48 protein-coding genes and 1 tRNA gene (2 of these 49 cut by a window edge) are annotated in these 57,671 nt (G+C 33.4%); 35 read left to right on the top strand and 14 right to left on the bottom strand.

The genetic code is table 11. From position 1 onward, the window contains the following. On the top strand, positions 1-435 hold the final stretch of the coding sequence (locus ACFFGA_RS02810) for a TolB family protein (RefSeq protein ID WP_386059344.1). 672 nt of this gene lie to the left of the window's left edge; the window shows 435 of its 1,107 coding nt (coding positions 673-1,107); the start codon falls outside the window, past its left edge; its stop codon occupies positions 433-435. 1 nt (position 436) lies between these two features. On the opposite strand, the gene ACFFGA_RS02805 is transcribed toward ACFFGA_RS02810, so the two are convergent. Continuing rightward, on the bottom strand, positions 437-2,854 hold the full coding sequence (locus ACFFGA_RS02805; RefSeq protein WP_386059341.1) for a TonB-dependent receptor domain-containing protein: 2,418 nt from the start codon (positions 2,852-2,854) through the stop codon (positions 437-439). Between the two features lie 153 nt (positions 2,855-3,007). Here ACFFGA_RS02805 and lepA point away from each other — a divergent pair, with 153 nt between their 5' ends. The 5 genes from lepA to ACFFGA_RS02780 all read left to right on the top strand — a co-directional run bounded on the left by lepA (position 3,008) and on the right by ACFFGA_RS02780 (position 10,762). After that, positions 3,008-4,804, top strand: coding sequence for a translation elongation factor 4 (gene lepA, locus ACFFGA_RS02800; RefSeq protein WP_386059338.1), 1,797 nt, complete (start codon positions 3,008-3,010; stop codon positions 4,802-4,804). 48 nt (positions 4,805-4,852) lie between these two features. Beyond that, positions 4,853-5,488 carry a response regulator gene (locus tag ACFFGA_RS02795; RefSeq protein WP_386059335.1) on the top strand — a complete coding sequence of 212 codons (636 nt, stop codon included), beginning with the start codon at positions 4,853-4,855 and terminating at the stop codon, positions 5,486-5,488. Then, a complete protein-coding gene (locus ACFFGA_RS02790) occupies positions 5,466-7,280 on the top strand; it encodes a sensor histidine kinase (protein ID WP_386059332.1) in 1,815 nt (604 codons plus the stop codon). The genes ACFFGA_RS02795 and ACFFGA_RS02790 overlap by 23 nt, the downstream gene beginning before the upstream one ends. A 263-nt stretch (positions 7,281-7,543) precedes the next feature. Continuing rightward, positions 7,544-9,988, top strand: coding sequence for a T9SS type A sorting domain-containing protein (locus ACFFGA_RS02785; RefSeq protein WP_386059329.1), 2,445 nt, complete (start codon positions 7,544-7,546; stop codon positions 9,986-9,988). Positions 9,989-10,012: 24 nt separating this feature from the next. Continuing rightward, complete coding sequence (locus ACFFGA_RS02780; RefSeq protein WP_386059326.1) at positions 10,013-10,762, top strand: hypothetical protein; 750 nt, start codon at positions 10,013-10,015, stop codon at positions 10,760-10,762. A 69-nt stretch (positions 10,763-10,831) separates the two neighbouring features. Here ACFFGA_RS02780 and ACFFGA_RS02775 read toward each other — a convergent pair whose 3' ends face one another. The 3 genes from ACFFGA_RS02775 to ACFFGA_RS02765 all read right to left on the bottom strand — a co-directional run bounded on the left by ACFFGA_RS02775 (position 10,832) and on the right by ACFFGA_RS02765 (position 14,888). Next, entirely contained in the window at positions 10,832-12,667 is a 1,836-nt protein-coding gene (locus ACFFGA_RS02775; RefSeq protein WP_386059324.1) for a cation:proton antiporter, read from the bottom strand. 115 nt (positions 12,668-12,782) lie between these two features. Beyond that, complete coding sequence (locus ACFFGA_RS02770; RefSeq protein ID WP_386059321.1) at positions 12,783-14,558, bottom strand: sodium:proton antiporter; 1,776 nt, start codon at positions 14,556-14,558, stop codon at positions 12,783-12,785. 12 nt (positions 14,559-14,570) lie between these two features. After that, positions 14,571-14,888: a DUF202 domain-containing protein gene (locus tag ACFFGA_RS02765; protein ID WP_386059318.1), complete on the bottom strand. Its 318-nt coding sequence runs from the start codon at positions 14,886-14,888 to the stop codon at positions 14,571-14,573. A 195-nt stretch (positions 14,889-15,083) separates the two neighbouring features. On the opposite strand from ACFFGA_RS02765, the gene ACFFGA_RS02760 reads away from it, so the two are divergent. The 6 genes from ACFFGA_RS02760 (at position 15,084) to ACFFGA_RS02735 (ending at position 22,370) form a co-directional block, all read left to right on the top strand. Further along, positions 15,084-15,944 (top strand): MBL fold metallo-hydrolase, encoded by an 861-nt coding sequence (locus tag ACFFGA_RS02760; RefSeq protein WP_386059315.1) that lies wholly within the window; start codon positions 15,084-15,086, stop codon positions 15,942-15,944. 12 nt (positions 15,945-15,956) lie between these two features. Next, positions 15,957-17,561 carry a S8 family peptidase gene (locus ACFFGA_RS02755; protein WP_386059313.1) on the top strand — a complete coding sequence of 535 codons (1,605 nt, stop codon included), beginning with the start codon at positions 15,957-15,959 and terminating at the stop codon, positions 17,559-17,561. A gap of 2 nt (positions 17,562-17,563) precedes the next feature. Beyond that, positions 17,564-19,369: a M1 family metallopeptidase gene (locus ACFFGA_RS02750; RefSeq protein ID WP_386059310.1), complete on the top strand. Its 1,806-nt coding sequence runs from the start codon at positions 17,564-17,566 to the stop codon at positions 19,367-19,369. Positions 19,370-19,446: 77 nt separating this feature from the next. Further along, entirely contained in the window at positions 19,447-19,839 is a 393-nt protein-coding gene (gene rnpA / locus ACFFGA_RS02745) for a ribonuclease P protein component (RefSeq protein WP_386059308.1), read from the top strand. Beyond that, the gene (locus tag ACFFGA_RS02740; RefSeq protein ID WP_386059305.1) at positions 19,820-21,454 is read left to right on the top strand and encodes a S41 family peptidase; all 1,635 of its coding nucleotides are present in this window, start codon (positions 19,820-19,822) and stop codon (positions 21,452-21,454) included. The genes rnpA and ACFFGA_RS02740 overlap by 20 nt, the downstream gene beginning before the upstream one ends. A gap of 64 nt (positions 21,455-21,518) precedes the next feature. Next, a complete protein-coding gene (locus ACFFGA_RS02735) occupies positions 21,519-22,370 on the top strand; it encodes an OmpA family protein (RefSeq protein ID WP_386059303.1) in 852 nt (283 codons plus the stop codon). Here ACFFGA_RS02735 and ACFFGA_RS02730 read toward each other — a convergent pair. From ACFFGA_RS02730 to ACFFGA_RS02720, 3 genes are read right to left on the bottom strand one after another with little or no spacing between them, the layout of a single operon-like run. Beyond that, positions 22,367-22,810, bottom strand: coding sequence for a GNAT family N-acetyltransferase (locus ACFFGA_RS02730; protein WP_386059301.1), 444 nt, complete (start codon positions 22,808-22,810; stop codon positions 22,367-22,369). The genes ACFFGA_RS02735 and ACFFGA_RS02730 overlap by 4 nt on opposite strands. Next, positions 22,810-23,721 (bottom strand): cation diffusion facilitator family transporter, encoded by a 912-nt coding sequence (locus tag ACFFGA_RS02725; RefSeq protein WP_386059298.1) that lies wholly within the window; start codon positions 23,719-23,721, stop codon positions 22,810-22,812. Before ACFFGA_RS02725 ends, ACFFGA_RS02730 begins: the two co-directional genes overlap by 1 nt. A 23-nt stretch (positions 23,722-23,744) precedes the next feature. After that, positions 23,745-24,179, bottom strand: coding sequence for an RpiB/LacA/LacB family sugar-phosphate isomerase (locus ACFFGA_RS02720; protein ID WP_386059296.1), 435 nt, complete (start codon positions 24,177-24,179; stop codon positions 23,745-23,747). Between the two features lie 591 nt (positions 24,180-24,770). On the opposite strand from ACFFGA_RS02720, the gene ACFFGA_RS02715 reads away from it, so the two are divergent. The 6 genes from ACFFGA_RS02715 (at position 24,771) to ACFFGA_RS02690 (ending at position 31,183) form a co-directional block, all read left to right on the top strand. Further along, positions 24,771-26,210 (top strand): T9SS type A sorting domain-containing protein, encoded by a 1,440-nt coding sequence (locus ACFFGA_RS02715; RefSeq protein WP_386059293.1) that lies wholly within the window; start codon positions 24,771-24,773, stop codon positions 26,208-26,210. A 207-nt stretch (positions 26,211-26,417) separates the two neighbouring features. Next, entirely contained in the window at positions 26,418-28,622 is a 2,205-nt protein-coding gene (rnr, locus tag ACFFGA_RS02710) for a ribonuclease R (protein WP_386059290.1), read from the top strand. 89 nt (positions 28,623-28,711) lie between these two features. Next, positions 28,712-29,011, top strand: a complete 300-nt coding sequence (locus ACFFGA_RS02705) for a YbjQ family protein (RefSeq protein WP_386059287.1) — start codon at positions 28,712-28,714, stop codon at positions 29,009-29,011. A 56-nt stretch (positions 29,012-29,067) separates the two neighbouring features. Next, entirely contained in the window at positions 29,068-29,739 is a 672-nt protein-coding gene (locus ACFFGA_RS02700) for a head GIN domain-containing protein (RefSeq protein ID WP_386059284.1), read from the top strand. Between the two features lie 45 nt (positions 29,740-29,784). Then, positions 29,785-30,468: a LysE family translocator gene (locus ACFFGA_RS02695; protein ID WP_386059281.1), complete on the top strand. Its 684-nt coding sequence runs from the start codon at positions 29,785-29,787 to the stop codon at positions 30,466-30,468. Between the two features lie 10 nt (positions 30,469-30,478). Further along, positions 30,479-31,183, top strand: a complete 705-nt coding sequence (locus ACFFGA_RS02690; protein ID WP_386059279.1) for a hypothetical protein — start codon at positions 30,479-30,481, stop codon at positions 31,181-31,183. Positions 31,184-31,334: 151 nt separating this feature from the next. Here the strand turns inward: ACFFGA_RS02690 and ACFFGA_RS02685 are convergent. From ACFFGA_RS02685 to ACFFGA_RS02675, 3 genes are all read right to left on the bottom strand, one after another. Further along, a tRNA-Cys gene (locus ACFFGA_RS02685) sits at positions 31,335-31,405 on the bottom strand. Positions 31,406-31,543: 138 nt separating this feature from the next. Continuing rightward, a complete protein-coding gene (gene folB / locus ACFFGA_RS02680) occupies positions 31,544-31,906 on the bottom strand; it encodes a dihydroneopterin aldolase (protein ID WP_386059276.1) in 363 nt (120 codons plus the stop codon). A 15-nt stretch (positions 31,907-31,921) separates the two neighbouring features. Then, positions 31,922-32,122, bottom strand: coding sequence for a zinc ribbon domain-containing protein (locus ACFFGA_RS02675; RefSeq protein ID WP_386059273.1), 201 nt, complete (start codon positions 32,120-32,122; stop codon positions 31,922-31,924). Between the two features lie 144 nt (positions 32,123-32,266). On the opposite strand from ACFFGA_RS02675, the gene ACFFGA_RS02670 reads away from it, so the two are divergent. The 3 genes from ACFFGA_RS02670 to ACFFGA_RS02660 all read left to right on the top strand — a co-directional run bounded on the left by ACFFGA_RS02670 (position 32,267) and on the right by ACFFGA_RS02660 (position 35,124). After that, positions 32,267-34,270 (top strand): glutamine--tRNA ligase/YqeY domain fusion protein, encoded by a 2,004-nt coding sequence (locus ACFFGA_RS02670; protein ID WP_386059271.1) that lies wholly within the window; start codon positions 32,267-32,269, stop codon positions 34,268-34,270. Positions 34,271-34,329: 59 nt separating this feature from the next. Beyond that, the gene (locus ACFFGA_RS02665; RefSeq protein ID WP_386059268.1) at positions 34,330-34,539 is read left to right on the top strand and encodes a hypothetical protein; all 210 of its coding nucleotides are present in this window, start codon (positions 34,330-34,332) and stop codon (positions 34,537-34,539) included. A gap of 96 nt (positions 34,540-34,635) precedes the next feature. Then, entirely contained in the window at positions 34,636-35,124 is a 489-nt protein-coding gene (locus ACFFGA_RS02660) for a DUF1761 domain-containing protein (protein ID WP_386059265.1), read from the top strand. Positions 35,125-35,200: 76 nt separating this feature from the next. On the opposite strand, the gene ACFFGA_RS02655 is transcribed toward ACFFGA_RS02660, so the two are convergent. Next, positions 35,201-36,133, bottom strand: coding sequence for an SPFH domain-containing protein (locus ACFFGA_RS02655; protein WP_386059262.1), 933 nt, complete (start codon positions 36,131-36,133; stop codon positions 35,201-35,203). Between the two features lie 95 nt (positions 36,134-36,228). Between ACFFGA_RS02655 and ACFFGA_RS02650 the strand changes: the two genes are divergently transcribed. Beyond that, a complete protein-coding gene (locus ACFFGA_RS02650) occupies positions 36,229-36,906 on the top strand; it encodes a porin family protein (protein ID WP_386059260.1) in 678 nt (225 codons plus the stop codon). A gap of 37 nt (positions 36,907-36,943) precedes the next feature. On the opposite strand, the gene gltX is transcribed toward ACFFGA_RS02650, so the two are convergent. Further along, positions 36,944-38,461: a glutamate--tRNA ligase gene (gene gltX / locus ACFFGA_RS02645; protein ID WP_386059257.1), complete on the bottom strand. Its 1,518-nt coding sequence runs from the start codon at positions 38,459-38,461 to the stop codon at positions 36,944-36,946. 662 nt (positions 38,462-39,123) lie between these two features. On the opposite strand from gltX, the gene ACFFGA_RS02640 reads away from it, so the two are divergent. The 5 genes from ACFFGA_RS02640 (at position 39,124) to ACFFGA_RS02620 (ending at position 46,801) form a co-directional block, all read left to right on the top strand. Next, positions 39,124-42,720 carry a hypothetical protein gene (locus ACFFGA_RS02640; RefSeq protein ID WP_386059254.1) on the top strand — a complete coding sequence of 1,199 codons (3,597 nt, stop codon included), beginning with the start codon at positions 39,124-39,126 and terminating at the stop codon, positions 42,718-42,720. Beyond that, positions 42,713-43,120, top strand: coding sequence for an rRNA maturation RNase YbeY (ybeY, locus tag ACFFGA_RS02635; protein WP_386059251.1), 408 nt, complete (start codon positions 42,713-42,715; stop codon positions 43,118-43,120). The genes ACFFGA_RS02640 and ybeY overlap by 8 nt, the downstream gene beginning before the upstream one ends. Before the next feature lie 85 nt (positions 43,121-43,205). Next, the gene (gene mnmG / locus ACFFGA_RS02630) at positions 43,206-45,077 is read left to right on the top strand and encodes a tRNA uridine-5-carboxymethylaminomethyl(34) synthesis enzyme MnmG (protein WP_386059248.1); all 1,872 of its coding nucleotides are present in this window, start codon (positions 43,206-43,208) and stop codon (positions 45,075-45,077) included. Positions 45,078-45,153: 76 nt separating this feature from the next. Beyond that, the gene (locus ACFFGA_RS02625) at positions 45,154-46,011 is read left to right on the top strand and encodes a class I SAM-dependent methyltransferase (RefSeq protein WP_386059245.1); all 858 of its coding nucleotides are present in this window, start codon (positions 45,154-45,156) and stop codon (positions 46,009-46,011) included. Between the two features lie 211 nt (positions 46,012-46,222). Then, the gene (locus tag ACFFGA_RS02620; RefSeq protein WP_386059242.1) at positions 46,223-46,801 is read left to right on the top strand and encodes an OmpH/Skp family outer membrane protein; all 579 of its coding nucleotides are present in this window, start codon (positions 46,223-46,225) and stop codon (positions 46,799-46,801) included. 30 nt (positions 46,802-46,831) lie between these two features. Here the strand turns inward: ACFFGA_RS02620 and ACFFGA_RS02615 are convergent, their stop codons facing one another. Further along, on the bottom strand, positions 46,832-47,989 hold the full coding sequence (locus ACFFGA_RS02615; RefSeq protein ID WP_386059240.1) for a DNA polymerase III subunit: 1,158 nt from the start codon (positions 47,987-47,989) through the stop codon (positions 46,832-46,834). 87 nt (positions 47,990-48,076) lie between these two features. Here ACFFGA_RS02615 and ACFFGA_RS02610 point away from each other — a divergent pair, with 87 nt between their 5' ends. The 3 genes from ACFFGA_RS02610 to ACFFGA_RS02600 all read left to right on the top strand — a co-directional run bounded on the left by ACFFGA_RS02610 (position 48,077) and on the right by ACFFGA_RS02600 (position 51,890). Next, on the top strand, positions 48,077-49,264 hold the full coding sequence (locus tag ACFFGA_RS02610) for a phosphoglycerate kinase (RefSeq protein WP_386059237.1): 1,188 nt from the start codon (positions 48,077-48,079) through the stop codon (positions 49,262-49,264). Positions 49,265-49,330: 66 nt separating this feature from the next. Beyond that, positions 49,331-50,887, top strand: coding sequence for a lytic transglycosylase domain-containing protein (locus tag ACFFGA_RS02605; RefSeq protein ID WP_386059235.1), 1,557 nt, complete (start codon positions 49,331-49,333; stop codon positions 50,885-50,887). 25 nt (positions 50,888-50,912) lie between these two features. Then, positions 50,913-51,890: a DUF4837 family protein gene (locus tag ACFFGA_RS02600; RefSeq protein WP_386059232.1), complete on the top strand. Its 978-nt coding sequence runs from the start codon at positions 50,913-50,915 to the stop codon at positions 51,888-51,890. A gap of 53 nt (positions 51,891-51,943) precedes the next feature. On the opposite strand, the gene tatA is transcribed toward ACFFGA_RS02600, so the two are convergent. Then, on the bottom strand, positions 51,944-52,126 hold the full coding sequence (tatA, locus tag ACFFGA_RS02595) for a twin-arginine translocase TatA/TatE family subunit (protein WP_386059229.1): 183 nt from the start codon (positions 52,124-52,126) through the stop codon (positions 51,944-51,946). Positions 52,127-52,239: 113 nt separating this feature from the next. On the opposite strand from tatA, the gene ACFFGA_RS02590 reads away from it, so the two are divergent. The 5 genes in view from ACFFGA_RS02590 to rfbB are tightly spaced (at most 27 nt apart) and all read left to right on the top strand, a layout consistent with a single transcriptional unit that may run on beyond the window. Next, on the top strand, positions 52,240-53,109 hold the full coding sequence (locus ACFFGA_RS02590; protein ID WP_386059226.1) for a M23 family metallopeptidase: 870 nt from the start codon (positions 52,240-52,242) through the stop codon (positions 53,107-53,109). Further along, the gene (locus tag ACFFGA_RS02585; RefSeq protein ID WP_386059223.1) at positions 53,109-54,611 is read left to right on the top strand and encodes a GH3 auxin-responsive promoter family protein; all 1,503 of its coding nucleotides are present in this window, start codon (positions 53,109-53,111) and stop codon (positions 54,609-54,611) included. Before ACFFGA_RS02590 ends, ACFFGA_RS02585 begins: the two co-directional genes overlap by 1 nt. 27 nt (positions 54,612-54,638) lie before the next feature. Next, positions 54,639-56,330 carry a DUF6909 family protein gene (locus tag ACFFGA_RS02580; protein WP_386059220.1) on the top strand — a complete coding sequence of 564 codons (1,692 nt, stop codon included), beginning with the start codon at positions 54,639-54,641 and terminating at the stop codon, positions 56,328-56,330. Positions 56,331-56,333: 3 nt separating this feature from the next. Beyond that, complete coding sequence (locus ACFFGA_RS02575; RefSeq protein ID WP_386059218.1) at positions 56,334-57,389, top strand: hypothetical protein; 1,056 nt, start codon at positions 56,334-56,336, stop codon at positions 57,387-57,389. Next, positions 57,382-57,671, top strand: partial view of a dTDP-glucose 4,6-dehydratase gene (rfbB, locus tag ACFFGA_RS02570; RefSeq protein ID WP_386059215.1) — the start only. The gene runs 733 nt beyond the window's last position; 290 of the gene's 1,023 nt are visible here — the first part of the coding sequence; the start codon lies at positions 57,382-57,384; its stop codon lies off the right edge, out of view. Before ACFFGA_RS02575 ends, rfbB begins: the two co-directional genes overlap by 8 nt.

Here is a 57,671-nt window from a genome sequence, read left to right as displayed (position 1 = left end):
TTCTTTTCTCCAGATGGTAGTAAACTTATCTTTAGAGCTTCGAGACCAAAAACAGAGAAAGACAAGAAAGAATATAAAGATTTATTAGCTAGAGGCTTAGTAGAGCCTAGTGATATGGAATTATTTATCTGTAATGCTGATGGAAGCGATATGCGCCAATTAACTTTTTTAGGAAATGCTAACTGGAGTCCATTTTTTCATCCAAGTGGCGAAAAGATTTTATTTTCTTCAAACTTTGAAAGTGAAATCGGGTTTCCTTTTAACCTTTACATGATCGATATTGATGGTAAAAATTTAAAACGTGTTACGCACGGTAATACTTTTGAAGCCTTCCCGGTGTTTTCTAATGACGGTAAGTATTTAATTTTTTCTTCAAACCGAAACAACGGAGGAACCAGAGACACCAATTTGTTTATCGCGGAATGGCAAGACTAACTTAGTTTAAATCTTTAAGCCTATCGCGCTCTTCAGCAGATGTTGCGCGTTCGTTTGTGCTTAGTTTTGTGTTTCCGAAATTATATCTAAAACCTAATTTAATGTACCTAGAGTCTACATCTCTAAAGCTACTATTTTGTTGGTTTAGATACTTAACACTATATGTCTCATTTTGATAATTGAAAATATCTTCAACCTCTAAAGAAATAATAGCTTTCTTGTTAAATATGGATTTAGAAATACTTAGAGAAGAAAACAGTCTGTCTTCTACAGTCGATAAGCTAATTAAACTCTCACCAACCCACGTTAATATTAAGCTTACATCTAGGCTTCTATCTTCTAACAATGATATGCTGTTTTGTAAAACACTGTAATTAGACCATTGGTCCTGTTTCACAAAACCTTCACCAAAATCAGATTCTTCGGTTATGTTATAAAACGATGTTAAAGCATATAGAAAATAACGGTCTGTAATGTTCTTCTGAAAGAGAAAATCAAAACCATAATCAACTTTCTTGTCTAGGTTTGTTGGTGTAAAGGCAATAATATTAGTGTCGTTGTTTTGCCTAGGTAATTCTACTATTTCACCATCATAATTATCGTAATATGCTGAAATGGTAAAGTACTTTAAAAAATCAATTCCTATGTCAAAATGATCTCTATAGGTCGGTACCAAATTAGGATTACCCAACACAATTGTGTTTTCGTTTATAAAGAGCGTAAATGGGTTTAAGTCTGTGTAGCTTGGTCTGGTAACACTGCGCTTATAATTTGCATTGATGCTTACGTCTTCTGATATTTGGTGTGATATGCTCGCATTAGGAAACCAATTAAAATAGTCTTGGGTGTTTGTTTCGCTCAATGTTAAAGATTTGCCTTCGATATTAGTTTGCTCAACCCTTAAGCCGAGGCTTAAATCCCATTTGTCCCAAGATTTACTATAGTTGGTATAGGCAGCTAAAACCTTCTCGTCATATTCAAAAGCGTCTGTGTTTTCTGCGTTCACAACTTCAGAGCCATTAATGATATCTAATCTTGAAATATCACTATCCGTATTTATGTTAGAATATTTTAAACCCGCATCAAACGTTGAGCTGTCGTCAACGGACAAGCTATAATCTACTTTTCCAGTAATAATATTTGTGTTTTGATTGGCCAGTGTTTTAAATTCTGAGCTGTCGTCAAACATATTATTTTGGTCAAAGAAGTTACTCAACACACTTTGGTTGCGCTCATAATCATAAACAGTATAATGCGCATTGAATGTTAAACTTGCACTATCGTCAAAATCATGTCTAAAAATAATATCTGTGCCTATATTGTACTTATCGTCTCTGGATAAATTGTCTGATGTAAAACGCGATGAGAAGTTTTGGTTATTGTCTAAAATAACTGTGTTGTTCTTTATTTTGTTTTTTAAACGAGGTGTATAAAGCCCTGTGCTAGTTAAGCTAAGCGTGTTTTTTTCGTTGATATAGTAATCAAAATTAAAATTGAGGTTATGTATTTCTGACCAAGTATTTCTGTTTACATCAGAGCTCCATATTTCTTCAATATTGTTTGAGTCATCTAAGAAGTCAACGGTTTCTTCTTGGTCTCTATTAATTTTTTGGTTGTTATAATTATAATTGATATTAAGATTTACATTGTTGTTTTTAAAATAGTGGCTTGTTCCGGCATTATATCTTGGGAAAACGCCTTGGGTAAAATTGGTTGACACACTCCCTCTATAGCCAGTAACCAAGTTTTTACTCATTATAATGTTAATCACAGAGCCACTATCAGCATCATAACTTGCTGGTGGATTTGTAATCACCTCAACAGATTTTATGCTGTTTGCTGGTGCACTTTCCAACAGTTGTATTAACTCATCTGAGGTTAACTGCACTCTTCTATTGTTGATAAAAACCGTTGCTGGTGTGCTTTTAATATTAATACTTCCGTCGCCTACAATAACACCAGGCGTACTTTTTAAAACTCCCAGTGTTGAGCCTTCTGTAAGTGCTGTGTTTTCAATGTTAAAAATTAAGCGATCCGGTTTTCTTGTAATGGTAGGTTTTTGGGCTACAATGGTAACTTCATCTAAACTTTCAGGCAACTCCATTAGCTGAATGGTTTTTAAATTTAAATTCCCAGAAAGCGCTATTTTTTGAGAAAATTCCTCGTGCCCAATAAAGCTAATTCTAACATAATAAGTTGTTGCCTCAAGATTTTCTATTATAAAATTACCCTTATCGTCGGTAGAAGTACCTTTAAAGAATTCATCTTCGTTCTCAACAGATAAAATTACATTGGCAAACTCAATAGGACTGCCATTAGCATCAACAACAGTTCCTGAAATGGAAAAATTCTGAGCTAAAACAACAAAAGGTACTGTGAAAAGGATAAAACACAGATAAATTCTTAAGGGCGCAATCATTAATTAGGTTTGTCTTGCAATATAAAGATTGTTTTTTACTTTTTAATATGGTTTTTCCGCAATTCACCTAGTGCTTAAAGTTATTTTTGATAGTACAAAGCACAAGAAATCGATTATATTTGCATTCTTAATGTTGCCCTTAGAAAAAGACAGATGAAGAACATTCGCAATTTTTGCATTATTGCACATATAGACCACGGAAAAAGTACACTAGCCGATAGGTTACTAGACTATACTGGTTCTGTAACTGCGCGCGAAAAACAAGACCAACTATTGGATAGTATGGACTTGGAGCGTGAGCGTGGTATTACCATTAAATCCCACGCTATTCAAATGGATTACGAGCTCGATGGTGAAAAATATGTGCTTAATCTTATTGATACTCCTGGTCATGTGGATTTTTCTTATGAAGTATCTAGATCTATTGCCGCATGTGAAGGAGCGTTGCTTATTGTAGATGCTGCTCAAAGTATACAGGCTCAAACCATTTCTAATTTATACTTAGCCCTAGAAAATGATTTAGAAATTATTCCTGTGCTTAATAAAGTCGATTTACCAAGTGCAAATCCAGAAGAGGTGACTGATGACATTGTTGATTTGCTAGGTTGCGATCCAGAAGAAGTAATTCACGCTAGTGGTAAAACAGGTTTTGGTGTCGATAATATTTTAAAAGCCATAATTGAACGAATTCCTGCACCAAAAGGAAGTGTGGACGAACCATTACAAGCCTTAATATTCGATTCTGTTTACAATACATTTAGAGGTGTTGAAACATACTTTAGAGTATTTAATGGCGAAATAAAAAAAGGACAAAAAATTAAATTTGTTGCTACCGACAAAGAGTACTATGCCGATGAGGTAGGTACTTTAAAGCTGCGCCAAGTACCTAAACAAAGCGTAAAGGCTGGTGATGTTGGATATTTAATAACTGGTATAAAAACAGCAAAAGAGGTAAAAGTTGGTGATACTATTACCGATTTTGCAAAACCAACAACAAACATCGTTGAGGGCTTTGAGGATGTAAAACCTATGGTTTTTGCTGGTATCTACCCTGTTGATACAGAAGACTATGAAGAGCTTCGTGCGTCAATGGAAAAACTTCAATTAAACGATGCTTCTTTGGTGTTTCAACCAGAAAGTTCAGCTGCATTAGGCTTTGGCTTTCGTTGTGGTTTCTTAGGAATGTTGCACATGGAAATTATACAAGAGCGTCTAGAACGCGAGTTTGATATGACGGTTATTACCACAGTGCCTAACGTGTCCTACCACGCCTACACCAATAAAGAGCCAGATGTACCCTTTATAGTTAATAATCCTAGTGATTTACCAGAACCAACGACTGTTAACCGCGTTGAGGAACCTTACATAAAAGCAACAATTATTACAAAATCTGATTTTGTTGGTAATGTTATGAGCCTTTGTATTGAAAAAAGAGGGATGATTATTAACCAAACGTATTTAACCACAGAGCGTGTTGAGTTAATTTTTGAAATGCCATTAGCTGAAATCGTTTTTGATTTTTATGATAGATTAAAAACCGTATCTAAAGGTTATGCTTCTTTTGATTATTCTCCTATTGGAATGAAAGTGTCTAAATTAGTAAGGTTAGATGTCTTGTTAAATGCTCAGCCAGTTGATGCGCTTTCAGCCTTAATACATGCCGACAATGCACAACATATTGGGAAAAAGATGTGCGAAAAGCTAAAAGAATTAATTCCAAGGCAACAGTTTGATATTCCTATTCAAGCAGCAATTGGTGCAAAAATTATTTCTCGTGAAACGGTAAAAGCACTTCGTAAAGATGTTACAGCTAAATGTTATGGTGGTGATATTTCCAGAAAGCGTAAATTACTTGAAAAGCAGAAAAAAGGTAAAAAACGTATGCGACAAGTAGGTAATGTTGAAATCCCGCAACAAGCATTTATGGCTGTTTTGAAACTTAACGATTAAAGCTATTTCTATTCTTTTTTAGTATCTTTCTTGGTAGGTTTTATACTCATGAGTAATCCAGCCAAAAAAATACTTATTTGCGAAGACCATCAAATTGTTATTGATGGTCTCATATCTATTTTTAAAAATCAACCCGATTATACCGTTTTAGATTATGTGAAAAACGGAAATGATGTTCTGCCCACTATAAAACTTAAAACTCCTGATGTGCTTTTACTAGACTTAAATCTTCCTAATAAAAATGGGCTAGACATTCTTAAAGACGTAAAAAACTTCAATTCTAACATAAAGGTTATTGTCCTAACCATGTACAATAAAGAGAGCATTATTAACAAAGTAAAACAATACAATGGCGATGGGTTTTTGCTAAAAAACTGCTCTTCGGATGATTTATTAAGGGCTCTAGATTGTGTTTTTGAAACCAAAGTTTTTTATCGCGGAAAAGGTGTTAAAACCAATGTAAAAGAAACTGATGGTTTTCTAGACAAAATAAAAATTACCCGAAGAGAGAAAGAAATTATTTTAGAGCTGGTTAAGGGAAACAATGTGCCTCAAATAGCTAAAAACCTATTCATTAGTACATACACCGTTGAAACCCACAAAAAGAATATTTTTAAAAAACTAAATATTCATAATTCTATAGATTTGATAAAGCTTGTTAATGAAAAACAATTGCTTTCATAAAAGTATTTTGGGCTTGTTGTTTTTAAGCTTTGGTTACTTCCAATGTTTAATGGCGCAAAAAATAGATACACTTTATGTAAATTCTAACTTCAAAGAGGCAAACCTCAAGACATTTTCAATAATAAATAATGGGCAATTAACCGATAAACGTTCGTTTTTCTATTTCAGTTTTAACAATGAGCTTAATACCGTTGACTTTGTAATTAAAAACGTTGATAGTAGTTCTAAAAATTTAATTCTAGAGTTCTCAAATGCTCTAATTAGGGAAATAACGCTCTATAAACTAGAAAACAATGTGTTGACCCAACACAATAAAGCTGGTATAGATTTTCCAATCTCAAAGAAACCAAACGAGCATCGTCTTTTTGCATTTCCAATTCAATTAGAACATTTAGAAATAGGAGTGTTTCGGTTAGAGCTCAAAAAAGAATCTGGCAAACCTTTGGTGACATCTGCGCTTGTAAAAAGCGAATCTTTTTTTAATAAACAAAGTTCTGGTCAGTTGATATTTATTGGCTTGTACTATGGTATTAGCTTCCTATCTGTGCTTTTTAGTTTGTTTGTTTTCTTTGTTTTAAAAAAAGCGCGCTACCTTATCTATGCGTTTTATATTGTTTTTTTAGGCCTTTTTATTAGCTCATACACAGGCTTATTTTCTCAGTTATTTCTTAACGATACAGACATTTTTAATAAATACAGACACTATGTTTTATTTAGTGAAATTTCATTACTGCTGTTTATTATTTTCTCTCAAAAAATATTAGAGGCCAACATATATATGCCTAGACTAAAGAGAGTAGTTGATATTTTATTGGTTGTACTTGTTTCTATTAGGCTCTTAATTCATTTTGTTTTTACGGACCTATTTGAACAATATGTTACAATATTCATGAACTTGTGGTACGGTGTTTTCTTAATTATGGTACTGTTAATTACTGCAGAAATTATCTTGTTCTTCAAAACCAATTTTAAACGCTCGTCCCTTTTTGCAATAGCTTATATTTTCATGATTACAGGTGTTTGTATTACAATTCTATATCATAGCTATGGTCTTATTAACACAACAGTTTATGGTCTGCCGGTTATATTTTATTCATCATTTTTAGAAATACTTTTCTTAACGTTTACTGTTGTTTTAATGGTAAAAGACATCTACGATGAGCGTAATTCATTATCAGAAAAAATAGTGATAGAAGAAAAGAAAAACTTAACAGCGTTTATTAAAGGGGAGGACAAAGAGCGTAAAAGAATTAGCAAAGAGCTACATGATAATATTGGTAGTCAATTAAGCTACTTAAAACGTTTTGTTGCAGACAAGTTTAAAGACAGTGATGTTAATAGTGCTATTGACACTATTTGTAATGATGTTAGAAATTTATCTCATGAAATATCTCCCTCAGACCTAAAACTTATTGGGTTTAAGAATGCTGTTTCTGATTTAACTGATAGCTTATCTTCTCAAACCTCGTTATCAGTTGATTTTAATAGCTATCATTTTCCTGAAAGGCTTGAAGAAAATACAGAGGTGCAACTTTATAGAGTTGTACAAGAAACCCTTAATAATATTTTGAAACATGCAGAAGCAACCCAAATTGATGTGCAATTAATAGGTCATGATTCTTATGCTACAATTACAATTGAAGATGATGGAAAGGGATTTGATACAAAGACCAAAGAAAAAGGATTGGGTTTAAAAAATATATCGTCTAGAGTTCAACAAATCGGAGGCAAACTTGAGATTGATTCAAAAATAAATAAAGGCACATCAATACTTATTACCATTCCCTTATAAAATCTACCTGAACTCTGGTATTGAATTTATTCTTTTTCAAGATTAATTTTACCAATCAAAATAGTTTGCTATTAATTTAATAATCTCATGATTACGACCATCAAGATGTATGTTTTAAATTGATCACTATTATCTTGAAAGAAGAGGCTTTATATGATAAAGCCTCTTTGTTTTTGGCTAATTTAAATATACCTGAACTCTGGTATTGACTGAAAGTAACTTTGCAACGTAGTTTTACTACTATCAATTTAAAACCATGCATTATGAAAACAAAATTACTCACGCTTTTTGTGTTATTTTGCCTTATCAGTGTTTATTCTCAAACAGATGGTTGGCGTGTTTTCTCCAAAGCAACAGAAATCACTAAGATAGTTCCTGATGATGTTAATGCTAACGAGATGCATTTAGCAACTGATTTTGGTTATATAAAATATAACACCGCCACCAACACTGTAGTTGACTATCTTAATCTAACCTCTCAAACTCCCGCCATCGGTACAGTAAAAGATATAGCATTAGACCCAACGAGTAACAATATTGCGCTCACATTAAAAGATGGTATAGCAATATATGATGGTCTTTCGGTATCCTACTACAACTACAATAATTCTGATTTAACTATTGGTGAGCTTACTAGTCAGTTTTATTATTTACAAGTTGACTATGCAATCAATGGCTCACTATATATCTATAAAAAGGATGCCTTTGGCTATCAAAAATTTAGTGGTGGAATATTTGATGCTGAAATGACTACTGCGTTTAGGCCACAGGACATTGTAGAAAACAACTGTGGTACAAAAGCTTATTTTGCAGGAGACAACAATGGGTTGTGGGAGTTGGACAAAACAACGGACACTTGGACAAACTTTACGTCATCAAACTCTAATTTATTTCAAAATTTTTTGACTTCATTAGCAATGGACAACTCAGATAACTTATATATAGGCCATTACCAAGGTTTAAGTAAGTTTGAACCCGACCAAAACATTACAAATTGTAATGCAACATCTCCAATTCCTGTGTTTGATATAAATATCAATCCAATAAATGGTGTGTTATTGGTTACAAATTCTCAAACAAGTAGTGCAAGTATATTTGGATTGAGTCTCGTGGATTTTAATATCTGTTCTTGGGTCAACTACAGAGAAGATGGAATAAACTGTTTGAACGAAAATGTTATTAATGCTTGTAATTATGATAGTAGCGGAGCAATATATGCGGCTCCAACTAATTTTTCGGATCCAGGGAAAGTTATTCACTTTAATCCAGGAAATTTCTGCACACCATTAGACATAGACTACATAGATGTCCCTGAGCCAATGAATACTTTTAATACTGGAGACTTTGCCATCAGGCAAAAAACTACTGGAGAAATAGAAGTTGGAATAATTAAATCGGATAAAGTTCATATGTTGGAGTTTGAACTTGGTGTTGGCAACAACTATACTGGATACATTACGGTTGACACAGCAGAAAATAGCTGGAGCATTACCTCGGACAATGACTATTTTGTTGTTGAAACCAATACAGGTTGGAGCTTTATAAATGGTAATAATTCAATTAACTCTTTTGCACATGGTTTACCCAATCATTTGGCATATGTTTCAAAAAAAACCAGTGTTGGTGAGTCAGATAATGGCATTATAGCTATAATGCACAAAGGGTTTGATGCAGCTTATAACTATCTGGTGTACCAAACTATTTGCGACCTTCCTAATTCTACTTGTTCAACTCCTCAAGAAATATTAAACAACGATAGAGACTTGTCCCAAGACACAAGCTATGGTGGGCGGGCAACAAACCTTAGTGGGTTGCAAGTTCCTAATTTAAGAGCTTTAGCTATCTCCTCCGCTCTACCTCCTGATACTGGAAAAGTAATTAATATCGTGCCTGATGAAAATTCTAACGCTCCTTCGTCATTTGCAGTTTCTATAGACCCAAGTTTTGTTCCTGTTTCGGACCCTGTCGCAATGCATATACCAAATAATTCTGATGATAATTTTTCATTTCTTGTTGCCAATAAAACCACTCAAGAGCTTTTGCACGTAACACTAGATGAAAACGGAAATGATGTTTTTCATCCTATTGCCATTGACGAAAATAACGATGGAAATAATGATGAGATAGGCACCACAGAATCGTTTGTCATTACATCAGAAGAAGGAGAGGTTGTGGGCAACGCTTTTGTTATAATGTTCGCCTATTTTTCAACAAGTGGCCGAGGGTTAACTAGTAATACTTCTAGGTCTATGCGAATATATGCTGTTTCCCCAGATACTAGCAATAGCTCCTTTTTAATGGTAGAAGAAATTAATAGTGCTATGCTGGATAATGACCTGCCTAAAGATTTAAGTATTTCAAAGGCCCTATTTAAACAATATAGTCCAACAGAAGGCCTTTTTACACTCCTTACAAACTATGGTATTTTAGTTAAAACTGGAGTTGATATTTCACAATTAACACTTAGTGATAATGATTTTGAGCCAAATGGTGGCAACATCACTTTGTTTCCAAACCCTTCAAGTGATATTGTTTCATTTTCTAATGACCAAATAGATTCTGCAATGGTCTATGACCTTAATGGAAGATTAATTTTAACAGCAAGTGAGAATACTTTTTCAGTTAAAAACTTAAATACAGGTATTTATACCGTAAAAGCCAAATTAAATAATGGTTTATTCGTCGTTAGAAAGTTGATTAAAAATTAAATAAACAACCAAAATTCACATATTATGAAAACTAAATTGTCTATTGTATTAAGCGTGCTCATGTTGTGCTCTTTAATACATCTAAACGCCCAGTCTAATTTTTTAGCTGATTTTAATCTCAATAATAAAGAGATTAAAGCTGGAGATTTTACCAGCCTCGAAACAGACTTTATCCTAGACGACTTTAATTCCTTTATGGAAAACAAACCTGAGCTAAGCAAAAAAGCTTTTGAAGAGCAAATAAACCCAGAGGATCTCATATTTGTTATGCAAATGTTGGCAGTAGGTGCTGGTGTTGGGTTTGGAGAGGATGAGACCTTATGGTGTTTACAAGCCGCCTATTACTATAGATTAAAGTTGTTTCAGCGTTCAGCACTTTACGCGTCTCTAGGTGCAGCTTACGAAGGTGCAAGTATTGGAGACAGCGCGCAAAGCCTAGTAGATTTACAACTAAGTCTATTAATGTTTCAAACTATTTCTCAATTTAATGAAATCCGATTAATATATGGGCTTCTTGGGTCTTACGGTTTTGGGAGTGATAAGTATAATAGTTTTACAACAGACATTACAAGAATTACTTTAGCGGTAGTAATGGGTGTACAGTTAATGCTATCTACCCGTTGGTCTATTGCTTTACAAACTAATATAATAGCTCATAGAGCTTTAACTTATAAACCAGAAAGTGGTGGAGAGTACAAAAATGACTTTACCAATTTTTTAATAATGAAGAACAATCTATTGACCCTAACCTTGCTTTTTAATCTTGGTAAATAATAAAATTTTTGTTTAAAAAAATCATTTTTTAAAGTCATAAGACCTCGGTAAGTAAATTGCTGAGGTTTTTTATACCTTCTCTACATCAAATGGCTTACCTAAATACACAAGCTTATAACCTTCTTTTATATCCTCGAGATCTGTGTTATAGGAAGACAAAATATGAAGCTCCCCTTCATTATCTTTTAAGAATAAAGGGATTATATTCTTATCTTTATTTGTTGTTTCTATAAGGCTTAAGTAATGGTCTTTATCCTCAATTTCTATTTCTTGGATTGAAGGGTATTTCCTAGTAACTTCAGCTAAATTATTGTAATCATCGGTATGAGAAAACAGACCTTCTTTTGGGTAATTTTCTGGATCATTCATCTCTTCACTAGTAACTAATCTAAAGGATCCGTTTTCACCAAACTGCTTACTAAATTTATTAATGGCATACTTGTTTATATCTGAACTGCCTGTCATCGCCATTAAATAACCAACATCATTTAACTCAATATTATCCATTAGTGTATCTGAATAAATGTTAGTGTTAATGGCTTCCAAATCTAGTTCTTTAGCTTTAGCTATATTGCTTTGATTACTGTCTATAAGCACCACATGTCTTCCGTTAGTTTCTAAATAATGACCAAGTAACCTAGATACTTTTGAAGCACCAACAATCAATATGCCGTCAGATTTTGTAAGAAATACTCCCACTAACCTTGCAAAAAACCTTGCAGTTGTTGCATTTAACAAAACGGTTCCAAGAACTATAACAAAAACCAAAGGTGTTATATATTCTGCTCCAGAAACACCTATACTGGCTAATTTAAGCCCAAATAGAGACGCGATACCAGCCGCAACAATACCACGAGGGCCAACCCAACTAATAAATAGTTTTTCGTTCAGCTTTAGTTTAGAGCCGAAAGTACTTAAAAACACTCCTAAAGGTCTTATTAAGAGCACAATAATTAAGAAAAGTATTGCTGTCTTCCAGTTATAAATTAATAAAAGCTCATTAAAATTAATGTTTGCTGCTAATAGTATAAATAGTATGGAAATAAGTAGAACACTTAACGATTCTTTAAAGTATAAAATGTCTTTTAGATAAGGTGAATTTGAGTTACCAAGCACCATACCCATTACCACAACGGCTAATAAACCAGATTCATGTGCAAATGCATCTGAAAGCACAAACACGCCTAAAACAGCAGCTAAAGCAAAGACGTTCATTAAATAATGAGGCACCCATTTTTTATTAAGAATAAGATTTAGTGCGTGTGCAAACGTAAAACCAAAGGTTGATCCGAAAAGTACAATTTTACCAAACTCAATTAACGCTGTTTTAGTGAACTCTCCTCCTGCATCAACACTAATAAATTCGTAAACCAAAACGGCAACTAATGCTCCAATTGGGTCTATAAGAATTCCTTCCCATTTCAACACGGCTGAAACATCTTTTTTTAGTGGTATATTTCTTAAAATTGGCGTTATTACGGTTGGTCCTGTTACAATAATTAAACCCGAGAACAAAAAACAAATTTCCCAACTAAGCTCAAATATATAATACGCAGCAATTGCCGCTCCAAAAAACGTCACCAACGACCCAACGGTTATAAGTTTAGTAATTACTGGGCCAACATTCTTTATCTCACTCAGCCTTAGGGTTAATCCACCTTCAAACAGAATAATACTTATGGCTAAAGAAACAAAGTAAAACAAGCTTTCGCCAGGAAACAAGCCTTCGTCGCCATTCCAAATAGGTTCTATCCATTTGGTGCTATCTCCAGAAAGAAACTCTGAAGCTATTGGACCAACCAAAAGACCAATTAATATTAATGGTAAAATTGCTGGTATCTTAAACTTCCATGCGACCCATTGAGCCAAAATACCCAATATGATAATTCCTGCTAATTCTAACATGCCACTTGTTTTTTGGTGAAAATAATAAAATAATAATAACTAAGACTAGTGGTGGTAAATATTGCTATTGCCTAATGGTGCACAAGCAAAGGATAAGTAACTTAGGTTCTTTAACTTAAAACGGAAAGAAATAAGGAATAATAATAGATGCTGCTACCCAAATAATAAGGTTTAAAGGTGTTCCCATTTTTAAAAAATCCGTAAATCTGTAATTACCTGGAGCGTAAACCATTGTATTGGTTGGATAGCTCATTGGTGTCATAAACGTTAAAGAACATGCAAACATAACAGCCACCAAAAATGGCCTTTCACTTATTTGCATCACTTGGGATAAACTAATTACTATCGGAGTCATTAAAGCTGCTGTAGCCTTGCTTGAAATTAAATTTGTTGAAATAAATGTCGCCAAATAAATTAAACTTAACGTAATATTAGCACTATACTGACCAAGCGTTTCCTCAATAAAACTGGCTATTAACTCTGCTCCTCCTGTTTTTTCTAAAGCGGTTCCCATAGACAAGACTCCTGCCATCATAAAAATCACCTTCCATTCTACGGCTTTGTAGGCTTCCAATGGTTTTAAAATTCCTAAAACTACCATTAATAACGCACCAATCATAGCGCTAATTAAAATAGAAGTTAAATTTAACGAGGCTGCTAATACAACACCTATTCCAATTAAAACAGCTGGAATTGCTTTTTTGTAATTGGTTTTCTTTTTCTCATACTCTGAAAGCCCTACAACGAGATTTTGAGATTCTAAATTGTTTATTTCTTCCTTTTGACCTAAAACGAGTAACATGTCGCCCTCTTTCAGTATCACGTGGGTTAACTTATCGTACACCTCATTACCACGTTGCCTAATGGCAATAACCGAAGAATTGTATTGTCTTCTAAAGTTTATACCCTTCAATGTATTATTGGCTAAACTAGAGCCGTAAGGAATAATTACTTCGTAAAGATTAAAACTTTTGTATTCATCTTCGGCCATTTTCATACGTTTATTCCCTTTTATGCTATAGCCAGAATAATCCAATAGCCTATTTAGTGTTGATGGAGGTGCTATAATTTTTAAAATATCTCCTTTCATAATTCTGGTGTCCATTCCAAAATTATGTTTCAATACTCCATTTCTTAAAATAGAAAGTATGTTAACATTAAAGTCTTTTACTAGTTCAGATTTTCCTAAAAATTTATCAATATCACTACAATTATCTTCTACATAAAGCTCGGTAATATATGTTTCGGCTTTTTTGGTAAACTCATCGTTAGACCCTCTATTTTTGGGCAACAATATTGGTCCTAAAATAAACATGTAAATAAACCCAATTGCCAATAGACAAAGTGCTGCTCCACTAAACTCAAACATACCAAACTCCTCTACCCCATATTTTTTTGCATAGCTACTAATTAAAATATTGGTTGAAGTCCCTATTAAGGTGCAAGTCCCTCCAAAAAGAGCTGCGAATGAAATGGGCATTAATAGCCTACTAGGTGCAATTTTAGTTTCCTTGCATACGGTAAGCGCTATAGGCAACAACAAAGCCACAACAGCTGTATCATTGATAAATGCTGAAAACAAGCCTGAAATTGAACAAAATACAATTAAAGCAATACTATAATGAATCTTGGCTAATTTTATAATTCTGTGACTGAGACCATCTAAAATGCCTGAATTAAAAATTCCACCACTCACCACAAAAATACATCCCAAAGTAATGGTTGCAGGATGGTTAAATCCCGAAAACCCCTCCTCTGGGCTCAATACACCTGCCACAATAAACATTGCCATAATTAATATAGATGTTGTGTCTATGGAAAAATAGTCTCTCACAAAGAGAATAACTCCAACTGCGATAATGGCAAACGAGATAATGAGCTCTGCGGTCATTGTAATGGTTTATTAGTTATCAGAACCTTCTTGTTCTTCAGATTTGTAATACACGCGTTTTAAGCTCTTTTTTAAAAGTGTAAATCTATAAACACCAATTACAAAAAAAATAACACTAAATACTAGGGAAAGTATAGCTAAATATTTAAAATTTGGATATTCCTTGAGTTGAAAAAAAGCAATACCTCCTAATAACAAATACAAGGAGGATCTTATGTAAGAAAGCAACGTGCGCTCATTGGCCAAACGTGTACGTTCTATAGCTAGATAATCTCTTAAAATTACTTGCTGATCTGGTTTAAAATCGCGTCCAAATCTCAATAATTTCATTTTTTTGACTTTCAACTTTGATTTTTTTATTTGCTTCATCAGTAATCCATTAATCTTTATATAAATGTAATTATTTTAAAGTCAGTTTGAAAAACTAGCCCATTAAATTGTTAAATATCGCTTAATTAAATAAGCACAATCCTTTTTAGTTTTTATGCTTTTAGTAATTTGCAAACTTTAAAACACATTAATTTAATGCAACTATATCCAATAAATGCTGGCAATTTTAAACTCGATGGTGGAGCCATGTTTGGTGTTGTCCCTAAATCCCTTTGGACAAAGACAAATCCTGCAGATTATAATAACATGATTGATATTGCGGCACGTTGTTTGTTAATTGAAGATGGTAACCGCCTAATTTTAATTGACACTGGCATGGGAAACAAGCAGAGCGATAAATTTTACGGTTATTATTTTCTTTGGGGAGATGACACTATAGACAAATCTCTTGCTGCATACGGCTTTCATAGAGATGATATTACTGATGTCTTTATGACGCATTTGCATTTTGATCATTGTGGAGGGAGCATTCAATGGAATAAGGATAAAACAGGTTATGAGCCCGCTTTTAAAAATGCGCATTTTTGGAGCAATGCTGACCATTGGAAATGGGCTACAGAACCCAATAGAAGAGAAAAAGCATCTTTCTTAAAAGAAAATATTTTACCAATGAAAGAATGTGGGCAACTAAAGTTTACGTCACTTCCTGAAGAACATATTTTAAAAAATTCTGAATTAGGTTTTGACATCTTTTTTGCAAATGGACATACAGACAAACAAATGATTCCTATGATTAATTACAAAGGAAAAACCATTTGCTTTATGGCAGATTTATTACCAACGGCTGGTCACTTGCCATTACCTTTTGTAATGGGCTATGATACAAGGCCTTTATTAACCTTGGATGAAAAAGAATTATTTCTTAACATGGCAGCAGACCGGAATTTTTATTTATTTTTAGAACATGACGCACATAATGAAATTATAACAGTGAAGCACACTGAAAAGGGTGTTAGAATTGATGAAAATTTTACGTGCAAAACTATATTTAACTAAAGCAACAATTTAATGAAATTTAATTACAGATTATTAGCCTGTTTAGGCTTGGTGACAACTCTATTTATGGGTTGTGGAGGAACGGCAGATATTCTTTCTACTCCGGTTGAGAATATTGATACTTCTCCTTTAAAAGTAACGGAACTCACAGAAGATGAAAAGAAAAATTGGGGACACCTAGACCTTGCAAAAGACACCATTCCAGGTATGTCGGTGGACAGAGCTTACGACGAGCTTATTAAGAACAGAAAGGGCACAAAAGTTATTGTAGCTGTAATAGATTCTGGTATTGACATTGACCACGAAGACTTGGATGATGTTATTTGGACAAATAAAGACGAAATTCCAAATAATGGAAAAGATGATGACAATAATGGTTATGTAGATGATATTCATGGTTGGAATTTTCTTGGTGATGCTTATGATGAACAATTAGAATACGTTAGAATTTTAGCAAGTGGCGACACATCGAATCCTGATTATGAAAGAGCTAAATCTACCTACGAGTCGGAATACCAAACTTGGACAGGTAGAAAAACCCAATACGATCAAATTGCTCAAGCAGTTAATAATGCGCATGAAACTTTAGCAAATCATCTTAAAAAAGAAGATTATACTATGGAAGAGGTTAATGCCATTTCATCTGAAGACGAAAGTGTACAACAAGCGGTTCAAATAGCGCAAAATATAAACGCTAACGGCTTAACTTTAGTAGACGCTAAAAAAGAGTTGAAAAGCATTCAGGAACAAGTAAATGAACGCTTAAATTATAACCTTAATAAAGATTTTAAAGGAAGAACCACAAAAGATAATATCAACGATTTATCTGATATTGGTTACGGAAATGGCAATGTTAAACCTGTGAAAAAATCTGAGGCTCACGGTACTCATGTTGCAGGTATTATAGCGGCAGAACGCAATAACGGAAAAGGAGCAAATGGTGTGGCCAACAATGTGGAAATTATGGCTTTAAGAACCGTGCCTAATGGTGATGAATATGATAAGGACGTGGCATTGGCTATCCGTTATGCTGTTGACAATGGAGCAAAGGTAATTAATGGTAGTTTTGGTAAATCATTCTCACCACACAGCCAATGGGTGAGAGATGCTATAAAGTATGCTTCAGATAATGATGTTGTATTTGTACACGCAGCTGGAAATGATAGTAATAATGTAGATATTGAGCCAAACTTTCCGGATGACAACGTTGATTTTGTTGAGGTTTCTAACACATACATTAGAGTTGGATCTTTAACTGAAAAATATGGTTCTAAATTGGTTTCTGGTTTTTCTAACTATGGAAAAAAGAATGTAGATATTTTTGCACCTGGTTCGGGTATTTATTCTACGATGCCAGAAAATGAATATGATTTTAACGGAGGAACATCAATGGCAGCGCCTGGTGTTGCTGGTATTGCGGCTTTAATCCGCTCTCAATACCCAAATCTTTCTGCAGCACAAGTAAAGCAAGTAATCTTAGATTCTGGTTTACCATTAACAACCAAAGTTGTGGTTGGAGGGGATGCATCAAACGTTAAACCATTTGCAGATTTATCTACCTCTGGTAAAATAGCTAATGCTTATAACGCCTTAATAATGGCTTCCAAAATAAAATAAACATGAAGAGATTTCTTTTAGGATTTTCTTGTTTTGCTCTTGCTTTATCTTGTGGAGCAACAGAAGATATAACCCGAAATAATGATAATCCCACAATCAATACTGCAGATCATTATTGGCAACAGCATGTCGACTATGAAATGGAAATTGACATGGATGTTAATACGTTTCAATATAAGGGTAAACAAAAATTGGTATATACCAACAATTCACCAGATGTACTGAATCGCGTATATTATCATCTGTATTTCAATGCTTTTCAGCCAGGAAGCGAAATGGATGTGCGTTCTCGTACTATTGCAGATCCAAGTCCTAAAATTGGTGATCGTATAAGCAAGCTTTTACCGAATGAGATTGGCTATATAAAAGTGAATTCCTTAAAACAAAACGGAACGGCAATTTCTCACGAAACTGTTGGTACCGTTTTAGAAGTAAAACTAGACAAGCCTATTCAACCAGGTGAAAAAGTAACTTTTAATATGGATTTTGATGCTCAGGTTCCTGTTCAAATTCGTCGTTCTGGAAGAAACAACAAAGAAGGTGTAGCGCTATCAATGACGCAGTGGTACCCTAAACTAGCAGAATACGATGATGAAGGTTGGCATGCAGACCCTTACATAGGAAGAGAGTTTCATGGCGTTTGGGGAGATTATGATGTAAAACTAACCATAGACAAAGACTATGTTGTTGGTGGTACGGGCTATGTGCAAAGTGAAACAAAAGCCAAAAAAGGAAAAAAAACAATTCATTTTAAAGCTCCGAAAGTACATGACTTTACTTGGGCCGCAGATCCAGATTTTATTCATGATACATTTGAAATGCCTAATGGTCCAAAGCTTCATTTCTATTATAAAAAAGATTTGGAGCCAAAGTATCTTGAAAACTGGAAAAAACTACAGCCAGATACTGCTAAACTTATGGAATACTTTAGTAATAATATTGGTCAATATCCTTACGAACAATATTCCGTTATTCAAGGAGGAGATGGAGGTATGGAGTATGCAATGTGTACGTTAATTACAGGTCAACGTAGTTATGGAAGCCTATTAGGTGTTACAGCTCATGAAATGGCGCATACTTGGTTTCAGTTTTTATTAGCAACCAATGAAGCTAAACACGAGTGGATGGATGAAGGATTTACAAGTTATATTTCTTCTTTGGCTATGAATGAATTGTCAGAAAAAAAGTCTGATAATCCTCTAGCCGGTTCGTATAGAAATTATTTAGGTTTAGCCAACTCTGGTTATGAGCAACCGCTTACAACTCATGCGGACCGCTATGCCTACAACCAAGTTTATGGTGCTGCTGCTTATAGTAAAGGTGCTGTATTTATTGCGCAATTAGGTTATATTATTGGTGAAGACAACTTAAAGAAAACTATTAAAAAGTACTTTAATGATTTCGCGTTTAAACATCCTAAACCTATGGATATTGTTAGGACAGCTGAGCGTGTTACTGATTTTGAATTAGATTGGTATTTAATAGATTTTGGACAAACCACTAACACCATAGATTACGCTGTAAAATCTATTGAAGGAAAATCCGTAACACTAGAACGTATTGGTTTAATGCCAATGCCTATAGATTTATCTGTAACCTATACAGATGGTACAACAGAAGCCTTCTATATTCCATTACAAATGATGCGAGGTGAAAAACCAACGTCTGCAACCATAATTAATGATTGGGCTTGGGCAATGCCAACTTATTCTTTTGATGCTAAAAAAGCAGTTAAAAGTGTAGAAATAGACCCATCGCAAATGATGGCGGATATAAAACGTGAGAATAATACCTTTACTTTAGAGTAGTATTTATTTAAATATAAACACAAAACCACATCTTAATAGGTGTGGTTTTCTATTTTTGCTTAATTGTAATTAAATTCATGAGCTTCAAATATTCAAAAAAAGATAAATTAAAAAGCAAAAAACTTATTGAGCGTTTGTTTAATGAAGGAAAGGCTGTTAGCGCATACCCTTTGCGGCTTATTTATCTTAAAACTGAATTTGATGACGGCTCAACACTAAAAACAGGTGTTTCTGTAAGTAAACGACTCCATAAAACAGCTGTGGGTAGAAATCGAATAAAACGCTTACTGAGAGAAGCCTATAGGCTAAACAAACCTCTATACTTTAACAATAGTTCTACATCTTATGCGTTTATGATTTTGTATCTTAGTAAGGATGGAACAACTTTTGCTAAAATAAATGACGATATGAAGCAATTGTTTCAAAAATTCTTAGACAAAACCTCAGATAATGAAAAAACTAATACATAAAAAACTAATCATACCTGTTCTGGCTGTTGTTATATTCTTTAGCACCACAGCTTTTAAGAATGATTTTTTTGAAATTGCTAAACAGATAGAAATCTTCACCACATTGTTTAAGGAAATCAACATGAACTATGTTGACGATACCAATCCTGGTGACTTGATGGATACTGCTATTAAAAGTATGTTAGATGATTTAGATCCTTATACACAGTTTTATAACGAACAGGATGTAGAAGCCTCTCGTATAAACAATGCTGGAGATTACACTGGTATAGGTGCTAAGGTACTTACTCTAAAAGATAAATTAGTTATAGTTGAGCCCTATAAAAACTATGCTGCGGACAAGGCTGGCCTAAAAGCAGGTGATGAAATCATAAAAGTAGATAATGTTGTTGTTGCCGATTTTAAAGATGATGCCGCCAACCTACTTCAAGGTGCTGCTGGTACTGAGGTTAATGTTACCTATAAGCGACAAGGAAAAACCAACACCGTAAAAATTACTAGAGAATCCTTAGAAATAAAAGCCGTTCCGCATTATTCTATGGTAGATGATAAAACAGGTTACATAGTATTAAGAAAGTTTAATGAAAAAGCATCTTCTGAAACCCTTGGTGCATTAAGAGCTTTAAAAAATCAAGGAGCGACGCAACTTATCTTAGATTTAAGAGGTAATCCAGGTGGATTGCTAAATGAAGCGGTTAATGTTACAAACATTTTTGTGCCTAAAGATCAGCTGGTGGTTACCACAAAATCTAAGGTTAAAAAATATAATAAAACCTATTACACCAAGCGCGATGCTATAGATACCGAAATTCCTTTAGTGGTACTAATTGATGGAAGTAGTGCTTCTGCCAGCGAAATTGTTTCAGGTGCATTGCAAGATATGGATAGAGCTGTTGTAGTTGGTGCGCGTAGTTTTGGTAAAGGTTTGGTGCAACGTCCAAAATCCTTGACCTATGGTACACAAATGAAGATTACAATTTCTAGATACTATACGCCTTCTGGTCGTTGTATACAGGCTTTAGACTATTGGAATAGAGACGAAAACGGTAAAGCTACACGAGTAAAAAAAGAAAATTATAACGCCTTTAAAACACGTAACGGACGTGATGTTTTTGATGGAGGTGGTGTTCAGCCAGATGTTGAAATTGAACTTTCTAAACAAACACCTATAACTAAGGCTATTTTAAACGAAAACTTAGTTTTTAACTATGCAACACAGTATTATTACGATAATACGGTTGAAGATTTAAGTAACTTTAGATTATCAGATTCAGATTTTAATGATTTTAAATCTTATCTTAGAGAAACAGGATTTAGCTTTGAAACCAAAACCGAAAAAGCTCTGGATGATGCCATAGCTGTTTCAAAAGAAGAAGAGCTTAATGGTGTTATTAATTCAGAAATAAATGCGTTAACGGAAGCTTTACAGACTTACAAAACCAATGCTATAAATGCTAATAAAGCGCAATTAAAGTCGTTATTAACAGATCAAATTATTAAACATTTCTTTTATAGTGAAGGCCTTTACGACTATTATACAGCAAACAATACTGAGATAAAAAAGGCACTAGAAATTCTTAATAATCCAAAGCAATATGCTAGTATTTTGAGATAGAAAATAAAAATTCTCTATATTTAACACTATGTAAATTTTCAATTTTTGAGAAAATTCAACAGAAATGAAATCCCTACTTATAATTATATGCTTTAGTTTTCAGTTTGTTTTGGCTCAAGAAGAGCTTAAACACCAGGTATATTTTGATACTGGTAAATTTGAAATTCCGGAAACCGAAGAAAGCCGACTTCTATTATTCTTATCTGAAATAGAAAATATGGATATTCAAAAAATATCCATCTATGGATTTTGTGATGATAGAGGTAGTGACTCTTATAATTTAGTACTATCACAACAACGTGCCGACGCTATAAAAGAAGTATTTTCTAATAATGAGTTTGATGAATCTGTAATTACCAATGTAGATGGTAAAGGAGAAATTTTACTCAATGTTGTTAATGATAATGATCTTTATAAAATACGAGGTCTAAACCGTAAAGTTGAAATTATTGTACAACCTTATGATCCTCCAAGAGAAAAAACAGTTGTTGAAGCACCAAAGAAAGAAACTACCGAAGATTTATTACGTGGAGAATTAAAAGAAGGAGATAAAATTCAATTAGAAAATATCTTATTCCGTACAGGTTATAGTTACCTAACCAAACAATCTAAAGCAAAATTAGATAATATCGCAAAAATATTAGTAGAACGTACAGATATTTACTTTAATATAGAAGGGCATGTATGCTGTACTCAAGGTTCTCGAGATGCTATAGACCGTAAAACAAAGAAGCGTAATCTATCGTTAGCTAGAGCAAAAACTGTATATGATTATTTGGCAGACAAAGGAGTTAAACGCTATAGAATGAAGTTTGTAGGCCAAAGACGAAAATTTCCGCTTGGTGGAGAACCAGAATTAGATAGGCGTGTAGAAATTGTTGTAACTAGGATTATTAAACCAAAAACTTCTGATTAAGATTTAATCATTGCTATATGCGGAATACCATCTTCAAGGTACTCCTCTCCTACTTCAAAAAAGTCTAAATTATTATAAAAATGCTTCAAATAAGTTTGAGCGGAAATTTTAATTTTGGTTTCGTTATAATGTTGTTTTATAGCTTCTATTGAAGCTTTCATTATATCATAACCATAGTTGTGCTGTCTTTCATTTTCCTTAACCACTACCCTACCAATACTGGCATTTTCAAAATAATCACCTGATTTAAAAACACGTGTATAAGCCACTAACTTTTCGCCTTTATAACCTAAAATGTGTAATGCTTTTTGGTCTTTACCATCAATATCTTGATAAACGCAGTTTTGTTCTACCACAAAAACTTCAGAGCGCAATTGCAGCACATCATAAAGCGCTTTGCTAGTTAATTCATCAAATGTTTTAGTATAGATAGCTAACATTAGTCTTGTACAATTATTTCTTTAGGATCTTCCTTATTAAATTCGGGTTGAATGGTAACATGATTGATATTAAACTCATCATGTAATATAGTTTCAATAGTTAGAAGTAGTTTATTGAATTCTGACGTAGAAATATCTTCTTCCAAATCCAAATGCGCTTCTAAATGCAACTCATCATCACTTAAATTCCAAATGTGTATATGATGTAGTTTACTAACTTTTGGTAGTTTGTTAACAGCTCTTACAACATCTTTAATATTAATATGCTCTGGAGTAAAGAGCATGAGCATTTTAGTTGATGTTTTTAATAAATCATAACCCACCCAAACTAAATACAAAGCAATTAACAAGGTAAGTAAACTATCTACCCAAAAGAGTTGATAGTATTTCATTAATAATCCCCCTATTAACACGGCTACACTTGCTAACATATCTGTTAATAAGTGCAAATAGGCAGAACGCATATTAATGTTATTTTTAGAATCCTTTTTTAATAACAATACACTAAAACCATTAGCTATAATAGCCAACAGAGACAACCATATTACTAAATTAGATTCAATATTTTGTGGATTTTGAAAGCGCTCTATAGCTTCTTTTATTAAAATAACCGCAACTATAATTAAAGTTGAAGCATTAACAAAAGCCGCTAAAATTTCAGCTCTTTTGTAGCCAAAAGTTCTATTGATTGACGCTTTTTGTTTGGATAATTTTGAAGCTACATAACTTACAATTAGTGATAATACATCACTAAAATTATGCAAAGCATCACTTAAAAGAGATAAACTACCAGAAACCAAACCACCAATAACCTGTGCTACAGTAATAACTATATTTAATACTATAGATATTAAAAGCTTAGTACCTTGTAAATCTTTATGATTGTGATTATGAGAATGCGAATGACCCATTTTATACCAATTTTATATTGGTACTAACAAGATAATGGAATTTTATTTACTCTATTTTGATGACGACCTCCTTCAAATTCAGTGTTTAGAAACGTATCAACCATTTTAATTACTTGAGGAATAGAGGTAAAACGAGCCGGAATACAAATAATATTTGCATTATTATGTAAGCGCGTTAACTCTGTAATTTCGTTAGTCCAACACACACCAGCTCTAACATTTTGATATTTATTAGCAGTCATTGCCACACCATTAGCACTACCGCATATAAGTATTCCAAAATCTACTTTATTAACATCAACATCCTTTGCTACTGGATGAACAAAATCTGGATAATCCACACTATCAAAACTATCTGTACCGTAATTAGTTAATGTATAGCCTTTTGATTCTAAATGCTTTACAATAGCAAATTTATAATCTGGTCCTGCATGATCGTTACCTATTGAAATAGTCATTTTTTTTCTTTTTATAGCTGTTACACAAAGCGCAGTTAAATTGCTTTTGTATGACAACAATTATTACCTTATTTTTAAAAGACAAAGTTACAAATAATTAAAGTCGGTTAATAGAAAGACTGATTACTTGTTAATAACTGTTCACAACTCTTTAAAACAAAAATTAGGATTATCTAATTATTTTTTCAAACCAAAATAGCATTTTAAAAACCTAATTTTTTAATCACTTTTTTGGAGTGATGTTATAAACATACTTTTAATTGAAATGAACATTTTTTCATAAAATACATATGAGCTATTACTATTAACATTGCTTATCAACAGTTGTTAATAGCTTTTCTATATAGCTTAAAAATGAAGCTTTTAGATGTAAATTTAATGTTAACTAAACCGTAATAAATTGTAAACTACATTAAATCAAAATAAAAGTTATAAAAGTTATACTACCTATTAACAGACTATAATAAACATTATTTTATTTTTTAAAATTTAAAAGAAAAATGATGATATGTATATATGTGTTGATAAGTACGTTTCTTTTTATTATTAAATCAATAATTGTATATTGTTATATAAATATTTAATTAATTTATGAAAAAATTATTATTCATATTTATTTTAATTCCTTTTTTAGGATTAAGTCAAGTGCAAATTGGTAATGATATTAATGGTGAAAGTGCAGGAGATCAATCAGGTACCTCTGTAAGTACATCTGCAGATGGTAATATTGTAGCAATTGGTTCACCATATAATAATGAAAATGGAGCAAGATCTGGTCAAGTACGTATTTATGAGAACCAAAATGGTAATTGGGTTCAAATAGGTTCGGATATAAATGGACAAAGTTCTGGTGATAATTTTGGTTACTCAGTAAGTCTATCTTCTAATGGTAGTATTGTAGCTATTGGAATGAGAGATAGCAATGCTATTGGTTTTGGTAAAGTGCAAATTTACGAGAACCAAAATGGTAGTTGGATTCAAATAGGATTAGATATAGTTGAAAATTTTTTTAGCTTTGGAGCATCAGTAAGTTTATCCTCTGATGGTAATGTTATTGCAATTGGAACTTTTACTTCCAATGGTTATGTACGTATTTATGAGAACCAGAATGATAATTGGATTCAAATAGGATCAAATATAACCAGAGAAGAATCTAGTGATTATTTTGGTAAAGCTTTAAGTTTATCCTCTAATGGTAATGTTATTGCTATTGGAGCATTCCATAATAGTGGAAATGGAACTAATTCGGGTCATGTTAGAATTTTTGAATATCAAAGTGGTAATTGGATACAATTAGGCTCAGATATAGATGGAGAATCCACAGGTGATGCTTCAGGTTGGTCAGTAAGTTTATCCTCTAATGGTAGTATTATAGCTATTGGAGCCTATCAAAATGATGGTAATGGAAGTCAAGCAGGTCATGTTCGTGTATATGAAAATCAAAATAATAACTGGGTTCAAATCGGTTCAGATATAGATGGTGAAGCTGCAGAAGATTTATCAGGTTCATCAGTAAGTTTATCCTCCGATGGTAGTATTGTGGCGATTGGTGCACCTATAAACGATGATGGTGGAATAAATACAGGTCATGTACGAATTTATCAGAACCAAGCAGGTAATTGGGTTCAAATAGGCACAGATATAGATGGTGATGGCAATTATGATTATTTTGGAAGTTCAATAAGCTTATCTTCGGATGGTACTGTTCTAGCGATTGGTGCATTATATAATGATGGAAATGGAGTCGATTCAGGGCAAGTAAAAGTTTTTGATTTATCAGGTGAATTATCAACAGAAAACCAAACCATTTCAAATTTCAATATCTACCCAAACCCAACAAAAGGCCAATTCACCATTCAATTAGAACATCCATCAGATTTACAGAATGTAAACATATACAATAATCTAGGTCAACTAGTTTTAACTACTAAAGAGAGCGTAATAAATACTTTAAAATTAGCTACAGGATTATATGTTTTAGAACTAGAAACTACAAAAGGAAAAGGCTCTAAAAAGTTGATTATAGAATAAGGAATCAAAGCGTTATGAAATTAAAAGCACTGTAAATTTTACAGTGCTTTTTTATTTATTTAACCTTAACTAAACACTATTAAATTTTAATAACGTAGCTTTGCATAAACTTTTATTCTCGCGAAAGCGGGAATCTCTTCACCAAAACTAAAAGTTTTAATAATAAGATCCCTTTTTCCAAAGGGATAAATATGATTACAAAATTAAATGACAAAAAAGAAAAAAAGGAAATCTAGAAATAATAAGATTTCTAACCTTACAAATACAATTCTAGGTATTTTAAAAAAAGAAAGAAACAAAACTTTTAACTATAAACAAATTGCTGCTAAACTCGGTGTTAATGATGCTAGTAGCCGCAATCAAATTATCAAAAAACTTCAGCAATTAAAGGCTAAGCAAGAAATTGAAGAAGTAGAACGTGGTAAATTTAAAGCTCTTGTAACTACCGAATACCATACAGGTATTTTAGACCTAAGTTCTAAAGGTAATGGATATGTAATTAGTGATGATTTTGAAGAAGATGTATTCATCGCTTCAAACAATATCAATAAAGCCTTAGATGGCGACGAAGTAGAGTTTTATGCCTATAAAAGACGACATAGAGGCAAGCAAGAAGGAGAAATCACTAACATTATAAAACGCGCTAAGAGCGAATATGTTGGTACCATTCAAATTCAGGATAAAAAGAATTTTGCCTTTGTAGTAGCAGATAGTTCAAAAATGTATAAAGATATTTTTGTACCTATCAATAAGATTAATAAAGCTGAAGATGGAGATAAAGTCTTGGTTTCTCTAGAAGATTGGCCAGAAAAAGCAGATTCTCCTTACGGAAAAGTACTTCAGGTTTTAGGAAAACCAGGAGAACATAGCACAGAAATACACTCAATTTTAGCAGAATACGGTTTACCAAGTGAGTTTCCGCATGAAGTTGAAGCTTTTGCAAATCAATTAGACACGTCTATAACAGACCAAGAAATTGCAAAACGTAGAGATATGCGAAAAGATCTAACCTTTACAATAGATCCAAAAGATGCTAAAGATTTTGATGATGCTTTATCGTTTACAGTTTTAGAGAACGGCTTGTACGAAATAGGAATTCATATTGCTGATGTTTCACATTACCTTCAACCAGGAACAATTTTAGATGACGAAGCTTACGAACGTGCTACATCTATTTATTTAGTAGATCGTGTTGTACCAATGTTACCAGAAATTCTATCAAATGGAGCATGTTCATTACGACCACATGAGGAAAAATACACTTTTTCTGCAGTGTTTAAAATGAATGATAAATGCGAAATTAAAGACCAATGGTTTGGTAGAACCGTAACCTATTCTGATGCGCGTTTTGCTTACGAAGAAGCGCAAGCTATTATAGAGTCTAAAACCAATAATATTCCACAAGAAGTTTCTTTAACAGGCAAAGCTTATAACACAGACCAAGCTATAGCAGATGCCATACTCAAAATGGATGAATTAGCTAAAAAGATGCGTTCTAAGCGTATGCGAGAAGGAGCAATTTCTTTTGATAAAGTTGAAGTAAAATTCGATTTAGACGAAGAAGCGAACCCTGTTGGAGTTTTCTTTAAAACCAGTAAAGATGCTAATAAATTGATTGAAGAATTTATGTTATTAGCCAATAGAAAAGTATCTGAGTTTGTGGGTAAAATGAAGCCACAAAAGACATTTGTATATCGTGTACACGATGAACCAGACGAATCTAAATTAGCACAATTACAAACAGTTGTTGGTCGTTTTGGACACAAACTAAACTTTAAGGACAAGGGCAGTATAGCATCGTCACTAAATAATTTATTAAAGGATGTTGTTGGCAAAAAAGAGCAGAATTTAGTAGATACCTTAACCATTCGTACCATGTCTAAAGCTGAGTACACAACGCATAATATTGGACATTACGGCTTAGCTTTTGATTATTACAGTCACTTTACATCACCAATTCGTCGTTATCCAGATGTTATGGCGCATCGCTTGTTACAACAGTATTTAGATGGAGAAAAATCGGCAAATGAAGAGATTTACGAAGAAAAATGCAGACACTCAAGCAATATGGAATATTTAGCGACAAAAGCTGAGCGCGATTCTATAAAGTACATGCAAATTCGTTTTATGCAAGATCATCAAGACGAAGAGTTTGTTGGAGTTATTTCTGGTGTTACGGATTGGGGAATTTATGTTGAAATTATTTCGAATAAATGTGAAGGCATGGTAAGTGTTAGAGATATGAAAGATGATCACTATCAATTTGACCAAGACCAATACGCTATGGTTGGAAAGAATTCAAAAACAATGTATCAACTTGGAGATGAGGTTATTGTAAAAGTGAAAAACACGGATTTAGTAAAAAAACACTTAGATTTTTACTTATTAGGAAAACCAGAAGCTCAAGACTAATACAAGACATTCTGTGTATATCAACTGATTTTGTTTAATCCGTTATTATTAATAAAATTTGTGTTTCATTTTTTATAAAAAATAAAACCATGATTTTAACGACCACTAACTCAATAGAAGGGTATAAAATAATAGATTATCTAGGCATTGTAACAGGAGTTGCAATGAACGAAAATAAATTAGCAATGAGTTTTAGTATGTCTAAATATTATAAAGCTGTTAGTGAGAGTATTGATGTTGTAAAAGAAGAAGCTTTTAAAAAACTAAGAGATAATGCTTTAAAACTCAAGGCCAATGCCGTTGTTGGTATAAAGGTTGAAATAGAATTAACCACACACAACTACGCTATGGTTTCCATTACAGGTACAGCAGTAAAAGTGGCAGTATAATAGCATTTATATAATATTAGCCATATTGTCCGTTATCTATATAAATTTATAATGTAATGAAGAAAATACTTTTTGTTTTAGCTGCAATAATTAGTTTTACAGTCAACGCACAAGACGCTGTAGAAAAGATTATTGGCGAATTTTCAACTGTCAAAGTTTATGATTTAATTAATTTAAAAATGGTTAAATCAACAGAAAATAAAGTTGTTATATCAGGAAAAAATAGAAATGATGTAGAGGTTGTCAATAAAAACGGGAAACTAAAAATTAGAATGAATCTTGAAGAAAGTTACGATGGTAACGATACGGTTGTAATTTTACATTATACTGCAGTTGATGTTATCGACGCTAACGAAGGGGCAAAGGTCACTGTTAAAGACCCAATTGAACAATACGAAATTGACCTAAAAACCCAAGAAGGTGCGGAAATTACAGCCACACTAAAAACCACTTATGCTAATTTTAGAGCAGTTACAGGCGGAGTTATTAATGTAGAAGGCAGTTCAAAAAATCAAGATATTTCTATTTATACAGGAGGCAATTTTAACGGTGAAGCCTTTGTTACAGAGCAAACCGAAGTAAGTGTTAATGCTGCTGGAGAAGCCTATATTCATGCTACAGAGTATGTCAATGCAAAAATAAAAGCGGGCGGAAATGTCTTTATTTACGGAAAACCAAAACAGGTAGATGAAAGCCGTGTTCTTGGTGGAAGAATAAAACGTATGTAAATTCCTATTACTTTTTGTTACTTTTGTGTAAACCGCAAGATTTACATGTTAGATGACATTTTAACAGCGATTCCCTTTGGGATTATTTTAGCCTTTACTATTGGTCCGGTTTTTTTTGTGCTATTAGAAACCAGTGCAACTAAAGGATTTACTAGCGCTTTAGTTTTTGATTTAGGCGTAATATTGGCAGATATAGTCTTCATTCTGCTTATTTTTAAAAGTACAGATACACTTTTAGATAAAATTAAGGACGACCCTAAACTATTGGTTTTTGGTGGTGTTTTACTAGTTGTTTATGGTATTATTAGCTTTATAAAAACATCAAAATCGTTTCGGTCTATAGTAAGAGAACATCATAGGATTGAACTACCCAAAAAGGACTATGGAAAGCTATTTGTAAAAGGGTTTCTACTCAATTTTATAAATATTGGAGTGCTTTTAGGATGGTTGGGATTTATCGTTATTGGCACATCTATAACAACTTCAGAAAATGGTGTGGTAATATTTATAGTAACCATGTTAATATCCTATTTTATTTCAGATCTTTTTAAAATAGCTGCAGCAAAACGCCTTAAAAGCAAATTAACACCACGACGCATTTTTAAGACCAAAAAAATAGTAGCCTTGGTTATTTTGGGCTTTGGAATTCTGTTGCTGTCACAAGGCCTTTTTCCAGATATATATGAAAAAGGGAAGCAACAAATTGATAAGGTGAATCCGTTGGATTAAGAAGTATTATATGAATATTCTAAGAGTTTTTTTCTTCCTTTTACCAATTTTTATTCATGCTCAAAAGACATATAATTTTGATTATTTACTAGATTATGAGCAGACACATTTTAGAGCTGATACCATTAAGCAAAATAGAATATTCCTTACAAACTCTAAGGACAATTCTTATTATGCTGTTATTAGCGAATTAGACAGTTTACATTATGAATTAATGCTTCATGATAGGAATAAACTTCATTCAAAAGTAAAAGTTAAAAAAGCTGAGTTTTTAAATAATGAAGATATAAATATAGACTGCAATCAGGTTTTAGCTTATGAAAACAGATATAAATTTCAAGTTAAAAATTATGAGTTTATAAGCCTAAAGGACACATTATTTAATAGGAAATATTGTAAAGTTTATAAGCTAAAAAGCACTTTAAAGAAAAAAAAGATAATTCGAAAAAAAATAGGATCACATATTTATATAATTGATTCATCTACCAGTTTTCATTTACCATTTTTGGAGCATGACACGGAGTATGAAGAATGGTTAAAGGAAAGAAGCTTACCAAACGGCATATTCTTAAAGAAAATATTGTTAAACTATAAGGATGAAATTTCAACGATTCAAGAACTAAAAGAGCTTAAAAAAGTTGAAATAAACATCAATATTTTAGGTAACTGTGATCATGTAAAAATTAAAGTCACAATTGACGGCAAAGGTTTTTAGATACAATAATCTAAAATAGAATAAACCTAAGTTTCCTTAAAGGTTAGAAGATGTATTGATAACATTTCATTTTTGAACCGCGTCATCATTACTATAAATTTTCTTAAAATTTAAGAATAAAAAAACCTTCAACATTTGTTGAAGGTTCTTGAGGTGTCGAGCGGATTCGAACCGCTGTAGATGGTGTTGCAGACCACTGCCTAGCCACTCGGCCACGACACCCTATATGCCTGCGAAAGCAGGTATCTCATCATTTTTCGAAAAATCGAACGAGATGGCAAATATAAAAATTATATGTAGTATAACAATTATAATTTAAGCGATGTTTAACAGCGCAATAGTGGTTACGACTGAAAAGTATTACTTTTTTCGCCTTTTGGTCATTTTTATAGTGACCATTTCAACATCTCCACCAATTGGAGGATTGATTTTACTAACAGCAACCGTAGCTTTATTTATTAGATCATCCTCTTTAAAAACACGATCTAAAATTCGTTTAGCAACAGTTTCTAGTAATTTAGAGGGCTTAGCCATTTCTTCCCTTATCACTCTATTTAAAAAGACATAATCAACAGTGTCTTTAAGTTCATCAGTTACGGCAGAGGTACTCAAATCAGCTTTAACTTCTATATCCACCCTATAATCACTACCAATTGCCGTTTCTTCCTTTAGACAACCATGGTGCGCAAATACGCGTATATTTTCAACTTTAATTAATCCCATAAAGCAAAAATAAGGCTAGTTTGTAAATAAATCGAAGATATTACTCAAAGCACTGGTTTTGGCCTTAAAAAATTCGGTATAAGAGCATTTTTTGCAAGTTACGGAGGTAAACTTTTTGTTCTGCACATCAAATATTTTAGACAAAGTACCTCCTGTGGCTCTCATCTGATCAATTTCGTATGTTCTGTTATCGCATTTAGGACATTTATAGTTCATATCTTCTGTTTTAGTTTATCTATTCTATTAGTGTAGAATAGTGGATTAATGTTACAAATTACTTAATTTTGCTCGTCTTAGTATTTGGTTATTGGAGCTTCATTAAGAGCCAACAACCAACAGCTAATACCTAATACCCAAAATATGTCAGAAGAAACAAAATCACTCAATTTTATTGAGCACATTATAGAAGAAGATTTAGCCAATGGTTTAGAAAAAGACAAACTACGTTTTCGTTTTCCACCAGAGCCAAATGGTTATTTACACATTGGTCATACCAAAGCTATTGGTATTAGTTTTGGTTTGGGTGAAAAATATAATGCACCTGTAAACCTTCGTTTTGATGATACCAATCCAGCAAAAGAGGAGCAGGAATATGTAGATGCCATAAAAAAAGATGTGTCTTGGTTGGGTTATCAATGGGAAAATGAGCTGTATTCTTCAGATTATTTCCAAACACTATACAATTGGGCTGTTCAGCTTATAAAAGATGGTAAAGCCTACGTAGATTCACAATCTTCTGAGGCTATGGCAGAACAAAAAGGAACACCTACACAGCCGGGAGTTGATGGACCATATCGCAATAGAAGTATTGAAGAAAACCTGGATTTATTCGAAAGAATGAAAAATGGTGAATTTGATGAAGGAGAGCATATCCTTAGAGCTAAAATAGATATGCAGCATCCCAATATGCTTATGCGCGACCCAATTATGTATCGTATATTAAAAAAGCACCACCACCGTACAGGTAACGACTGGTGCATTTACCCAATGTACGATTGGACGCATGGTGAGAGTGATTATATTGAGCAAATTTCACACAGTTTATGCTCACTTGAATTTAAGCCACACAGAGAGCTTTACGACTGGTTTAAAGAAAATGTATACCAGTACGCTTCAAACGAGCTTCCTATGCTTCCTAAACAGCGTGAATTTGCGCGTTTAAACCTAAGCTACACCATTATGAGCAAGCGAAAGCTGCTTAAGTTGGTAGAAGAAGGTGTGGTTTCTGGTTGGGACGATCCACGTATGCCAACGATTTCAGGTTTAAGACGAAGAGGATATACACCAAATTCTATAAGACAGTTTATAGAAAAAGTAGGTGTTGCTAAACGCGAAAATATTATTGATGTTTCGCTTTTAGAGTTTTGTATTCGAGAGGATTTAAACAAAACTGCAAATCGTGTTATGGCGGTTTTAGACCCAGTTAAGGTAGTGATTACTAATTATCCTGAAGGAAAAGAAGAGTGGTTAGAAGCGGAAAACAACCAGGAAGATGAATCGGCAGGTTATAGAAAAGTTCCTTTTTCTAGAGAAATATTTATTGAAAAAGAAGATTTTAAAGAAGAGGCAAGTAATAAGTTTTTTAGGTTAAAACTAGGTGGTGAGGTAAGGCTTAAAAATGCATACATCATTAAAGCAGAAAATGTTGTTAAAGATGCTAGCGGAGTTATTAAAGAAATTCATTGTACCTACTCTGAAGATACAGATAGAAAGGTTAAGGGCACATTGCATTGGGTGTCTATAAAACATGCTATAAAAGCAGAGGTGAGAGAGTATGATAGATTGTTTATGGATGAAGCACCAGACAGCCATGAAGGAAAAGATTTTATGGAGTTCTTAAATCCTAATTCTTTAAAAATTGTTGAAGCTTTTGTTGAACCAAGCCTAGCAGATGCTAAAGTAGGAGAGCAGTTTCAATTTCAACGTTTAGGTTATTTTAATGTGGATGACGATTCTATTTCAGATAAATTGGTGTTCAATAAAACTGTTGGCTTACGTGATAGTTGGGCTAAGCAAAAGCCAAAACCTCAAAATACTAACGAAAACAAACCTAAACCACAACAAAAACGACCTGCGATTAGTGTTGTTCAGCAGTTGGGTAAAAAATACACCAATCTACCAGAGGAAAAGCAACTAAAAGCTAAGGCCGAAATACAAGAATTGGCTAAGGACTTAGCTTATGATGATTTGGAACCGTTATTTGGTACAGCAGTTAAAAAAGCAGGAACACGTATAGCGGTAATGATTGCGCTAAAGGAATTGCTTAAAAACGGATTGCAACGCAATGATGCTATCGATGAATTTGTAAACAAGGCAAAATCAGACCAAAATGAGCTTTTGGTTAAGGAAGCTTCTGAGGTTTAACAAAATTTTGAGAGTGTTTTAAAGCATAATTCCTTACCTTTTATAGAAACTATGATATTATGCAAAAGACACAAAAAATACTTGCGGAAATTTCAGCTATCACAAGAGAGATTGAAGAGCAGTATCCTGAGCTTCAAAAGTATCTTAGTGAAACCCGAAGCACATTACCTAGTGGCTCTAATGCTAATGCAGACATCAATGAAGAGGATTTAAAAAACTATTTAAACCAATTGAAGGAAATGCTAGAAAAGTATAAAAAAGAGCATTAGGAAGCACTTAAAGCAAAAATCTTATAAACCTCAGAACAATTAATTCTGAGGTTTTTTTTTGTACATTTAATTATACTAACTATAAAAATCAAAAAAATGGAAATTAATTTTTTAGCAGTTTTAGTTGCTGCAATTGTGCCCATGGTTATGGGTTTTTTGTGGTACAACCCTAAGCTTTTTGGTAATGCTTGGATGCGAGAAGCTGGCATGACCGAAGAGAAAATGAAGAGCGGAAATATGGGTGTAATTTTTGGAGTGTCGTTTTTACTTTCAATTTTGCTAGCCTTTTTTACTCAGACACTATCCATTCATCAGTTTGGTGCGTTAGGAATGATAGGTGGTGATCCGGCTATGGATGGCATTTTACCCTCATTTCAAGCTTTTATGGACGACTATGGAACAGCTTACAGGACCTATAAACACGGTGCTTTTCACGGCTTATTAGCAGGTCTTTTCATTGTGTTTCCTATTTTAGCAACTAATGGATTATTTGAGCGTAAATCTTGGAAGTATATTTTTATAAACACAGGATATTGGACCGTAACTTTAGTTATAATGAACGCAATTGTTTGTGGCTGGGTTTAGACCAATAAAAACAAATAAAAAAAGCCTCGAAGTTTAATGTTTCGAGGTTTTTTTTATTTAGAAACGGAGTAACTAACTATGATTCTCCATCTTTCTTCTTTTTAGCATTTTTCATGGCTTCACCAATTTGATTACTAGCAGCAAAACTCGCCACCATATCATTAAGCATATTGCTACCAGCTTGCGGAGCATTTGGTAATAAGATTAAATTACTATTGGTTTCCTCGCCTAAAGACTGAAGCGTATCATAATGTTGCGTTACAACAATCAGTGCAGAAGCCTCTTGAGAGTTAATACCAACACGATTTAACACCTCTACAGACTCTTCAAGACCACGAGCAATTTCACGTCTTTGGTCTGCAATACCCTGTCCTTGTAAACGTTTACTTTCCGCTTCGGCTTTTGCTTTTTCAACGATAAGAATACGAGCAGCATCACCTTCAAATTGTGCTGCAATTTTTTCACGTTCTGATGCATTAATACGGTTCATAGCTTGCTTTACCTGACCATCAGGATCAATATCCGTTACTAATGTTTTAATGATGTCAAATCCATAATCTAACATGGCATCATTGAGTTCTGCTTTTACAGCCAAAGCTATGTCATCTTTTTTAACAAAAACATCATCAAGTTTCATTTTTGGTACTTCTGCACGCACCACATCAAAGACATAAGACGTAATCTGATCGTGAGGATAATCTAGCTTATAGAAAGCATCATATACCTTATCCCTAATAACTTTATACTGAACAGAAACTTTTAAACGTACAAACACATCATCTAGAGTTTTAGTTTCGATGATAACGTCTAATTGCTGAATTTTTAAGCTTAATTTCCCTGCAATTCTATCAACCAGTGGAATTTTTAATTGTAATCCAGAATGACGAATACTTTGAAACTTACCAAAGCGTTCTATAATTGCAGCAGTTTGTTGTTTCACCACAAAGAATGATGAAATAATAATGATTAATCCAAGAAATATAATTGGAACGTAAATAAATTGACCCATAACAAGTTTTTTAAAGGTTAGTGAATACGAAATACTAAATGTAAGTAATATTAAATTATTTTACTTAGGTTTGCTTTAATAAGCCTTAAATCGCTATGAAAAAAACAAAACACCTCTTATTAGTAGTCATTTGTACTGCTTTTGTTACAGTTAGTTTTGCGCAACACAAAAACTACAATATAAAAAACGGTATTGGTATTCAAGGAGGCATAACGCAGTTTGATATTATTACGGATAATTTTGAAACCAAAAGTAGTACAGGTTTTTTAGGTGGTTTAACAGCTTCGGTGGACATTCCGCATCGTTGGTATAATGTAAGTTATAATATTCAACTATCTGAAAATAATATAGATATAGCTGCATTTTCATTAACCAATCCAACCAAAGAGTTTGTTGAATATAAAATGTTTACGGCTCAAATTTCATTTTTATTCCATATAAAGTTAATTAGTAACAATGTAACATTAGATGTTGGCCCAATGCTACAATACAATAGTGAATTGGAACTAAAAGATGAATCTAAAGAGGGATATATAGTTGCTAATTACGACAACCTTCTAACTGAAGACATTACTGATATTTCTAAGTTCAATGCAAATGGAGCAATAGGCATATCGGGAGGTTTTGGCAGTTTTTTATTACGAGCACAGTATGTTTATGGCTTTACAAATATTCTAGGTAAGTTAAATGATAACGATTTCAACCTAAACAATTCAGATAGGTTTGAAGGCAATCAATCGTTAATGGCTTTTACGGCTATTATTACTTTTTAAATCTTTATCCTGAATTGGTTTTAGGATAGTATTCAGGTTATTTTTTGGTTTCCACTAAAGCCTCAATGCGTTTAACCGTTTCAGCTTTACCAATCATAAACATAATATCAAACACATCTGGACCTTGTAAAGCACCAACCAAAGCTAAACGCAAAGGCATCATTACTTTTCCAAAGCCAATTTCGTTGGTTGTAATCCAGCCCTTTATATTTGTTTGAAGGTTTTCTACTGTAAAATCTTCCGTATTATTAACTAATTCTATAACCTTGTTTAGAATATCAGCTGTATCGTCTTTTAAAGCTTTTTTAGATGCTTTTTCATCATAATCTGTTGGTGAAACAAAGAAGAAATGACTTAATTCCCAAAAATCACTAACAAATGTGGCGCGTTCTTTTATTAATCCAACAACTAAAGCAATGTAATTAACATCAATGTCCTTTAACAATATGTTTTTAGCTTTAAATTCTGTTGCTAAATCCAAATCTAATTGCTGTTGCATATAATGATGATTAAACCACTTGGTTTTGTCTGGATCAAAACGAGCACCAGCCTTATTTACTCTTGCTAAATCAAAGTCAGCAACTAACTGCTCTAAGCTAAAAATTTCCTGTTCTGTGCCAGGATTCCAACCCAAAAAGGCCAAGAAATTAACTACAGCCTCTGGAAAATAACCATCTTCCTTGTAACCTCTAGAAATGCTTCCGTCTGGTGACGAGTACTCTAATGGAAATACAGGAAAGCCCATTTTATCGCCATCTCGCTTGCTTAATTTTCCTTTTCCTGTTGGTTTTAAAATTAAAGGTAAATGCGCAAATTCAGGAGCCTCCCAACCGAATGCGTCGTATAATAATTGGTGTAAGGCTAAACTTGGCAACCACTCTTCACCACGAATGACATGCGTAATTTCCATTAAATGGTCATCAACAATATTGGCTAAGTGATAGGTTGGCATGCCGTCGCTTTTAAACAAAATCTTATCATCTAAAACATTGGTGTCAATAGACATATCACCACGTATAAGATCTTTTAAAGCCAATGTTTTATCTTGTGGCGATTTAAAACGTACTACATAATCTTCGCCAGCATCAATTTTTGCTTGTGTTTCTTCTTTAGTTAAAACTAGAGAATTTACTAAACGTCCTTTTTCTCTGTTGTGCCAGTTGTAGATAAACGTTTTGCCCTCGGCTTCATGACCTTTTCTGTGCGTATCTAATTGTTCAGACGTGTCAAAAGCATAGTAGGCTTTGCCTTCTGCAATTAACTGATCTGCATACTGTTTATACAGGTGCTTGCGCTCACTTTGTCTGTAAGGGCCAAATTTTTCATTTTTCCCTGGACCTTCATCAAACGGAATGTTACACCAATTTAAGGACTCTACAATATAATCTTCCGCTCCTTCAACATAGCGATTTTGATCCGTGTCTTCGATTCTGAGCACAAAATCACCACCATGTTTTTTAGCAAATAAATAGTTGAATAAAGCAGTTCTTACACCACCAATATGTAAAGGTCCTGTTGGACTTGGCGCAAAGCGCACGCGTACGTTTTTAGACATAGTTGATAAACTCTCAAGGGTTTGTCATTCTGAATTTGTTTCAGAATCTTGCGCAAAGATAACGTGATGAAAACTTAGAACAAAGAAAATCCGTATTCCCGTAATCAATTTATGAAAAGAAGAGTAGATTTGAAATTATATAACTTAATAAGATGGAAGCATGCGGAAAAAGCATCAATATGGATTAGAAAATGCGGCCAGATATTTTAAGTCTTTCATTGAAATACTCCCGATTTAACAGTTAAATGCTCTAAATTAACAGAATCTTACCAAAATTAACCAAATACCAATTAAAATAAAATTGTAGATTAGTCAGTTATTAGGGAAATTCAAAGTTCAAAACTTAAAATTCCAAAATCAATACGTTTTGAGTTTTCGCTTAGAATAACAGTTTTAGTGACCGTATAAACCTAGAATTGAAAACGAGTATTATATAACTACTTGAAATTCCGACAAGGTCGGAAGCAACGATTTTAAGAAATAATGAGCAAAACAGATGACTTGAAAATCAAATTAAGGATTGAAGGTTGGTGTTTAATATTAATTAAAATTATTCAGTTAGTAGCGAATGGTGCTTAAGCAATTTCCTAATAAATCGTTTTGATTTTTTGGTTCGTTTTGTATCAAGACAAAATGAACGAAGAGAAAACAAAAAGCAAGAAATGAGCAATTTCGAAACCATAAAAAACAAATTACAGGAGTTCATTAAAAAGTACTACACTAATGAACTGCTTAAGGGCGCGATATTATTTTTTGCCATAGGTTTGTTATATCTCTTGGTTACATTGTTTGTAGAATATGTGTTGTGGCTAAACCCTACAGCTAGAACTGTTTTATTTTGGGTATTCATTGCCGTAGAACTTGGTCTATTTATAAAATTTATAGCAATTCCGATAGCACATTTATTTCATTTAAGAAAGGGTATTAATTTTGAAACAGCTTCTAAGCTAATTGGTAATCATTTCCCTGAGGTTAATGATAAATTGTTAAATGTATTACAGCTAAATCAAAGCCCAGCGCAATCAGATTTATTAATAGCGAGCATAGAGCAGAAGTCTCAAGAATTACAACCAATACCGTTTAAATCCGCTGTTAATTTTAAGTCCAACACTAAATATTTAAAGTATGCTGCCATACCAATAATCATATTATTGATGTCTTACGTAACAGGAAAAATAGATTGGTTTAGCGATAGTTACGAACGCATTGTGAACTATAAAACAGCTTACGAGCCACCAGCACCTTTTCAATTTTTTGTGCTTAACGAGTCACTTCAGGCCATTGAGGGTAAGGATTTTAAGCTAATAGTATCAACAGCAGGAGATGTTATTCCAGAGAATGCACAAATACAATTTAATGGACAATCCTATTTCCTTCAGCAGTTAGGACCAGGTGAGTTTCAGTACACCTTTAATTTACCAAAAAACAACATAGAGTTTAGCCTGTCCGCCAACGGAGTTAATTCCAAATCTTACCAGTTAAAGGTGGTTAATACGCCTAATTTGGTAAATTTTGAAATGATTTTAGACTATCCTGTATATACCAAAAAGCAGGATGAGGTATTGAAGAGTACAGGTTCTGCTGTAATTCCTGAAGGCACAAAAGTCACTTGGAAGGCACTAACAAAATCTACAAACGAAGTTAATATATATGCAGATGACACTTTGAGTTTTGTACAAAATGAAAGCGGAAAGTTTGAAGCCTCAAAGCAATTATATAGAAACTATAATTATAGTATTTCAACAAGCAATGACAATCTTAAAGATTACGAAAATTTAGCTTATAGTATTAGTGTTGTTAAGGATTTAAGTCCTGAGTTGAGTATAAAAGTTCAAAAGGATTCTACAGATCAACAAAGCTTGTATTTCTATGGTCAGGCAAGTGATGATTTTGGCTTAACACGATTAAACCTTGTGTACTATCCGTCTGATGATGAATCCAAAAAGACCGTTGAGCCAATTGCAATTTCCAAATCTAACTTCAGTGAGTTTGTAAGTGCGTTCCCTAATCAGTTTAATTTAGAAGAAGGAGTAAGTTATCAGCTTTATTTTGAGGTTTTTGATAACGACGCATTACATAATTATAAGCGCACAAAAAGCAGTGTGTTTAATTATAGAAAATTAACAAAAGAAGAGGAAGAGCAGAAGCAGTTACAAGAACAAAACGAAACGATTAAAAACATCGGTAAGACTTTTGAAAAGCTGCAAGAGCAAGACAAAAAACTTGAGGAATTTTCCAAAACGCAAATGGAAAAACAACAGCTCAATTTTAATGATAAAAAGAAGTTTGAAGACTTTTTAAAGCGTCAGAAGCAACAAGAGCAGTTGATGAAAAACTTCAACAAAAAGCTTCAGGATAATTTAGAAGAATTTCAAGAAGAGAAGAAAGAAGATCAGTTTAAAGAAGATTTAAAAGAGCGCTTAAAAGAGAATGAAGAACAACTCAAAAAAGACGAAAAACTTTTAGAAGAACTGGAGCAGTTAAAGGATAAAATTAACAAAGAAGAATTTACTCAAAAACTTGAAGAATTAGCCAAGCAAAACAAAAACAAGAAACGTAGTATGCAACAACTCTTAGAGTTGACCAAGCGTTTTTATGTGATGAAAAAGGCGGAGAAAATTGCTAATCAATTAGAGGAGTTATCCAAGAAGCAAGAAGAACTTTCAAACAAAAAAGAGGAAAACACAAAAGAAAATCAAGAGGAGTTAAACAAGGAATTTGAAAAGCTTCAAAAAGATATTGAAGAGTTAAAACAAGAAGACAGACGACTTCAAAAACCAATGAAAGTTCCTGTTGACGAATTTTTAGAAGATGGTGTTAAATTTGATCAAAAAGAAGCTAAAGAAGCCCTAGAGAAGAAGGAACAAAGCGAAAGCGAACAAAAGCCTCAAGAAGCACAGGAACAACAGCAAAAAGCACAGGAAAAGCAAAAGAAAGCGGCCAAGAAGATGAAAGAAATGAGCGAGAAGATGATGTCTATGCTTGGTGGAGGTGGTGGAGGCGGAGATCAAGCATCTGAGGATATTGATACACTCCGTCAAATTTTAGAGAATTTATTACTGTATTCATTTGACCAAGAGGATCTTATGAACACTTTTGAGAGTATAGATATTAATAATAATAAATACGGAAAGTATATTATTGCCCAAAGTAATCTTAGGGAACATTTTGAGCATATAGACGATAGCTTGTTTGCGTTGTCCTTACGCCAACCTAAGATTTCAGAGAAAGTAAACTCCCAAATTACAGAAGTGTATTTCAATATTGATAAAGCACTTGGACAGCTAACAGAAAATAGATTGTATCAAGGTGTTTCTTCACAACAATATGCAATTACGGCAAGTAATGAATTGGCAAGTTTTTTAAGTGATGTTTTAGATAATATGGAAATGGAGATGAATGCTTCTCCAGGATCTGGCGAAGGTGGAGGTCAGCAGTTGCCAGATATTATTATGAGTCAAGAAGAGCTGAATAAGCAGATGGAGGAAGGTGTTAAGAAAAATGAAGAGGGTAAAAAAGGTGAAGAAGGCAAGGAAGGAGAAGGAGAAAAACCTGGTCAAGAAGGACAAGAGGGAAAAGAAGGTGAAGGAAAAAAACCTGGAGAGCAAGGTAAAGAAGGCGAAGAAGGAGAAAGTGGACAAAGCGGAAAGAACGGACAAAGTGGAGAGCAACAAGGTGAAGGAGGAGAAGGTGGACAGAATGGACAAAACGGCAACCAAAATGGAGAAGGCAATCAAAATAGTGACGGAAAGGACGGTAAAGGAGGAAAAAATGGTAAAGATGGAAGAAACGGAACCGATGGCAATGATGGAAAAAATGATGGTTATGGAGAAGGTGGAAACGAAGAGCAAAATGCAGAACTGTTTAAAATTTATCAGCAACAACAACAACTGAGACAAGCTCTAGAAGACAGACTTTCTAAGGAAGGTAAAATTGAATCCGCAGGACAACTCATTAAGCAAATGGAAGAGGTGGAGTTAGATTTATTAAATTATGGTTTTACAAACCAAACGTTGCAAAAAATGATGGATTTGCAACATCAGCTTTTGAAATTGGAAAATGCAACATTTATACAAGGACAAGATACCAAGCGAGAGTCTGAAACCAATAAAAAGGAATTTCAACCAGCTAATGCCAATCAAATTCAAATGGCTAAACAATATTTTAATACTACTGAGATTTTAAACCGTCAAGCCTTACCTTTGCAAAATCATTTTAAGAAAAAGATTTTAGAGTATTTTAAAAACACCGATGATTAGTTTTAACTACGAAACCGATTTTAATTTAGATAACGAAACACAATTGTCTAAATGGATTTCCAATACAATTATAGAAGAAAACTGCAAAGAAGGAGAGATTAATTACATCTTTTGTTCGGATGATTATTTACATAAAATCAATGTGGATTTTTTAGAACACGACACCTTAACCGACATTATTAGTTTTGATTATTCAGTAGGAAAAGAACTACATGGCGATATTTATATTTCCGTAGATCGTGTTAAAGAAAATGCCTCTGATTTTAATGAATTATTTGAAGATGAATTGTCAAGAGTAATTATTCATGGTGTTTTGCATTACTGTGGATATAAGGACAAATCTGACGAAGACGAGCAGTTAATGCGTTCAAAAGAGAATTACTACTTATCTAAGCGTTAGTACTTATCGCTATTTCGATGTATCTTTGCAAACTGAATTTTTTAGAATTATAATTGTTCCACGTGGAACAAAATTAAATTGAATTATGTTTAACGATGTTTATGATGTTATAGTTGTTGGTGCTGGTCATGCTGGTAGCGAAGCTGCTGCTGCTGCTGCTAATATGGGAAGTAAAACATTGTTAATTACAATGAACCTTCAAAATATTGCGCAAATGTCTTGCAATCCCGCAATGGGAGGAATTGCAAAAGGACAAATTGTAAGAGAGATTGATGCACTTGGTGGTTATAGCGGAATTGTTTCAGACACGTCTGCAATACAATTTAAAATGCTCAACAAATCTAAAGGCCCAGCAATGTGGAGTCCAAGGGTTCAGTCCGACAGAATGCGTTTTGCAGAAGATTGGAGGATGCTTTTAGAAAATACACCTAACCTTGATTTTTATCAAGAAATGGTCTCGGGTTTATTGATTGAGAATCACAAAGTCGTTGGTGTTAAAACTTCTCTTGGGATTGAAGTAAAAGCAAAATCAGTAGTACTTACTAATGGAACGTTTTTGAATGGTTTAATTCATATTGGTGATAAAAATTTTGGTGGTGGAAGAGCTGGCGAAAAAGCAGCAACAGGAATAACAGAACAGTTAGTTGGTCTTGGTTTTGATTCAGGTAGAATGAAGACTGGAACACCACCAAGAGTTGATGGAAGATCTTTAGATTATTCTAAAATGATAGAACAACCTGGTGATGAAAACCCAGAGAAGTTTTCATATTTAGATATAACGAAACCGCTTCAAGATCAACGTTCTTGTTATATGACTTACACAAGCGAATTGGTTCATGATTTGCTAAGAGAAGGTTTTGATCGTTCGCCAATGTTTAATGGTAGAATAAAAAGTGTTGGCCCAAGATATTGTCCCTCAATAGAAGATAAGATTAATCGTTTTGCAGACAAGGACAGACACCAATTGTTTGTTGAACCAGAAGGTTGGAATACCGTTGAGGTTTATGTAAATGGGTTTTCAACTTCGCTTCCAGAGGATGTTCAGTTTAAAGCATTGCGTTCTGTGGCTGGTTTTGAAAATGTCAAATTTTTTAGACCAGGTTATGCTATAGAATATGATTATTTTCCACCTACGCAATTAAAGCACACCTTAGAAACTAAGTTAGTGGAAGGTTTGTATTTCGCTGGTCAAATTAACGGTACTACAGGTTATGAAGAAGCAGCTTCTCAAGGGTTAATGGCAGGAATTAATGCGAGTTTAAAAGTTCACGAAAAAGAGGCTTTCACTTTGCAGAGAGATGAAGCATATATTGGTGTTTTAATAGATGATTTAATTACTAAAGGCACTGAAGAGCCTTACAGAATGTTTACCTCAAGGGCAGAATATAGAACATTGCTTAGACAAGATAATGCCGATTTTAGACTCACTCCTAAAGGTTATAAAATTGGTTTGGCATCAGAAAAGCGACTTAAACGAATGGAGGAAAAGAAATCTCAATCTGATGCTTTTGTTCAATTTTTTAAAGATACTAGTGTAAAACCAGAAGAGGCAAACCCTGTTTTAGAATCAAAAAAATCCGCGCCAGTAAAACAACAAGATAAAATGTTTAAGCTGTTTGCTAGGCCTAATATTACTATAGATGATGTTAGGAAATTTGAAGCCGTCGAGACCTATATTCAAGACCATAAATTAGATGCTGAGGTTATTGAGCAGGCAGAAATTCAAGTTAAATATTCTGGTTATATAGAGAAGGAAAAGAATAATGCAGATAAATTAAACCGATTAGAAAACGTGAAGATTCCTTCTGATTTCGATTACTCTAAATTAAAGTCTATGAGTATGGAAGCAAGGCAGAAACTCTCCGAAATACAACCCGTAACCATTTCTCAGGCGTCTAGAATAAGTGGTGTTTCACCAAATGATATTTCTGTTTTATTAGTGTATTTGGGACGATAAAAAACATGTTCCACGTGGAACGTTTTAGCGAAAAAACATATAATTTGTCATTCTGAACGTATTTCAGAATCTAAATATGAATAACAAACCAACACATTTAACTGTTAAAGACCATTCTGTTTCAGGAGAAGAATTTCAATTGTTATATAATAAAGAATTGGATATGTTGGAGACATTTCCTCAGCCAAAAGCAGATCAGCTTTCAAACTATTATAAAAGTGAAGATTACATTTCGCACACAGATTCTAAACGAAATCTGTTTGAAAAAGTGTATCATCTAGTTAGAAGTATTTCTTTAAAACGAAAATTGAAACTGATTAACTCTTTTAATTCAGAATCAAAAAATCTATTGGACATTGGATGTGGCACAGGAGATTTTTTGGAAACCGCAAAAAGTGATAATTGGAATGTAGTTGGAGTGGAACCGAACGAAAAAGCCAGAAGCATTGCAAATAGCAAAACACAAAATTCGGTTTTTGATATTTCACATTTAGAAACTTTAAAGAAAAACAGTTTTGATGTTATTACCCTTTGGCATGTATTAGAACATTTGCCAAATTTAGAAATGCATACAACTTTATTTAAATCGCTTTTAAAACCCAACGGGACTTTGGTGATTGCTGTTCCTAATTATAAAAGTTATGATGCCGAACATTACAAAAACTTTTGGGCGGCTTATGATGTACCAAGACACCTTTGGCATTTTTCTAAAACATCGATTTCAAAATTATTTAAAAAGCACGATCTGGTTTTGGTTAAAACTTTACCGATGATTTTTGACGCTTATTATGTGAGTTTACTTTCAGAAAAGTATAAATCAGGATTTATGAATTTCTTTAAAGCATTTTGGATTGGAATGCGTTCAAATGCAAAAGGAAAGTCAACTAAGGAATATTCATCCCATATTTACATTATTAAAAGTTTAAATTCTTAATTTAAGAGCGACTACAAAGAGAACGGTGTTTGAAATGTTATATACACGCTCTTAAAACCAAAGTGCTCTTAGAGCCCTTTATTTAGCTTAATTTATTATAGATTATAAAAATACAAAACGGGTTTCTTTATAGATACTGTCAATAGTTGAAAAAATAAGGAAATCACAACCTAACTTTTATACATTTGCAAAAATTTAATTATAACAAAATATGAAAAGAGTAATTATAGTATTAATAGCTTTGGTGGCATTTTCATCTTGCCAAGAACAACAAAAATTAGCATTTATTGACAATGGAGATGTTATAAATGATTATCAGATGAAAATAGACATTGAAAAAAAATATGAAGATCAAAACAATGCATTTTCAAAACGAAGAGATAGTATTGGAAGAGTGTACCAAATGGAAGTACAGACGATTCAAATGCAATTGAGTAAAATGTCTTTAAGAAAGCAAGAGGAAGAATCACAAAAATTTCAACAGAAGTGGCAACCAGTTCAACAACAAATGCAATATGAGCAGCAATTGATGGAACAAGGTTTTAATAAGGAAATGGATTCTGTGATTTCAAAAGTTAATGATTTCGTAGACGGTTACGGCAAAAAGAACGGTTATACCTTTATATTAGGAAAAAATCAGGCGGGAAGTGTTTTATACGGAGCAGAAGCTAATGATATTACCAAAGAGGTAATTAAAGCCATTAATTTAGATTATGGTGCTAAAGCTGACGAGAGCAAAGACGAAGAAGCAAAAAACACTTCAGAAGAAGAAGACACAACTGAAGAATAAACACTATTTAATTACTAGAAAAAGCCGAGCCTATGCTTGGCTTTTTTTATGGAGTAAACGGGTAAGTTTGATAGATAAATCTGTAAGAATAATCTTAGGGTTACCGTTTCGTTCTATATGATAAATGGCATCTTGCAATTCATCAGAAATTTCTAAAATATTTGAGTCGTGAACAAAAGGAGCAAAGTTTTCGAGTTTAAAACTTTCAGACCTAGGCTCAAAATAAACCAAACTATTAGCTTTATAATTAAGAAGTAGTGCTTGCCTAAAATAGTTAAGGCAAAAGTCTAAAAACTTCTTTTGGGTTTCTCGGCCAGTTTTTGCAATTTCTTCAGACCAGGAAATTAAATCGTGAATAGCCGCTTTGTTCCCTTTGGCTTTAAATGCAGAACGCACCCAAAGAATAAACCATTTTTCAAATTGAATATCTTCACTGTCCTGATAGATTAAATCACAAGCTTTGTTATAATTACCATTTGCTTGGTGTGCAATTTTAGTGGCAACAGACGTTTCAATATGATAATTTTTCACTAATGCCTTAGTAATTGCTTCCTCTGCCAAAGGAGGAAAATGCAATATCTGGCAACGCGATTTTATAGTGTTTATAATTTGCTCTTCATCTTCAGCAATAAGAATAAATATGGTTTTTTCTGGCGGTTCCTCAATTAACTTCAAAAGCTTATTGGCAGCAGAAGTGTTCATTTTTTCAGCCATCCATATAATCATCACTTTGTAACCTCCTTCATAAGATTTTAGTGAAAGCGATTTTACAATTTCAAGTGCTTCGTCAACACCTATCTGCCCTTGCTTATTATCTACTCCAAGAAGCTTGTACCAATCAAATAAATTGCCATAAGGTTGTTGATCTAGAAGCTGCCTCCATTCTTCTAAATAAAAGCTAGAAACAGGTTTGCTTTTTACTTTGTCGCTAGTGGTAACAGGAAATGCAAAGTGTAAATCTGGATGTGAAAAGTTTTTAAATTTCAAATTACAAGCATCATTACCACCTTTATTTTCGCCATTACTATTACCACAAAGTATATACTGTGCGTAAGCCAGTGCCATAGGCAATGTGCCCGAACCCTCTGGACCAACAAATAATTGGGCATGGGCAATTCTGCCAGCATCAACACTTGTTGTAAGGTGATTTTTAATGTGTTTTTGTCCTAAAACTTCAGAAAATTGCATAAGGCAAAACTATGTAATTTTTTTATGCTTTCTAATCTTTATATTTGTTGACTTAATTAAATCATTGATATACTTTTAATAAAACTTATGAAGACTCTAAACGATTTCAACTTTCAAGATAAAAAAGCACTAATCCGAGTAGATTTTAATGTGCCTTTAAATGATAATTTCGAAGTTACCGATGCAACTAGAATTGTTTCAGCGAAACCCACAATCATTAAAATTTTAGAAGATGGCGGAAGTTGTGTTTTAATGTCGCATTTAGGACGACCAAAAGGTGTGCAAGATGAGTTTTCTCTAAAACATATTATTCCAAAAATTGAAGATATATTAGGTGTTGAAGTAAAGTTTTCTTCAAATTGTGTAGGATCAGAAGCTGAAGAAAAGGCAAATGCATTACAATCAGGTGAAATTTTATTACTTGAAAATCTACGTTTTCACGAGGAAGAGACAAAAGGAGATAAAGATTTTGCTAAACAGCTTTCAAAATTAGGAGATATTTATGTTAATGATGCCTTTGGAACAGCTCACAGAGCTCACGCCTCTACTACCATTGTTGCAGAGTTTTTTCCAGACGCAAAATGCTTTGGGCAATTATTAGCCAAGGAAATTGAAAGTATTAAAAAAGTGATGGAAGATGGAGAAAAGCCTGTTTTGGCTGTGCTTGGTGGAGCAAAGGTGTCTTCGAAAATTACGGTAATAGAAAATATTTTAGATAAGGTAGATCATTTAATTATTGGAGGCGGAATGACTTTTACCTTTATAAAAGCACAAGGAGGAAAGATTGGAGATTCCATTTGTGAAGACGATAAAATGGAGTTGGCTTTAGACATTATGAAGCAAGCTGAAGCTAAAGGAGTAAAAATCCATTTACCTGTAGATGTTGTTGCGGCAGATGCTTTTAGTAATGATGCTAACACACAAATTTGTGATGTAAAACAGATACCTGATGGTTGGCAAGGTTTAGATGCTGGGCCAAAATCGTTACAAAATTTTGACGATGTGGTGAAGCAATGCAAAACTATCTTATGGAATGGTCCACTAGGTGTTTTTGAGCTAGAAAGTTTTGCTAAAGGAACAATTGCTTTAGGTAACTCAATTGCGGCTTCAACCAAAAACGGAGCGTTTTCTTTAGTTGGTGGTGGTGATTCTGTTGCCGCAGTAAAACAATTTGGTTTTGAGGACAAAGTGAGCTATGTAAGTACAGGTGGAGGAGCCATGCTAGAGAGTTTAGAAGGAAAGACTTTACCAGGTATTGCGGCTATTTTGAGCTAGAACTCATAAAAAATACTATTTTTAGCACTAACAACGTTAAGAACTTAATATACTCAATCAATTATTATGACCATTAAAACCTTTCAGTTAGCTTGCTTTTGTATGGTTGTATCTTTTGGGTTCGCTCAAACCAAAACGGATAGTATTGCAAAACAACCAACACTTACAGTTGTTAAAGATTCTGTTATAGATGGTAAGCTTATTGCGCCACAAAAAACAATTCCTGCTGAAATCGATTCACTAGGCATTAAAAACCTGCAAGATTTACCTGAAGCAGTAGAATTAGATCAAAAATGGTTAGAGGAATTGTATAGCAATGCTTTGTTCGATACCATTTACAAATCTGTAACAGAACTCACTTATGAGCCTATTGATTATCCTGAATTAACTACAGACACCTTAAAGGCAAGGCTAAAACGCCTTAATGCTAGAACACCTTTTAATGTGGAATATAACCCATCTTTAGAAAGTGTGATAAAGCGCTATTTAAAGCACAGAAGAACGTCTTTAGAGCGTTTAATGGGTTTGAGCCATTTCTATTTCCCGATGTTTGAGCAAGAATTTGACAATTACAACATACCTTTAGAGATGAAGTATCTTGCCATTGTGGAGTCTGCTTTAAAACCAAGGGCAAGATCACGTGTTGGAGCAACAGGTTTGTGGCAGTTTATGTATGGTACAGGGAAGGAACACAAATTAGATGTAAGCAGTTATGTAGATGACCGCAGCGACCCAATAAAATCCACAACTGCGGCAGCACAATATCTGTCGAGGTTGTATAGAATATTTGGTGATTGGGACTTAGCTTTAGCGGCATACAATTCAGGACCAGGTAACGTAAATAAAGCGATAAGACGCTCAGGAGGCTACAAGAATTATTGGAATATTCGTCAGAATTTACCAAGAGAAACAGCTGGTTATGTACCAGCTTTTTTAGCAACAATGTACATTTTTGAATTTGCTAATGAGCATGGTTTTAAACCAGAACGACCACCTTTTCAACATATACAAACGGATACTGTACATGTAAAACACATGATATCTTTAGATCAGGTTGCCGAAACAACAGGTGTTAAAATAGAGGAGCTTCAATTTTTAAATCCTTCATACAAGCTTGATGTTATCCCAAAAGTTGAAGGCAAAACCTATACGTTACGTTTGCCAAGAGAAGCTGTTGGAATTTTTACAGCAAACGAAGATAAAATCTATAAGTTTGCAAAAATAGAGTTTGATAAGCGCGAAAAACCATTGCCACAACTGTTCAATGCGGACACCAAAATAAGTTATCGTGTTAGGAGTGGTGATTATTTAGGTAAAATTGCTAGACAATACGGAGTAAGGGTAAGCCAAATAAAACGATGGAATGGATTGAGAAGCAACAATCTCAAAATAGGACAGCGGTTAACGATATATCCTAGAAACCCAAGTGTTACATCTAGTCCCACGACAACAAAAAAGGTGGTTAATACCAAAGACAAAAAGACTTACGTAGTAAGGTCTGGAGACTCTTTATGGAGTATTTCTCAAAAATTTTCTGGAGTTTCTGTCCAAAATCTTAAAGATTGGAATGATATTAGTGGTAACAAATTGAAAATAGGAATGACACTCATTGTGTCTCAATAAATAAACCGACAAAATTTTAAAATTTATGAGAGCTTTATTCACCGTATTTTGCTGTGTGCTTTTTTTGGCATGTGGAGAGAACAGCAAGGAAGACAAACAAGCATATTTACCAGGATCCAATGGTAAACTAAACACCATCTCAATTGTAGTAGATAACTTATTATGGGAAGGAAATGTGGGTGAAGACATCCGAAAAATTTTTGCAGCGCCACTAAACGGCTTACCTGTTGAAGAGCCAATGTTCGACTTAAAACAAATTCCACCTCAAGTTTTTGATGGTTTTGCTACACGAAGCAGAATTATACTTAAAATTGAAAAAGGAGCAGAGCAATCCGCAACTAAAATTGCAAATGAAGTTTACGCTAAACCTCAAACTGTCGTTGTTGTCAGTGGAAAAACAAATCAGGAAATCATTTCTCAGTTAAAAGAAAACAAAGAAAAGATTATAGATGCTTTTAATAAAGAAGAAGTTAATGAAAAACAAAGACGTATAAAACTGTCTTTATTGGATATCAACAAGGTTGAAAAGAATCTTGGTATAACTATTAATATGCCATCAGTTTATAGAATTGCAAAAGCTGAAGATGACTTTATTTGGGTTAGAAAAAACCTAAGTAATACAAAAACCATAGAGTTGATGTTATACGAAGTGCCAATGGAAACCATTTCACAAGACAGCACTGTCGTAGATATTGTAAAGATGCGCGATGAGATAACTAAAACAAGAATTCCAGGTGAAGATGGTATATATATGGCTGTAGAAGATGCTTATGCGCCTGCACTTTTTAATACGATTATAGACAACAAACCTGCTTATGAGGTAAGAGGTCTTTGGGAGATGAAAGGCTATACCATGGCTGGACCATTTATAACTTATGCCATTGAGGATAAGGTAAACAAGCGTTATTTAATTGCAGATGGATATGTGTATGCACCATCTTTAAACAAGCGAGAATATGTTTTTGAGTTAGAATCCATGATTAAATCTATAACTATCAAGTAATAAAAAAAGCCAACTAATTTAGTTGGCTTTACTTTTTATGTTACGAATATATACTATTCTTTTTCTTTACCTTCCGCAGGATCTTCCTTACTTGCATCTTTAAATTCTTTGATGCCGCTACCTAAACCTCTCATTAATTCAGGAATTTTTCTTCCTCCAAAGAGTAACAAAACAACAACTACAATCAGAATTATCTGAGGAGCTCCAATTGCTAATGGGACAATGCTTAAACTCATAATTTTAAATTTAGATTACAAAGTTAGTAATTATAGTTTAAATATAACGTTGTAAAGCCAACTTTAGCACTTATTGATAGTGCTATTTCACTATTTTAACTAATTTTGTTCTGATGCCAAAAAAGGAAAAGAAAGAAAAGAAATTTGCTAAGAAGCTACTTCATAAGTATCGTCTCGTTATATTAAATGAAGATACTTTTGAAGAACGGTTTGCTATTAAGTTAACACGACTTAATGTTTTTGTGCTTACTTCGCTTTCAGCAATTTTCCTTGTATTTTTTACCATTTTATTAATTGCATTCACTCCTCTGCGCGAATATATTCCAGGTTATTCTTCGGCAAAATTAAAGAAAGAAGCGTCTATGCTTAATTACAAAACAGATTCTCTGGTTCAGGAGTTAGAATTAAATAAGCGTTATTACGCCTCAATCCGCAAGGTATTAACAGGAGATGTGACGACTGTAGAGTTTAATAGAGACTCTATTATAGAAGCCGCAAAAAATGATTTGGATATTATTCAGGTGTCAACTAATAAAGAAGATTCTTTGTTGAGGGAAAAAGTCGAAAAAGAAGACAAATACAATTTATTTGAAGAGTCGTCTAACCAAGTAAACTTTGTGTTGTTTCCGCCAGTTAATGGCACAATATCAGAAGGATACAATATTGAAGAAAAACATTTTGCAGTAGATGTGGTTGTAGCAACGGAAACACCTGTAAAAGCCACTGCAGACGGAACGGTTATATTTGCAGAATGGACAGTAGAAACGGGTTATGTGGTAATTATAGAGCACAATCAGGAATTGATTTCTGTTTATAAACACAATTCTGCTATAACAAAAACACAAGGAGATTTGGTTAAAGCAGGAGAAGTTATTGCCATGTCTGGTAGTACAGGCGAATTAAGTACAGGGCCACACCTTCATTTTGAACTTTGGAGCAAGGGTTATCCTGTAAATCCAACTAATTTTATTGATTTTCAGTAATGCCATCGGTTAAAGCAGCACTTTCGAAACCTTTTGCCAGCCTTATAGCCAAGCGTATTAGGAAATGGGCATCCAAACCTGTTGAAACACAAAACAAAGTCTTTCAAAGCCTTATAATAGAAGCAAAAGAAACAGTTTTTGGCAAGGACCATAATTTTGGCACTATTAAAACATATGAAGATTTTAAGGCTCAAGTTCCTATAAGAGATTACGAAGAATTAAAACCTTATGTAGAACGTGTAGTAGCTGGAGAGAAAGACATTCTTTGGAAAGGAAAGCCTGTTTATTTTGCCAAAACCTCAGGAACCACATCTGGTGCAAAATATATTCCAATTACAAAGGAAAGCATGCCAACACATGTTGAAGCAGCAAGAAATGCAATTCTGTTATACATCCACGAAACAGGCAATGCTAAGTTTGTAGATGGCAAAATGATTTTTCTTCAGGGAAGTCCAATTCTCGAGGAAAAAAACGGAATCAAACTTGGAAGATTGTCAGGCATTGTGGCACATTACGTTCCTAAATATCTTCAAAAAAACAGAATGCCTACTCTAGAAACTAATTGCATTGAAGACTGGGAAACCAAAGTAAATGCCATTGTAGACGAAACAGAAGATGAGAATATGACTGTGATTTCTGGAATACCATCATGGGTACAGATGTATTTTGAAAAACTCATTGAAAAGAAGAACAAAAAAGTAGGTGATATATTTAAAAACTTTAACCTTTTTATTTTCGGAGGTGTTAATTATGAACCTTACCGCGCAAAGTTTGAAAACTTAATAGGCAGAAAGGTTGATAGTATAGAATTGTATCCAGCTAGTGAAGGTTTTTTTGCATTTCAAGACAAACAAGATGAAAAAGGAATGTTGCTTCAGCTAAACTCTGGTATTTTTTACGAATTTGTTGAAGCAGAACATTTTTTTGAAGACAATCCTAAACGAATTACAATAAAAGATGTAAAGCTTGGATTGAATTATGTAATGATTATCTCTACAACTGCAGGTCTTTGGGCATATAATATTGGAGACACTGTTGAGTTTACTTCGCTAACACCTTATAGAGTTATTGTTAGTGGCAGAATAAAACATTTTATTTCCGCTTTTGGCGAACATGTTATTGGCAAAGAAGTTGAACAAGCCTTAAGGGAGGCCACAGAAAACACTCCTATTTCAGTAAATGAATTTACTGTTGCACCACAAATTAATCCCAAAGAAGGCTTACCGTATCACGAATGGTTTGTTGAGTTTGAAAACGAGCCTGAAGACGAATTAAAATTCATTAAAGACCTAGAGGAATCACTTCAAAAACAAAACAGTTATTATTTAGATTTGATAGTGGGTAAGGTGTTGAGGCCTTTAAAGGTAACTAAAGTTAAAAAAGGAGGATTTCAAACCTATATGAAATCTATAGGTAAATTAGGAGGGCAAAATAAAATACCAAGACTTTCAAACGATAGGAAAATTGCGGACAAAATATATGAGTTTCAATTAACTAAATAAAGCTATATTTGTAGGTTAAAATAACGTATGAGTACAACAAAAAAGAGACATGAAAGAACGAGAGCTCAAGAAAGCTCTAATGCAATAGAACGCATGTATATTACGATGCGTCACTTGTTTAATCGTGGGTTTTATAAACCAATGGGAGTTTCAGGTGAAACATTGCGCGAAGCTCTATTATTATTACGCCCAGAAATCTATGGTTCAATTGCAGATGAAAAAGCCGAGCTAGAAGGCTTATTATATGTTATAGACCGCTTACCTCAAGGTATAGAAGAGTGTACGTTTATCAACCTAACAAGTGATGAAGGTTACGCTAATTCGCATTTTAAACCTATAATTCCACCCAAAAGACGTCGTAATTGTTACCGTATTGACGATGAACAAATGAATATTGAAATTACAAGAGGGCGTTCAGAAATCTATGATATCTTGACGCATCTTACTTTTCTATTCGTTGAGTCTCATAAAATTAGCAAACGCATTATTATTGATGAAGAAGGTGGTACAGTTAGGGATTGGCAAAAATTAGAAAGCGCAGTTACATCTACTAAAAAGCTTAATCAAAAAGAGCGAGAAATTGCCATTACACATACGGCAAATATTTTAGGAAGAACTTTTAACGAACTAACAGAAGCGTACCCTAAATTTGCTAGAGAAAATCAACCAGAGCGTTTGCTTCACATTGTTTATTGGTTGGGTAAATTGGCGATAGAAGAAATCATTAACAACAAAAAGAGAACCATAACATTTAGTCCGGTTTTAAGAGAGCGTCTAGGTCACCATATTCACGGTGAAGCTTGGGCAGACACCATTAAATCTGTGCTGCACAAAAATGGCTTGTTGGAACGACCAATCCATATAATTAGTGCGAATATGCATAGTGTTATGAATTCACTTTTTGCTAAAAGCGCATTAAAGGGTGCTGAAGCTAAAAAGGATATTTTTGAGGTTTTTGAAACTTTAAGCGATTCTAAAAATTTAACACAACGCAATAAAGTAGAAAAATCTGCGTTGCAAAACGGAATGATCTATATTAAAGATACTTCAGGAACCAACATAGATGTGCAAATATTTGACACAGATAAAATAGATTTTTCTAAAACTGACTTTAAGTATGCAGAATCAAATAAGGATGACAAGGCTGTTATCTTTGTAATGGACTATGCTTTTGGTGAACAAGCCTATGAGACTTTAGATGAATTTTTGAAGCCAATAAAAGTGGACGGTAAAAACGTACATTTAAATGTTAAGTCTATTTCAATTATGGGTAAAGCAGGTATTCTTGAAGGAGGGAAAGGAGATGTTATGATTCCTTCTGCCCATATTTTTGAAGGAACGGCCGATAATTACCCATTTAAAAACGAATTAAGTAAAAGTGATTTGTTAGATTGCGGAGTTGATGTTTTTGAGGGCACTATGGTCACCGTTTTAGGAACATCACTACAGAATAAAGAGATTTTGAAATTCTTTAAAAAATCCACTTGGAATGTTATAGGTTTAGAGATGGAAGGTGCGCATTACCAAAAAGCTATACAAGCAGCATCCAAAGTTAGAGGAAGTATTAATGAAGATGTAAAAGTTAGATATGCATATTATGCCAGTGACAACCCATTAGAAACAGGGAGTACTTTAGCATCTGGAGGTTTAGGGGCCTCAGGAGTTAAACCTACATATGTAATAACAAAAAAGATATTAGAACAAATATTTAATTCATAGAAAATGAGTGAAAAATTACCACAAGGAGAGCAGACCGAAGAAGTAGATTTAGGGCAGCTTTTTATTGCTATTGGCAAAATGTTTGAAAAACTATTTAGTTTTATAGGTAAGGTTTTTAGGACACTTTTTTCAATAATTATATATTCTCTAAAACCATTAGTAAATAATATTAAAACGGTTCTTGTCATTTTAATGCTGGCGGCAATAGCTGGTTTTATTATAGAGAAATTAAGCAAACCTGTTTTTGTGTCTAGTATGTTGGTAAAGCCTTATTTTGATTCAAAATACCAACTAGCGAATAATGTAGAATATTTTAACGCCTTGATTAAAGCAAAAGATTATAATCAGTTGTCAAAAATATTTGAATTTGATAGTGTTGTAGCAAAAGAATTAATTGCTTTTGATATAGAAATAGGTCCAGAAACACCGAACGATCTTTTGGTGGAATATGACACCTATATAAAAGGAATAGATAGTACCTTGGCACAAAGTCAAGAACTAACATATGAAAGTTTCATCGAAAATAGAAATGTGTTATCAGGGAGTACTTTTTCTATTACTGCGGAATCCTATAAAAAAGATATTTTCGTTAGTTTGGATAAAGGCTTTGAAAAAACTTTTAAAAATCAATATTCTGAGAAACTCAAAGACTTAAGAGATAAGTCATTTAAGATTAAAAGAGAGACATATATAAAACAATTAGAACGGAGTGATAGTTTACAACAAATATATTTACAAGTCCTAAAGACTGAATCAGAAGAAGGTGGAAAAATAAGCATAGAGGGGCTTCTTCCTATGACCAAGGAAAAATCTGTTACTCATGAGTATGATTTGTTTAATCAAGAAATAAGACTAAGAGATTCAATAAGAAGTTTAGACGAGCAATTAATTACAAAAAGTGATTTTTATGATGTATTGTCTAATTTTGAAGATATAGGAACTCCTGAGAAAAAGTTTGAAAAGAGGTATTCGATTTTATTTCCTATTATAGCACTGACCATTATTGTTCTTACATTCTTGTTTATGAAAGCTTTTAAATTCATTAAAGATTATGAATAAAAACCAGACCATATTAATATCTGGCGGAGCAGGTTTCATAGGGTCAAATTTTATTTTATTTTATTTACAAAAATATCAAAACATTAAAATTGTAAATTTAGATAAGCTTACCTATGCCGGTAAGCTTTCTAATTTAAACACTGTAGAAAGTAATACCAATTATACTTTTATTAAGGGAGATATTTGTGATGCGGAATTGGTAAATAAATTATTTACGACCTATAACATTTCAGATGTAATACATTTTGCAGCTGAATCTCATGTAGATAATTCCATTAAAAG

Source organism: Winogradskyella pulchriflava (assembly GCF_042434315.1).
In the GTDB taxonomy this organism is placed as follows: Bacteria; Bacteroidota; Bacteroidia; order Flavobacteriales; family Flavobacteriaceae; genus Winogradskyella; species Winogradskyella pulchriflava.
Note: the sequence above shows the minus strand (reverse complement) of the source record. Positions and strands in the feature narration are given on the sequence as shown.

Coding starts and splice junctions, on each gene's coding strand:
- ACFFGA_RS02715 (WP_386059293.1), top strand. CDS start 24,771: ATGAAAAAATTATTATTCATATTTATTTTAATTCCTTTTTTAGGATTA.
- ACFFGA_RS02670 (WP_386059271.1), top strand. CDS start 32,267: ATGTCAGAAGAAACAAAATCACTCAATTTTATTGAGCACATTATAGAA.
- ACFFGA_RS02765 (WP_386059318.1), bottom strand. CDS start 14,888: ATGAAATTATTGAGATTTGGACGCGATTTTAAACCAGATCAGCAAGTA.
- ACFFGA_RS02590 (WP_386059226.1), top strand. CDS start 52,240: ATGCCAAAAAAGGAAAAGAAAGAAAAGAAATTTGCTAAGAAGCTACTT.
- ACFFGA_RS02615 (WP_386059240.1), bottom strand. CDS start 47,989: ATGCAATTTTCTGAAGTTTTAGGACAAAAACACATTAAAAATCACCTT.
- ACFFGA_RS02605 (WP_386059235.1), top strand. CDS start 49,331: ATGACCATTAAAACCTTTCAGTTAGCTTGCTTTTGTATGGTTGTATCT.
- ACFFGA_RS02655 (WP_386059262.1), bottom strand. CDS start 36,133: ATGGGTCAATTTATTTACGTTCCAATTATATTTCTTGGATTAATCATT.
- ACFFGA_RS02610 (WP_386059237.1), top strand. CDS start 48,077: ATGAAGACTCTAAACGATTTCAACTTTCAAGATAAAAAAGCACTAATC.
- ACFFGA_RS02700 (WP_386059284.1), top strand. CDS start 29,068: ATGAAGAAAATACTTTTTGTTTTAGCTGCAATAATTAGTTTTACAGTC.
- ACFFGA_RS02805 (WP_386059341.1), bottom strand. CDS start 2,854: ATGATTGCGCCCTTAAGAATTTATCTGTGTTTTATCCTTTTCACAGTA.
- ACFFGA_RS02675 (WP_386059273.1), bottom strand. CDS start 32,122: ATGAACTATAAATGTCCTAAATGCGATAACAGAACATACGAAATTGAT.
- ACFFGA_RS02650 (WP_386059260.1), top strand. CDS start 36,229: ATGAAAAAAACAAAACACCTCTTATTAGTAGTCATTTGTACTGCTTTT.
- ACFFGA_RS02620 (WP_386059242.1), top strand. CDS start 46,223: ATGAAAAGAGTAATTATAGTATTAATAGCTTTGGTGGCATTTTCATCT.
- ACFFGA_RS02690 (WP_386059279.1), top strand. CDS start 30,479: ATGAATATTCTAAGAGTTTTTTTCTTCCTTTTACCAATTTTTATTCAT.
- ACFFGA_RS02785 (WP_386059329.1), top strand. CDS start 7,544: ATGAAAACAAAATTACTCACGCTTTTTGTGTTATTTTGCCTTATCAGT.
- ACFFGA_RS02780 (WP_386059326.1), top strand. CDS start 10,013: ATGAAAACTAAATTGTCTATTGTATTAAGCGTGCTCATGTTGTGCTCT.
- ACFFGA_RS02600 (WP_386059232.1), top strand. CDS start 50,913: ATGAGAGCTTTATTCACCGTATTTTGCTGTGTGCTTTTTTTGGCATGT.
- ACFFGA_RS02735 (WP_386059303.1), top strand. CDS start 21,519: ATGAAATCCCTACTTATAATTATATGCTTTAGTTTTCAGTTTGTTTTG.
- rnr (WP_386059290.1), top strand. CDS start 26,418: ATGACAAAAAAGAAAAAAAGGAAATCTAGAAATAATAAGATTTCTAAC.
- ACFFGA_RS02695 (WP_386059281.1), top strand. CDS start 29,785: ATGTTAGATGACATTTTAACAGCGATTCCCTTTGGGATTATTTTAGCC.
- ACFFGA_RS02770 (WP_386059321.1), bottom strand. CDS start 14,558: ATGACCGCAGAGCTCATTATCTCGTTTGCCATTATCGCAGTTGGAGTT.
- mnmG (WP_386059248.1), top strand. CDS start 43,206: ATGTTTAACGATGTTTATGATGTTATAGTTGTTGGTGCTGGTCATGCT.
- ACFFGA_RS02580 (WP_386059220.1), top strand. CDS start 54,639: ATGAGTACAACAAAAAAGAGACATGAAAGAACGAGAGCTCAAGAAAGC.
- gltX (WP_386059257.1), bottom strand. CDS start 38,461: ATGTCTAAAAACGTACGCGTGCGCTTTGCGCCAAGTCCAACAGGACCT.
- ACFFGA_RS02720 (WP_386059296.1), bottom strand. CDS start 24,179: ATGACTATTTCAATAGGTAACGATCATGCAGGACCAGATTATAAATTT.
- ACFFGA_RS02795 (WP_386059335.1), top strand. CDS start 4,853: ATGAGTAATCCAGCCAAAAAAATACTTATTTGCGAAGACCATCAAATT.
- ACFFGA_RS02790 (WP_386059332.1), top strand. CDS start 5,466: ATGAAAAACAATTGCTTTCATAAAAGTATTTTGGGCTTGTTGTTTTTA.
- ACFFGA_RS02665 (WP_386059268.1), top strand. CDS start 34,330: ATGCAAAAGACACAAAAAATACTTGCGGAAATTTCAGCTATCACAAGA.
- ACFFGA_RS02640 (WP_386059254.1), top strand. CDS start 39,124: ATGAGCAATTTCGAAACCATAAAAAACAAATTACAGGAGTTCATTAAA.
- ACFFGA_RS02575 (WP_386059218.1), top strand. CDS start 56,334: ATGAGTGAAAAATTACCACAAGGAGAGCAGACCGAAGAAGTAGATTTA.
- ACFFGA_RS02750 (WP_386059310.1), top strand. CDS start 17,564: ATGAAGAGATTTCTTTTAGGATTTTCTTGTTTTGCTCTTGCTTTATCT.
- lepA (WP_386059338.1), top strand. CDS start 3,008: ATGAAGAACATTCGCAATTTTTGCATTATTGCACATATAGACCACGGA.
- ACFFGA_RS02730 (WP_386059301.1), bottom strand. CDS start 22,810: ATGTTAGCTATCTATACTAAAACATTTGATGAATTAACTAGCAAAGCG.
- ACFFGA_RS02775 (WP_386059324.1), bottom strand. CDS start 12,667: ATGTTAGAATTAGCAGGAATTATCATATTGGGTATTTTGGCTCAATGG.
- ACFFGA_RS02725 (WP_386059298.1), bottom strand. CDS start 23,721: ATGGGTCATTCGCATTCTCATAATCACAATCATAAAGATTTACAAGGT.
- ACFFGA_RS02625 (WP_386059245.1), top strand. CDS start 45,154: ATGAATAACAAACCAACACATTTAACTGTTAAAGACCATTCTGTTTCA.
- ACFFGA_RS02585 (WP_386059223.1), top strand. CDS start 53,109: ATGCCATCGGTTAAAGCAGCACTTTCGAAACCTTTTGCCAGCCTTATA.
- ACFFGA_RS02755 (WP_386059313.1), top strand. CDS start 15,957: ATGAAATTTAATTACAGATTATTAGCCTGTTTAGGCTTGGTGACAACT.
- ACFFGA_RS02740 (WP_386059305.1), top strand. CDS start 19,820: ATGAAAAAACTAATACATAAAAAACTAATCATACCTGTTCTGGCTGTT.
- ybeY (WP_386059251.1), top strand. CDS start 42,713: ATGATTAGTTTTAACTACGAAACCGATTTTAATTTAGATAACGAAACA.
- ACFFGA_RS02760 (WP_386059315.1), top strand. CDS start 15,084: ATGCAACTATATCCAATAAATGCTGGCAATTTTAAACTCGATGGTGGA.
- ACFFGA_RS02660 (WP_386059265.1), top strand. CDS start 34,636: ATGGAAATTAATTTTTTAGCAGTTTTAGTTGCTGCAATTGTGCCCATG.
- rnpA (WP_386059308.1), top strand. CDS start 19,447: ATGAGCTTCAAATATTCAAAAAAAGATAAATTAAAAAGCAAAAAACTT.
- ACFFGA_RS02705 (WP_386059287.1), top strand. CDS start 28,712: ATGATTTTAACGACCACTAACTCAATAGAAGGGTATAAAATAATAGAT.
- folB (WP_386059276.1), bottom strand. CDS start 31,906: ATGGGATTAATTAAAGTTGAAAATATACGCGTATTTGCGCACCATGGT.
- tatA (WP_386059229.1), bottom strand. CDS start 52,126: ATGAGTTTAAGCATTGTCCCATTAGCAATTGGAGCTCCTCAGATAATT.